This is a genomic window from Achromobacter sp. LC458, assembly GCF_001005835.2.
GTDB classification, from domain to species: Bacteria; Pseudomonadota; Gammaproteobacteria; order Burkholderiales; family Burkholderiaceae_B; genus Achromobacter; species Achromobacter spanius_B.
This window is the reverse complement of sequence record NZ_LBHW02000033.1, coordinates 1-56,827: the sequence shown is the minus strand read 5'-3', so window position 1 is coordinate 56,827 and position 56,827 is coordinate 1. Positions and strand designations below refer to the sequence as shown.

The following is a 56,827-nucleotide window of genomic DNA, read 5'->3' as shown; positions in this document are numbered from 1 at the left end:
CCAACACCCATCGCCACGTGTACAGCGTGCTGGATCACGAGCTGATCTGGAACCAGTCCATGCCGGCCACGCTGCCGGCCGAAGCCGACATCCCTATCGCCTGGTACGGCAAGTCCAACACCGGCATGCTCAAGCACGTGTATCGCCGCGGCCTGGCCGAGCGCTACGGCAAGCGGATGCAATGCATCGCCGGCGTGCACTACAACTTCTCGCTGTCCGAAGATTTGTGGTCCGTGCTGGACACGCAAGCCGGTTCCGCGCAAGACCGCCGTTCGCGCGGCTATATCGGGCTGATCCGAAACTTCACGCGCTATTCCTGGCTGCTGATGTACCTGTTTGGCGCGGCGCCCGCGCTGTCCAGCGACTTCCTGAATGGCCCTGACCACCCGCTGGAACGCCTGGGCGACCACACGCTGTACCTGCCCTACGCCACCAGCCTGCGCATGAGCGACCTGGGCTATCAGAACAAGGCGCAGTCGCAGCTCAAGCTTTGCTACAACGACCTGGATACCTTCCTGGGCCGGCTGTACGACGCCGTGACGCAAACGTGGCCCGACTACGAGAAGATCGGCACGCATCGCAATGGCGAATGGATCCAGCTGAACACCAACGTGCTTCAGATCGAAAACGAGTACTACTCCAGCATCCGCCCCAAGCGTGCCACCGGCCGCTGCGAACGCCCCATCACCGCCCTGGCGGAACGCGGCGTGCAATACGTGGAAGTGCGCTGCCTGGATATCGACCCCGAATCGCCCGTGGGCATCGACGCCGACACCAGCCGCTTTGTCGACGCGTTCCTGCTGTTTTGCACGGCATCGGACAGCCCGTTCTTCCCCGCCAACGGCTACTGTCAGCGCAGCGCCGACAACTTTTCCACCGTCGTCAAAGAAGGCCGCAAGCCGGGCCTGATGCTGGACCGCGAAGGCAAGCCGGTAGCGCTGAAAGAATGGGGCCACGAATTGCTGGACCAGATCGCGCCGTACGCCGCGCTGTTTGATTCGGCCCTGGGCGGCACTGCCTACGCCGATGCGCTGACCGCGCAGCGCGTCAAGCTGGACCAGCCCGAGGCCACGCCGTCCGCGCGCCTGTTGCAGTCGCTGACGCAAAGCGGCCTGTCGTTTCACGACTACTCGCTGGCGCAAAGCCGCAAGCATGCGGACACGCTGCGCGCACAAGCCCTGCCGTCGGATCTGGCGGCGGCCTATCAACAGGCAGCAACGCAGTCCACCGAAGAGCAGCAGCGCATCGAGCAGTCGGACACGGTGGACTTCGCGACCTACGTGGCGCGCTACCACGAGGCCCTGAAGGCCCCGCGTAAATAAGGCGTATCGTTAGGGTTTGCGTACGCGGCGCCTGCCTGACGGGCAAGCGCCGCGCTTCGGTCAGTCTCACTCTGGAGGTTTTTCAATGCGCCGCACCGCAACATTCCTGATGGCCCTGGCAGCCAGCGTGGGCATCGCCCATGCCGCGCCGCCGCCCATGCAGACCGTGGATTCGGTGGACCTGAAACGCTATGTCGGCATGTGGTACGAAATCGCCAATTTCCCCATGTTCTTCCAGCGCAATTGCGTCGGCGATACCACCGCCGAATACACCGCGCACCCCGACGGCACCATCGGCGTGAACAATCGCTGCCGCACCAAGGACGGCGATATCGACTCCGCATCCGGCACCGCCACCGTCGTGGAAGGCAGCAACAACGCCAAGCTTGAAGTCACCTTCTTCAAGCCGTTCAAGGGCGATTACTGGGTGATCGGCCTGGACCCGGAATACCGCTGGTCCGTGGTGGGTACGCCCGACCGCAAGTACCTGTGGATTCTGTCGCGCTCGCCGCAATTGCCCAAGGAAGAGTTGGACAAGGCGCTGGCTGCCGCGAAGGCGCAGGGCTACGAGCTGGACGAACTGCGGTACACCCCGCAGAAATAAGCGGAACGCCGGCTAGCGCCGGCTCCCGCCAAGAGTCGCCCTACTTGGCGCGGCTCGGCGATCAGCCCGCGTAGTCGCGGGCCAGACGCACCACCGTCACGCCGGGCTTCAGCTGGCGCAGCGACGGCATGATCAACGTGCAGTTGTCATAGGGCGTCACGATCGGCTGGCCATCCGCCCACCCGATCACCGAGCCGGCTTGCGCCAGCGTTTCCAGACCGGTCCAGGGTTGCGCAAACGTCACGTCCATCGACGGCGCCACCACGGCGTCCGTCACTTCCAGCACGCGTTGGGTATCGGGATCGGGCAACAGCCAGCCGGCCGGCACATCGGCCGCGTCCACCACGCCGGATTCCGCCAACATGCGAGCCACCATGTCGCGCGCAACATCGCGCGAGGCCAGCTCGCCATGGAAACCGCATTCGATCAGCAAGGCACACGCGTCGTCGCGCGCGGCATCGCCGAACTGCGCAAAGTCGCGCATGCGCACACCGTCTTTGTGGCCGGCGTCCACGATCACATGCTGCGGCGCCTTCAGGCGGCGCGCCAGTGCGATGTTGCGCGGCAAGACGCCCGTCAACAACAAGGGCGCGCCCGGCTCGTGCATGGAATGCAGGTCCAGCAGCCAGTCCGCGCGCTGCACCCAGGGGCGCAACGCCGCGCCGCGTTGGCGGTCGGCGGTGGTGGGGTTGTCCAGGCGCTCGGCGCTCCAGACGCGGTTCATGTCTTCGGTAACGAAGCGCGAGGCATCGTGCTTGGCCAGATCGAAGCGGTCAAACGCGTCCAGGTTGCAGAAGGCCAGCGTCAGGCTGCCCCGGCGCGGCTTCACGCCGGCCGCCAGCAGGTCTTTCAGCGCCCACGCGCCGCACAGTTCGTTGCCGTGCACCAGCGCGCTTACCATCAGCGCCCGCCCCGGCACGTCGGAATCAAAATGCCAGACGCCCGGCGTATCGGTATTGCCCGCGCGTTCGGCGGCGAGGTCGGGAACGGGAAGCTGAAATTGCATGGTGAGATCCGCTTTCTGACGTAGGTGCTGGGGGCCGATTACTGGGGGGCGATCACTGCGCTTCGATCTTGGCGGCCTTGACCAGCGCGCCGTACTTCTTGGTTTCTTCGGCTTGGTAGGCCACCAGGTCGACGCCCGGCTGGGCCACTTCGCCGCCCGCCTCTTGCATCTTCTTGCGGAACGATTCGGACTTCAGCGTTTCGTCCAGCACGGTGCGCAGCTTTGCCACAACCGGCTCGGGCAAGCCGGCGGGGCCGTACAGCGCAAACCACAGGTTGATGTCGACGGATTCAAAGCCGGGCGTGGCGGCCAGCGGCGCGATTTCCGGCGCGGCCGGCGAACGCTTGTTCTCGGTCAGGCCCAGCGCCACGATGTTGCCGCTGCGCACCTGCGGCAGGCCCGAGGACAGCACCAGCATGCCGTAGTCCAGCTGGCCGCTCATCAGGTCCGTCACCAGCGGCGACACGCCGCGATACGGCACGTGTTCGGCGCGCGTGCCAGTGGCCTGGTTGATCATTTCGCCGGCCAGATGCAGCGTGGTGCCCACGCCGGACGAGCCGTAGTTGAACGTGCCCGGCTCCGCGCCGCGCAGCTTTTGCAGGTAGTCAGCGGCCGTCTTGACGCCGGAATTCTTGCTGGCCGCCAGCAGCATGGGCTGCGAGGCCACCAGCCCCAGGGCCGTGAAGTCCTTGGCGCTGTCGTACTTGACCGCCGTGTTGATCATGCGGGCAATCACCATTTCGTTGGTGGAGCCCAGGAAAATCGTGTAGCCGTCCGGCGCGGCGCGTGCCACGCGCTGGGCGCCGATGGTGCCGCCTGCGCCGCCCACGTTTTCAACCACGACGGTCTGGCCCAGGCGCTTGCCCAGCTCTTCGCCCAACAGGCGCGCCGTCAGGTCCAGGCTGCCGCCGGCGGGATAGCCCACCACCAGCGACACGCTGCGGGCCGGGTAATCGGCGGCGAAGGCGGCCGGGGCGGTTGCCACGGCCGAGGCGGCACAAAACGCAACAAGCGCTGCGCGCAGCGGGTGCAGTACGGACTTCATGTTTTCTTCCTTGGGGTGCTGAGGGGTGGACGGCGTGGCCGTCTCGTTGGAGGTATAGGCTGGTATTTTCGCGGCGGCAGTGTGAGACCGTCGTGCCGAAACGGCACATGCCCGTGCTTATCCTGCCCAGCCTGCAAGCTTGCCTGGCACGATGCCGGCCTCAGGCCTTGCGGTTCGCCGTGGCCTCCCAGGCCGCCTCCGCCAGATCCGTCAGGCGCGCGCGCGGCCGATACAGCCGCACCTCGAACGCGATCTCTTCGCTGCGCCCACCCAGGGCCACCAAGGCGCCGCGACGGCAATCGGCCGCCACCATCGACCATGGCAGCCACGCCACGCCCAGGCCCTTGGCCACCGCGCCATGCGCCGCGTCCAGCGAATCGCTGCGCACGAACGGCGTCAACGCGTACGGCGTGGTTTCCAGGCGGTCGCCCACGATGCGTTCCATTGCCAGCCCGCCCGTGTAGGTGATCAGCGGCACGGCAGGGCCGCCGTCTTTCAGCGCGTAGCGAGCGCGGCCGCGCGCGTCCGCCTGGCTGACGGGCACCAGCTTGTCGGTGGCCAGCGTCATGTAGCGATAACGCGCCGGGCTCAGCGGCACCGACAGCGCCGGGTGTTCGTAGCAGCACAGCAAGTCCACCTTGCCCTGCTCCAGGCGCACCACCAGGTCTTTTGCCTGGCCCGTGGACAACTCAACCTGCGTGCCTTCGGTCAGCACCTTGGGCGCGCGGTGACGCAGCCGGGCGATCCAATCGGCCACCAGCGTACGCGCCAGGCTGCGGCCGGTTGCGATGCGCAGCACCGCCTCGCCGCCCGCGCCCGAACTGCGGATGCGATGGCGCACCAAACCCATCTGTTCGACCACCTGCGTGGCCGTCTTGAGCAGCGCCTCGCCTTGCGCGGTCAGCGTCACGGGCAGGTGCTGGCGTTCGACCAGCGGCGCGCCCGCCCAGGCTTCCAGCGCGCGGATGCGCCGGCCGAACGCGGGGTGCGTCACATGGCGCAGCTCGGCCGCGCGCACGAAACTGCCCGTGCGCGCCAGCGCGATCAAGTCTTCAAGAAGTTTCAGGTCCGCCATCTGCAACGCCGTCAGCGATCGGCCAGCCCCATCATCGCCAAGGTGGCGCGGGTGAGCGGGCTGTCCGCGTCTTCCAGTTCATTGACCAGGTCGAAGTGGTTGCAGTGCGGCGTGGCAATGCGCGTGGACGCAAGGCCCGCCGCATTCCAGGCGGCTTCAAATGCCGCCGTCTGGTTCTTGAAGCCCTGCGTCTCCAGCCCGCCGACCGCCAGCAGCATGGGGCCGGCCTGCTCGGGCAGGTTGAAGATGGGGCTTTGATGCGCGGCCTGCTCGGGCGTCAATCGCAGCCAGGTATTGGGCAGGATGTCGCACAGCGGGCGCAAGTCGAACAGGCCGGACAAGGCCAGCGTGCCCTTGATGATGTCGTCCGGCACGCCATAACGCGCGGGCCAGCCGGGCGCGACCAGCATGCCGGCCAGATGCCCGCCGGCCGAGCTGCCGCCCACGTAGATGCGTTCCGGGTCCACGCCATAGGCCGCCGCGTTCTGGTACAGCCACGCCACCGCGCTGCGCACTTCGCGCACCACTTCGCCCAGGGTGGCTTCGGGCACCAAGGTGTATTCCAGCGTGGCCACGGCTGCGCCCGCCGCGTTGAAGGCCTCGGCCATGACCGGCGCGTCTTCCTTGCGCTGCGCGCGCCAGTAGCCGCCGTGAATGAAGACGAATACCGGCGCCGGGGCGCGCGACGCGGCAGGCAGGAACAGGTCCAGACGTTCGTCCTGGCCCATGCCGTAGCGCAGGTCCAGCACGGCGGGGCGGCGCGAGCGCACGCGCGTGGACGACTCCGCGTAGCGGCGCACGCAGGCATCAAAGTCCGCCACCGATTCACGCGCGTTGTATTGCACCTCGCGTTCGGCGATGGTGGGAAAGAAAAGGTCGATGTCGGGCTTATGCATGTCGTGCCTGGGGGTCGGGCTGTGAAATGATCCGTTCGATGAATTGCGCGGTCTTGCGGTAGTGCGCGGCCAGCATGGCCACCGAGCGCTCGGCGTCGCGGGATATCGCGGCGTCCAGCAGCTGGCGATGCTCGTCGTCAACGTTGCGCTCGGGCCCGTAGGCGGTGGCGCCCGCACGCGCCGGGCGCCGGTAGCGTTCGGTTTGCGCATACAGCTGGGTGGACAGGTCCAGCAGCCAGTGCGAGCGGCAGGCGCCGATCAAGGCGTGATGGAAATCCAGGTGGCGGGCTTCCAGCAGTTCTTCCAATTCGTCGGACGGCGCGGGGGCCTGGCCCGCGCGCTGGGCCGCCAACGTCAGCGCGTGATACGCGCCCACCAGCCGCGTTTCCCAGGCGTCGTCCGCGTTGGCCAGCGACCGCCGCAGCGCGTCGCAGTCGATCAGGATTCGGGTTTCACAGGCGTCCCACATTTCGTCGACCGACAAGGGCGCGATGCTGAACCCGCGCGACGTGGTGTTCACGACCATGCGTTCGCTGCGCAAGCGGTTCAGCGCTTCGCGGATCGGCGAAAAGCTGCTGCCGTAGCGCTGCCGCAGCAATTCCAGCCGCAGCGACTGGCCGGGCGCGAAGGCGCCGCTCATGATGTCGCGTCGAAGCAGGCGGTAGACCTGCTCGGACAGCGTGATGTCTTCAACGTCGGCGTTCCCGCCCGATCCGGGATCGTCCTGGCGGGAAGCTTTGATTCTTGGCTTCAACATGCTCTCCAGATGTCAGCGGCGCGTCCGCCGATCCGCGCACAGGCGGCTCATTCTACTCGCGCGCGGCGGCCTCATATTCCCAGATAACGCTGCGCCAGCTCGGGCTGCGCCGACAGCTCGGCCGGCTTGCCCGACCAGGCCACGCGGCCCTTGTCGACGATGTAATGGCGGTCGACCAGCGTTGCCATTTCGGGCAGGTTCTTGTCGATGACCAGAATGGTCTGGCCTTCGGACTTCAATGCCCGCAGGCACCGCCAGATTTCCTGGCGGATCAGCGGCGCCAGCCCTTCGGTGGCTTCGTCCAGGATCAGCAGCTTGGGGTTGGTCATCAGCGCGCGGCCCACCACCAGCATCTGCTGTTCGCCGCCCGACAGCGTGCGCGAGGACTGCGCGCGCCGCTCTTTCAAGCGCGGAAACAGCGTGAACACGCGGTCCAGGTCCCAGCCGCCCGGCGCGGCGCGCGCGGTGGCCACCAGGTTTTCCTGCACCGTCAGCGACCCGAACACCCGCCGCCCTTCCGGCACCAGCCCCACCCCCAGGCGCGCGACCGTGCTGGGCGCGGACCGCCCCAGCGTCTGCCCCCGGAACTGCACCGCGCCGCCGGTAGCCGGCAGCATGCCCATCACGGTCTTGACCGTGGTGGTCTTGCCCATGCCGTTGCGCCCGATCAGCGAAATGACTTCGCCCTCGCTGGCTTCGAACGACATGCCGAACAGCACCTTGCTGGACCCGTAGCCGCCCGTCAGGCCGTCAACCTTCAACATGTTCTTCTCCCAGGTAGGCCGCGCGCACCTCCGGATGGCGGCGCACCTCGTCGGGCGGCCCGCTGAACACCACGCGGCCGTAGACCAGCACGCTGATGCGGTCGGCCAGCGCAAAGACGGCGTCCATATCGTGTTCCACCAGCAAGATGCCGTAGTCGCCCTTCATGCCTTGCAGCAGCCGCGTCATGCGGGCCGATTCCTCGGGGCCCATGCCGGCCATTGGCTCGTCCAGCAGCAACAGCCGTGGCGACCGGGCCAGCGCCACCGCCAATTCCAGCTGGCGCTTTTCACCATGCGCCAAATCGGCGGACCGCACATGGCGGCGCTCGGCCAGGCCCACGTGCGTCAGCCACTGCATGGCTTCGGCTTTCAAACCCGCGTCGCGGCGCGGGTCGGACCACGCGCCGAACGCGCGTCCGCCCTTGAGCATGCGCGACAGGATCACGTTTTCCAGCGCGGTGTATTCGTGGCAAAGCTCGGTGATCTGAAACGACCGCCCCAGCCCCAGTCGCGCGCGTTCAAAGGCACGCAGTCCGGTGACGTCGCGCCCGTCCAGATGAATGGTGCCGGAATCGGGCCGGATTTCGCCGCAGATCTGCGCGATCAGCGTGGACTTGCCCGCGCCGTTGGGGCCGATGATGGCGTGGATCTCGCCGGCCCGCACATCCAGGTCCACCCCATTGGTGGCCACCACCGCGTCAAAGGCCTTGCGCAGTTGAGTCAGCCGCAGCAGGCAGTCTTGCGCGTCAGTCGGCATGGCGCGTCTCCAGCAATTTTCCGAACAACCCCTTCTGGCCCCACAGCACCACCAGCACCAGGATCGGCCCCATGTACAGCAACCAATGTTCGGTCAGCGACGACAGCATCTGTTCCAGGCCCAGGAACACGGCCGCGCCCGCGATCGGCCCCAGCAGCGTGCCTACACCGCCCAGTATCACGATCGCCATCAGTTCGCCGGACTTGGTCCACGCGGCCATGTCGGGCGTAACCAGCCCGGCATAGTTTGCCCACAGCACGCCCGCCAGCCCGGTGCCCACCGCCGACAGCACAAACGCGCTCAGGCGATACGGCGTGGGCGCCACACCCAGGTTCAGGGCGCGCCGTTCGCTTTGGCGCAGCGCCTGCAACACCATGCCGAAACGTGAATTGGTGACGCGAATGCACAGCAGCGTCCACGCCGTCAGCAGCGCCAGGCACACGTAGTAAAAAACCAGCGGGCTTTCCAGGTTGATGCCGGGCAGCACATTGCGCTGCGGAATCATCAGCCCGTCGTCGCCCCCATAGAATTGCAGCGACACCAGGATGAAATACACCATCTGCCCGAATGCCAGCGTAATCATGATGAACTGCACGCCGCGCGTGCGCAGTGCCAGGTAGCCGAACACCCAGCCCGCCAACGCGCACACCGCCAGCGCGATGGGCCACACGACCAGCGCGGCATTGCTGCCGGCCCAGCCGAAGATGGGCCCCGCTTCGGCCGTGTGGAACGCGATGATGCCCACCGCGTACCCGCCCAGGCCGAAGAACATGGCGTGGCCGAAGCTGACCATGGCGCCGTAGCCGATCACCAGGTCGAGGCTGACGGCGGCCAGGCCGTAGATCAGAAACCGCGTCACCACGCCGATCAAGAAGGGCGAGCCCGACGCCAGCGCACCGGCCGGCAGCAGGATCAATACCGTCAGTCCGGCCAGGCCCCAGCGGGCGCGATTGGAAAGTGTCTTTGCCATCATCATCCTCGCGCCGGGAACAAGCCGCCGGGCTTGGCGATCAGCACGATCGCCATCAGCACATAGATACTGGCCGACGCCATGCCGGCGGCCAAGGGGTCCGCCGTGGCGGGCGAGAACATCTTGGACAGCAACTGCGGCAGAAACGCACGCCCCAGGCTGTCAACCATGCCCACCAGCAAGGCACCCGCCAACGCGCCGCGCACCGAGCCGACCCCGCCAATCACGATCACCACGAAAGTGGTGATCAGGATGCGTTCGCCCATGCCGATTTCCACGGCCAGCAGCGGCGCCGCCATCACGCCCGCCAGGCCGCACAGCAACGCGCCCAGGCCGAACACCAGCGTGTACAGCTTGCGAATGTCCACGCCCAGCGCGTCGACCATTTCGCGGTCATCCGCGCCCGCGCGGATCAGCATGCCGATGCGGGTACGGTTGACCAGCCACCACAGCCCCACCGCCACCAGCGCGCCGATGGCGATGAACGACAGGCGGATCACCGGATACTGAAAACCGGGCGCCAGCGTCACCGCGCCTTCCAGGAAAGACGGGATGCCCACCAGCGGCGGACGCCGGCCAAAAATCAGGCTGACGGCCTCGTTCGAAAACAGCAGCAGCCCGAACGTGGCCAGCACCTGGTACAGGTGATCGCGTTTGTACAGCTTGCGGATCACCAGCACCTCGACCGATATGCCGTACAGCCCCGCGCCCAGCAACGCGGCCAGCACGCCCGCCAGAAACGAACCCGTGGTGCCGATGGCGTAGGCCGCGCAGTACGCACCCACCATGTAGAAGGACCCGTGCGTCAGGTTCACCACGCCCATGATCCCGAAGATCAGCGTCAGCCCGGCCGCCAGCATGAAAAGCATGGCGCCGAACTGCAAGCCGTTAAGCAGCTGTTCGAACAGAAGCGTCATGATGGCAACTTGCAAAATTGGGCATAGGCGTCCTTATCGTCGGCCACCAGCTTGCGCACCAGATGCGGCGCCAGCACACCCGCGCTGTCCTTCTCGATGCGCATCAAGTACAGGTCCTGAATCGGATGCTGGTTGGTGTTCATGCTGAACTTGCCGCGCAGCGACGTGAAGTCGGGCTTGCGCAGCGCGGCGCGAAAGGCGTCCGCCTTGGACAAGTCGCCACCGGTGGCTCTCAGGCCCACGCCGATCAGCTGCGCCGTGTCATAGGCCTGCATGGCGTAGTCCGTGGGGACGCGGCCGTAGGCTTCCCTGAAGGCTTTCGCGAAGGCTTGCGATGGCGCGTTGTCAAAGTCTTGCGACCAGATGCCGGTGGTGTACGAGCCCAGCGATGCGTCGCCGGTGGCCTGGATCATGCGCGCGTCCATCGAGAAGCTGGGCATCAGCATCGGGATGCTTTTGTTCAGGCCCGCCGCCGCGTACTGCTTGACGAAGTTGATGCCGGTGCCGCCCGGGTGAAACTGATAGATGGCATCGGGCGACAGCGAGCGCACACGCGCCAGCTCCACCGAAAAATCCGATTGATCCAGCTTGGTGTAGATCTCGGCAACCACTTCGCCCTTGTAGGTGCGCTTGAAGCCTTCGATGGCGTCGCGGCCCGCCTGGTAGTTGGGCGCCAGCAGCACCACGCGCTTGTAGCCCAGTTCATTGGCCGCCACGCCGCCCGCCGTGTGGAAGGCGTCGTTCTGGTAGGACGCCACGAAATAATTCGCGTCGCATTTCTCGCCGGCAAAGTTCGATGGCCCCGGGTTCAGGCTGACGTAGAACCCGCCCGACTTCACCACGCTGGGCACGACGGCGGCCAGCACGTTGGAAAAGTTGACGCCGGTAAAGAGCTTCACGCCCGACTGGATCAAGCGGTCGGCCGCCTGCTTGGCGTTGGCGGGCTTCAGGCCGTCGTCTTCAATCACCAATTGCACCGGCACGCCGCCCAGCTTGCCGCCGCCCTGCTTGATGGCCAGGTTGAAGGCATCGCGCTCGTCCTCGCCGATGTAGCCGGCCGGCGTGGACAAGGTGGCGATGAAGCCGATCTTGACGGGGTCGGCGGCGCGCGCGGCGCTCATCGACAAGGCCGCGCCCAGCGCGACGGACAACGCGGCGGCAATGCCGCCCAGTTTCTGTTTCTTGATCATGTTTTCCCCTTGAAGACTGCGTTGCCCGCGTCGTCGGCCGGGCGTGAGCTAGACCGCCACGACCGGATGGCGCAACGTGCCGATGCCTTCCACGCACGCCACCACCACGTCGCCCGGCCACAGCCATTCCTGCGGCTTGCGGCCCGCGCCCACGCCTTCGGGCGTGCCCGTGGCGATGATGTCGCCCGGCTCCAGCGTGATGCCGGCGCTGATGTCCGCAATCAGGAACGGCACCTTGAACAGCATGTGGCGCGTGTTCGATCCCTGCTTCTTTTCGCCGTTGACTGTCAGCCACAAGTCCAGCACCTGCGGGTCGGGAATTTCGTCGGCGGTAACAATGCACGGCCCGAAGGGCGCGTAGGTGTCCTGGCCTTTGGAATAGATCCATTGCCCGGCGCGGCGGCAATCGCGCGCGCTCATGTCCAGCATGACGCTGTAGCCGAATACGTACGACAGCGCATCGGCCTCGGCCACGCGCGAGGCGCGACGGCCCATGATCACGGCCAGTTCCACTTCCCAGTCCAGCTGCTGCGTGATCTTGGCGTTGTGCTCGATGGCCTCGCCCGGGCCGATGACGGTGGTGGGCGGTTTGGAGAAGATCACCGGCTGCTTGGGCAGGTCGGCCGACGTGTCCAGCGTGCGGCTGGATTCGGCCACGTGTTCCACATAGTTCAAGCCGATGCCGAAGATGTTCTTGCGCGGGCGCGGAATGGGCGCCAGCAGCTTCACGTTTTCCTGCGGCAGCGCCGTGCCAACGGGCCATTCGCCGCGATAGGCATCCATCAGGCGGCTGGCCTGCGACACGGCCACCGGCCCCAGGTCGATAAACGCCAGCATGTCGTCGGGCAGGCCCACCCCGCCCGCCTCGCCCAGCAAGGCCAGGTCAATTACATAGCCGTCGGCCAGCGCGCCAAGCCGGGCGGCGGCAGTGGGATGAGCACGAAAAGTCACCAAGCGCATAGGAACTCCATAGATTCAAGACGTGTTGAGCCAGGCGCGCGGGCCAGGCCCGCGCGGCGGATGAAAATTTGATGTGAAGGTGGCGCGGCGCTAGCTCAGGATTTGATGGCCGTCGTTTTCCTTGACCGCTTCTTCGCGGTACAGCCCCAGCGCGCGCATGACGGGCAGGTCGTTGAAACAGAACAGGCAAGCGTCATCGTTGGAAGACAGGTTGACGTGTTCGTGGATGGCCCAGGACGGTACGCAGAAGATGTCGCGTTCGGTCCAGTCATAGCGCTTGCCGTCGATGAGGCAATAGCCGCTGCCCTTGGCCACTTGGTAGATGAAGCTGCCGGTATGCCGATGCGCTTTGGTGTGTTCGCCCGGCCGCAGCAACTGCATGCTGGCGCCGATGGTCGGCATCACCGGCCCGCCGGTGGCGGGGTTGACGTAGTCAAGCAGGATGCCGTCGAAGGGGCTGCCGGCGGTGGTGCGGGCGTAGCGGCGCAAGGCGTCGTAGGTGGGTTCCCATTCGTACTTGAACAGGGGCGAATAAGGTTTCGTCCAGCCGGATACCTGCGGGCGCAAGGCGGCGTTGCCCCAGGCGGCGCTGGTATCGTCCACGGGATAGGTCACGGTCTGGTTCAGGTCGGGGTGCACGGCGTAGAAGCCGGCTTCCAGCGCGTTGACCAGCGGGATATCCAGGCCGTCCTGCCAGATGCAGGTGGTGCCGTCTTCGGCCACGCCATGTTCGTGCCAGGTGCCGTTGGGCGTCAGCACGAAGTCGTTCGCGCCCAGTGTCATCTTGTGGCCGTCCACGACGGTGTACGCGCCCTGCCCTTCCATGATGAAACGCAGCGCGGAATGGGAATGCTTGTGGGCCGAGGCCAGCTCGCCGGGCTGCATCACTTGCAGACCGGAATACAGCCAGCCCACGGCGGCCGCCACATCGCGTCGGCCGGGGTTGTTCAGGTAGATGACGCGGCGGCCCGCTTCTTCAGGCGACACCAATTCGGCCGACCGCAGTACATGTCCGCGCAAGTCCCGGTAGCGCCACACCACCGGCACCGACGCCGAGCGCGGCGCCCAGGGCTCAATCTTGTTCGCCACGGTCCACAAGGCGCCGGTTTCCAGGCGGGCAAGCTCCTGGTAATAGGCGATGCGTTCGGGCGAATCGGCCACATTGGCGCGGCCCGCGGTGTCTTCTCGATAGGCGTCGTACCGGTTCGCTTCCATCGCTGCCTCTTTTATAAAACCGTGAAGATTTTCGAAAATAATAGAGGTGGCAAGAAATCCGGGCAACGATTGCGCGCTAGGGGTTTTCCCGCCGCGACAGAATTAGTTGGTGTGACGCTGCGAAATACTGTACAAAAACACAGTGCGACGTGATACATTTCGCTCGCCCAAAAAACTGTCGTCCAGGGAGAATCCTGTGTCAGAAGCCGCTCATCTTGTTCAGTACATCGTCGTCCCCTATCGCGCCGCCGCCAACGGCGTGGCGCCTGGGGAAATCCGTCCGGCCAGCAGCGAATTCGGCGCCATCCGAATCGCTAATTCGATGGCGTCCAAATTCGCGGGGGTCGCGGCCTACGAAGTGTGGATCGACAAAGAAACCGGCGATATGGAATCGCCGCGCATCCTGACGCAAATCGGCACGGTGCCGTCGTTGGATGATTAAGGCGGGCCGTATCGCCACGCCCGCCGTGGCAACGTCTGGCCACGAGTCGGCAACGCGTCGATTTCTTTGACGCGTTGCCCGACTCCGGCGTCATGGCGTGCGGCGTCCTTGCCCGGGAAAGCGCTGGGCCAGCGCGCTGGATAAGGCGCGCTGCATAAGGCGTGCGTCATGGGGCGCACGTCATGGGGCGCACGTCTTGGGGCGCACGTCTTGGGGCGAGCAGCCTCCGGTCCGCCCCATGACACGCGCGCGCCCCGCCTCAATACGTGTAGCTGACACCCAGTTGCGCGGTGCGCGGCGCGCCGGGATATACGTAAGTATTGAACGCGCCTTCGTCGTAATTGCGGTTGAACACGTTCGTCACGTCCAGGTTCACCCGCAGGTTCTTGTTGACCTGGTAGAAGCTGTACAGGTCCACCGCCACATAGGCGCCCATGTTGTAGGAAGACGCCACGGTCTGGCCGGCGCGGTCATCCACATAGCGCACGCCCGCGCCCAAGCCCAGGCCACGCGCCGGGCCCTCGTGGAATTCGTACATGTTCAACAGGCTTAGCGTGTTGCGCGGAATGTTGGCCAGGCGCGTGCCACGCGGCAGCGTGTTGTCTTCCGTGACTTTGGCATCCACATACGAATAGCCGCCAATTACCCGCCATTCACGCGTGATATTGCCCGCCACGTTCACATCGATGCCACGGCTGCGCACCTTGCCGGCCGCCACGCGGTAGGTCGGGTCGGTGGGGTCTACCGTCAGTACGTTTTTTTTGTCGATCTGGTAGGCGGCCACGTCGACGCTCAGGCGGCGGTCCAGCAATTCCCATTTAGCGCCTACTTCAAATGACTTGCCCTGTTCGGGATCGAACCCATTGCCTTGCCGGTCGGCGCCCGTGTTCGGCTTGTACGAACGCGCCGTGTTGGCGTAGACGGCCAGCGTGTCGGTCAGGTCGTAGATGACACCCAAGCGCGGCGTGACGGCGGTATCCGTGGTGCGCCAACTGGCGCCTGCGGGCAGGCGGTCGCGGTAGGTGTGCTCAAAGCGTTCAAAGCGCAGCCCGGCCAGCACCTTGAAGCGGTCGGTCAGCGCGACCTGGTCCTGCACGAAGGCGGCCCAGGTCTTGAGATTTTCCTTGTCGTGCGTGGTGATGCGCGTCAACGCGGGGCGTGGCTGGCCCAGCACGGGGTCGTACAGATCGATGGGATAAGCGGCGGCGCCCGCGGCCGAACGCCGGATGATGGACTGGTAATCGTAGTCTTCGACTTCGATGCCGGTCAGCAGCGTGTGGCGCAGGCCGCCCGTATTGAAGTTGCCGGTCAGGTTCAGTTGGACGTCGCGGTCCGTCCAGTCCAGCTTGCGGTAATTGAAGTTGCGGCCCAGCGTGCGGCCGTCGGCCTGCAAGGCGTTCGCTTCCACAGCGTTGCCTTTCAGCGTGCCGTCCAGCCATTGCGCGCCGCCGCCCAGCTTCCAGTTGTCGTTCAGCGCGTGTTCGAAGCGCAACTGCACCACGTTGTTGTCGTTGTGCAGCTTGTTGTCGGTACCTGTCTCCCAGACGTTGGTGTCGCGCGAGGCGCGTTGAGTCTGGTTGGGATAACGCGTCAGGCCACGGTCCAGCGGATGGTTGTTGCGCATCACCTCGGCTTCGAGCGTGATGCGGGTGGCGGCGCTGGGTTGCCAGCTGATCACGGGCGCAATGCCATAGCGTTCGGTGCTGACGTCATCACGAAAACTGTCGCCGCCTTCGGCCAGCGCATTGACGCGATAGGTCAAACTGCCGTCTTCATTCAGCGCGCCGGTGGTGTCGATAGTGGCGCGGCGCATACCGTGCGTGTCGACTTGCGTGCCCACCGTTACGCGCGATTCCGCCTCGGGCTGCTTGGTGACCACGTTGAAGGTACCGCCGGGGTCGCCCCGGCCGTACAGGCTGGTGTTAGGCCCCCGGATGACTTCCAGCCGTTCAAGCGTGTAGGAGTCAGGCGCGTTGGGATAGCCGCGATTGATGGGAAAGCCGTTGCGATAGTACTCACCGGTGGTGAATCCGCGCACGGTGACGGTGGTCAGCCCCTGCCCGCCGAAGTTGTTGGCGCGGCCGACACCGCCGGCGTAATCCAGCACTTGTTCCAGGCGCGTTGCATTGGTGTCTTCGACGACGTCGCGGGGCACCACGGTGATCGATTGCGGCACGTCGTGCAGCGCGGTGTCGGTACGCGTCGCGCTGAGCGAACGCGTGGCCCGATAGCCGATCACCGGGCCGTCGGCACGCTCGGCATCGCCGTAGACACTGACCGCCTCAAGCTGAACGGGTGGTGTTGTGCCGGCTTCGTTGGCCACCGCCAGCGGAACCGCCGTGTTCAAAAGACATGCTGAAAAGATGACGCGCCGCATTCCAAGATCCGAGAATTTTTAAGTGGCGCGATCTTACTATCGATGAAATCGATTCGCATTCTCAGAAATGTAATGGGGCGTGATGTCCACTTTTCACAACATGGCAACGGGCCGGATGCGTGGCATGTGCGGCATTGCGGCAGCGGCAGGCAGGATGCAAGCGTACGAAAGCCGGGATGGAAAATTGCGAGGGGGGTAAAGCGGCGGGAAAGGCGGAGGGGGGTACTGCGGAAGTACACAAGCACTGTGCACTTTGATGGTGCGCCCGACAGGAATCGAACCTGTATCAAGAGCTTCGGAAACTCTCATTCTATCCATTGAACTACGGGCGCAGCGCAAGGAGGCGACATTGTACCTAGTTTTCGATAGGCTGCATGAAGTGGGTCAAATCTTCCGCCAATCTCATCGAAAACCCGGTCAGATGCATTGGACGCTCGTCCCTGACACCGTTATATAATCCAGCGTTTGCTTGCAGGCGGATGCCCGACTTGTCCGCCGATTTGTGCAGTTACTGATTTTCTGTTGCCGCCGCCAGGCGCCCCACCCGTTAGCAGGATTTGGTCATGAGCAACGAGCAGGAACACATAGAAGAGCACTCCTCCCCCATCAAGACCCCCAAGCAACTGGTCGTCACGATCGTCCTGTCTTTCGTGATCCCCATCGCCATCATCATTCTGCTGGTGAACATGGTGGTCTCCGGTACCAAGACCGGAGCCGGCTCGGATTCCCTGTCCCCTGAAGCGGTCACCAAGCGCATCGCCCCGGTTGCGGGGTTCGAGCTTGTGGACGCCAACGCGCCCAAGGTGTTCAAGACGGGCGAGCAGGTCTTTGCGGCGGTCTGTACGGCCTGTCACACCGCCGGCGTGGCCGGTGCACCGAAGGTGGGCGACAACGCCGCCTGGGCGCCGTTCATCAAGTCGGGCTACGACACCATGTTGAACGTGGCCTTGCACGGCAAGGGCGGCATGCCGGCCAAGGGTGGCAACCCGACGCTGTCCGACTACGAAGTGGCGCGCGCGGTGGTCTATATGGCCAACAAGTCGGGCGCCTCGCTGCCTGAACCCGCCGCTCCGGCGGAAGAAGGCGCCAAGAAGGAAGCGGACGCCGCCCCGGCGACGGGCACAGCCTCGGCTGCCACAGCGCCGGCAGCCGGTGCTGCGGCTGCCGCAGCCCCCGCAGCTGCGGCCCCCGCCGCCGCTCCTGCCCCGACCGCAGCGGCGCCGGCTCCTGCCGCTGCCCCGCAACAGGCCGCCGCCGTTAACCCGGCTGGCGAAAAGCTCTACAAGAGCGTCTGCTTCGCCTGTCACGCCACCGGCGTGGCCAACGCGCCCAAGTTCGGCGACAAGGCTGCCTGGGACCCCTACATCAAGACCGGCATGGACGCCATGGTGAAGGTCGCCATGCAAGGCAAGCCGCCGATGCCGCCCAAGGGCGGCGCCGCCAATGCCTCGGAAGAAGACATCCGCGCCGCCGTCCAGTACATGGTGGATCACGCCAAGTAATCCCGGCGTATGTCGCCGGAGCCGCGATGCGGATGACCCGGACAGTAAAAAGCCCCTTGACAATCAAGGGGCTTTTTTATGGCTGCGCTACGGGTAAGGGCGACGCCAGACCGCCGGGACGCCGGAACGCCGGACCGCCGGACCGCCGGACCGCCGGAACGCCGGCCGTCGCCGCGGCTTATTCCGCCGACGATTTCAACAGCGACATGCCCAGTTGCACCCGGCGTTGCAGCCACAGGCTGGGACGATAGCGCGGATCGCCCGTCACGCGCTGCATGCTCTTCAGGATTTCCAGAATGCGGTCCGCGCCCAGCTTGTCGCCCAGCGCCAGCGGGCCCACGGGGTAGCCCAAGCCCAGCGTCACGGCCTTGTCGATGTCTTCCGGCGTGGCGATCTGCTGCTGCGCGATATCGCTGGCGATGTTGACGATCATCGCCACGATGCGCTGGGCGATGAAGCCCGGCGAGTCCTCGATTACCGTGACCGGCACGCCATCGGCGGCCAGCAGGGCATGCGCCGCGTCGCGCCACTTGGCTTCGGTGGCGGGCGACACCATGAGGGTGCGGCGCTTGGCGCCATCGAAAGCGTAAAGCGCGTCCAGGCCGACCGTACGGCCGGCGTTCAGGCCTTGTGCCGACACCGTCGTCGACACGTCATCGCCAAACGGCGTGACGATGATCAACGCGTCCGCATCGGGCGATGCGCCCGTCACCAACGTGGCGCCCAGCTTTTCAACCAGCGCCGATGCACGTGCGTAGCCTTCCGCGTGCTTGGGGCTGACCCACACCTTCAGGCCGTCGGGCAGCGCCGGCACCGGCGGTTCAGCGGGCACTTGCTTTTGGCCATCGGCATACACATAGAAGCCTTCGCCGGCCTTGCGCCCGATCAGCCCACCGGCCAAACGCACCGTGGTGATGGGCGACGGACGAAAGCGCGCTTCGTCGAAGAACTGGCGGTAGATGGATTCCATCACCGGGTGCGACACATCCAGCGCGGTCAGGTCCAGCAGTTCGAACGGGCCCATGCGAAAGCCGGCCTGCTCGCGCATCACGGCGTCAACCTGGGCAAACGTGGCTACAGCCTCTTGGGCCACGCGCAGCCCTTCGGTGTTCATGCCACGGCCCGCGTGGTTGACGATGAAACCCGGCATGTCCTTGGCGCGCACGGGCGTATGGCCCATGCGGCGGGCCAAGTCGGCCAGCGCGTCGCCCACTTCGGGCGCGCTGCGCAGGCCGTCGATGACTTCCACCACCTTCATCAACGCCACCGGGTTGAAGAAGTGATAGCCGGCCACGCGGCGCGGGTGCTTGCAGGCGGCCGCGATGGCGGTAATGGACAGCGACGACGTGTTCGACGCCAGGATGCAGTCTTCCGAGACCACGCCTTCCAGGGCGGCGAACAGGTCGCGCTTGACGTCCAGGCGTTCAACGATGGCTTCCACCACCAACTGGCAGGCCGACATATCGGTCAGCGCGGTGGCGGCTTCCACGCGTTCCAGCGCGGCTTGTGCGTCGGCGGCGGTCAGCTTGCCCTTTTGAGCCAGCTTGTCCCACGTCTGGCGCAACGATTCGCGCGCGGCCGTCACGGCGTCGGCGCTGGTGTCGTACAGGCGCACACGCAGCCCGGCTTGCGCCGCGATCTGCGCGATGCCGCGCCCCATGGCCCCGGCGCCCACGACGCCGATGGTTTGAATCTCCGTCATCAACTCTCTCCTGCCTGTATTGGGTATTGGAATGGTGGTGCGCGCCGCGGCATGGCGCACGGCAAGCGGGCGGCGCCTGGCCGCCCGCCGCGATCAGGGCTGGCTTTGAGCCAGCGCCTGGATTTCTTCAGCCGACAACCCCAGCTTCTCCGCCAGCACCTGCGCGGTGTGCTCGCCCAGCATGGGCGGCGGACGGCGGTATTGAACCGGGCTGTCGGAGAACTTCAGGGGGCTGGACGCCATCGGCACCTTGCCGGCAGCCGGATGCGGAAGTTCGCGCTTCATTTCGCGCGCCAGCACGTGCGGGTCTTCGTAGACCTGGTCCAGCGTATTGATGGGGCCGGCCGGCACGCCCACGCCTTCCAGCGCGGCCAGCCAGTGGTCGCGCGCACCGGTGGCCATGCGCTCGGCCAGCAGCGGCACCAGTTCGGCGCGGTTCTTCACGCGCTGCGGGTTGGTGGAAAAACGCGGGTCCGCGGACAGTTCGGGCAGGCCAATGGCGCCGCAGTAGTTGCGGAACTGGCTGTCGTTGCCCACCGCCACGATCAAGTGGCCGTCGGATGCCGCGAACACCTGGTAAGGCACCAGATTCTGGTGCGCGTTGCCCGCGCGCTGGGGCGCCACGCCAGAGGTCATGAAGTTCAGGTTTTGATTGGCCATCATGCTGACCTGGCAATCCAGCAGCGCCATGTCGATGTGCTGGCCCAGCCCGCTATTGGCGCGCTCCAGCAGCGCGGCCAGGATGCCCACGGTGGAATACATGCCGGTCATGAGGTCGGCCACGGCCACGCCGGCCTTTTGCGGGCCGCCGCCGGGCAGGTCGTCGCGTTCGCCCGTGATGCTCATCAGACCGCCCATGCCCTGGATCATGAAGTCATAGCCGGGGCGGCTGGCGTACGGGCCGGTCTGGCCAAAGCCGGTGATCGAGCAATAGATCAACCGCGGGTTGATGGCCTTCAGGCTTTCGTAGTCCAGACCGTATTTCTTCAGGCCGCCTACTTTGAAGTTTTCCACCAGGATGTCGCTTTGCAGGGCGAGTTCCCGAACCAGCTCGGCGCCGCGCGGCGAGGCAATGTCCAGCGCCACCGACATCTTGTTGCGGTTGGCGGACAGGTAGTAGGCGGCTTCCGTGGTGTCGTTGCCCGCTTCGTCCTTCAGATACGGAGGCCCCCACGCGCGCGTGTCGTCGCCCGAGCCGGGCCGTTCGATCTTGATGACCTCGGCGCCCAGGTCGGCCAGGTTCTGGGTGCACCAGGGGCCCGCCAGCACGCGGGTCAGATCCAGCACGCGTATGCCGGTAAGGGGAGCGGGACGTTGCGACATCTGTAGTCTTTTCGCTAGATGAGAAATGAAAACGTCCGGCTTGCGGCCACGCGCGAAGCCAGACTGGAATTCCGTCATGCCGGCGGATCAGGCCGCCGGCGCGTCATACCCGGACGCGGACCGTTAGGGTCGCGCCCGCGGCACCATTCGTCAATCCGGATATTAGCTGTTTGGACACTATGACCGGATTTCCAAGCGGAAAACGCTTAGGAATGCGCCTTGATCGTTTCGCGGGCGATCACCAGCTGCTGGATCTGCGAGGTGCCTTCAAAGATGCGGAACAGGCGCACGTCGCGGTAGAAGCGTTCAACGGCGTATTCCGACATGTAGCCCGCGCCGCCATGGATCTGCACGGCGCGGTCCGCCACGCGGCCCACCATCTCGGTCGAGAACAGCTTGCAGCAGGCGGCCTGCATGGTCGTGTTCTCGCCACGATCGCGCATGCGGGCCGCGTCCAGCACCATGCAGCGGGCGGCGTAAAGCTCGGCCTGGCTGTCGGCAATCATGGCCTGGATCAGCTGGAATTCCGCGATGGGCTGGCCGAACTGCTTGCGCTCCATGGCGTACTTGACCGCGTCGGCCAGCAAGCGGTCGGCAATGCCCACGCACAGCGCCGAAATATGCAGCCGGCCCTTGTCCAGCACGCGCATCGACGTGCGAAAACCGTTGCCCTCTTCGCCGCCCAGCAAGGCGCTGGCGGGGACGCGGCAGTTGTCGAACACGACATCGCTGGTCAAGGCGCCCGCCTGGCCCATCTTCTTGTCGGGCTTGCCGATGATGAGGCCGGGCGTGCCGGCTTCGACCAAAAAGCACGAAATGGAATTGGCGCGGCGTTCGGGCGCGGTGCGCGCCATGACCGAGAACAGGCCGGCGATGGGCGCGTTGGTGATGTAGCGCTTGGTGCCGTTGAGCACATAGCTGTCGCCGTCGCGCTCGGCCGACAGGCGCAGCGCCATCGCGTCGGAACCGGCGTCCGGCTCAGTCAACGCGAACGATCCGATCAATTCACCGCTGGCCAGCTTGGGCAGGTAGCGCGCGCGCTGTTCGTCCGTGCCCGCCAACACGATGGCTTGCGAGCCGATGCCGATGTTGGTGCCCGCCAGCGAACGGAAGGCGGGCGAGGTCTGGCCCAGCTCGAACACCACGCGCACTTCTTCTTCCATCGTCAGGCCCAGGCCGCCGAAGTCGGGCGAAATGGACAGACCGAACAGGCCCAGTTCACGCATTTCGTTGACGATGTCCGGCGGCACCTGGCCGCTGGTGGCCAGTTCGTCTTCGGCGGGAATCAGGCGTTCGTGCACGAAGCGGTGCACGGCGTCCAGCAACAGGTTCAGGGTTTCAGTGTCGAGGGCCATGGTGCAAGTCTCAGAAGATGGATAAGCAGGCAGAGGGTCGGTGGCCGTGCGTCAGGCGCGCATGCCGCCCACCAGTAAATCGAAATAACCGTCGGCGATGGTCTCGGCGCTGTCGCCCTGGCCGGGCTTGTACCAGCGCACCATCCAATTCAGCATGGACAGCACGGCGCGGCCGGTCGCGGCCACATCCAGTGGGCGGAACACGCCCTGCTCCACGCCTTGCGCGATGACTTCGCGCAGTCGCTTTTCGTAGCCATCGCGCAGGCGCGCGGCGTCTTCGCGTTCGGGCAGCGCCATGCCGGAATAGCCGATCAGCATCGTGACGAATTCGGCGTGGTGCTGTTCGAAGTAGCGGGCGTGACCCACCATGAAGGCGCGCAGCCGGGCAGCGGCGCCCTGCGCGGCGGCCACATCCTGGCCGACGCTTTGAGTCAGGCCATTCAACACGCCCAGGATGATGGCGTCGTAAATGTCCTGCTTGGTGGTGTAGTAGTGATAGATGGCGGCCTTGGACACGCCGATGGCGGCGGCCAGGTCCGACACCGAACTGCCGTCGTAGCCGCTTTGGGCGAAGAGCTTGGCGGCTTCTTCCAGGATGCGTTCGCGGGGCGCCACCAGCGTGGGCGGACGGCCGGCGCGGGCGCGTTTCTGAACAGGAGGGGCGGAGGTCGCCATGACAGCCTTTGGAGACTTGCGCCGAGAACCGCGCGCGGGTCGGATGACCCTGCATTGACAGCGGTTCGGCGCATGCCGTTAAATAAAGATTAATTAATTACCGGACGGTCGGTAGGTAATTATAGGCACATCCGCCTTTTGGGCTCAAGATGGTTTTTTTGGTGCCCGAGTGCTTGCGGGCAAGCCCTTTCTGGACTGACCTGGACACAACGCGACGACGCTATGCCCCACTCTCTCGTGACAGATTTGTATGGCCAGATGTCCCTGCCGGTCATCAGCGCCCCCATGTTCATCGTCTCAAACCCGCAACTGGTGATCGCGCAGTGCACGAGCGGCATCGTGGGTTCGTTCCCCGCGCTGAACGCGCGTCCGCAAAGCCTGTTGACCGATTGGCTGGATGAGGTCCAGGCCGGCTTGGCCTCGCACCGGGAAGCCAACCCCGGCGCCGTCGTGGCGCCGTATGCGGTCAACCAGATCATTCACCAGTCCAACGACCGCCTGGAGCAGGATCTGGCCGTTTGCGCCAGCCACCGCGTGCCGCTCATCATCACCAGCCTGCGCGCGCCCGGCGACCTGGTCAAAGGCGTGCACGACTGGGGCGGCAAGGTTTTTCACGACGTCACCACGCTGCGCCATGCCGAAAAGGCGCTGGAAGCGGGCGTCGATGGGCTGATCCTGGTGTGCACGGGCGCGGGCGGCCACGCCGGCACGCTCAGCCCCTTTGCGCTGCTGTCCGAAGTCCGCCGCTTCTATGACGGCCCGCTGATCCTGTCCGGCGCCATCACGTCCGGCGCGCACGTGCTGGCGGCGCTGGCCATGGGCGCCGACTTTGCCTATATGGGTACGCGCTTTATCGCCAGCCAGGAAGCCAACGCCAGCGAAGGCTACAAATCCGCCATCGTCGAAGCCAGCGCGTCCGACATTCTGTACACGCCATTCTTCACCGGCATCCCGGGCAATTACCTGAAGGCCAGCATCACCGCCTCGGGCCTGGACCCCGCCAACCTGCCGCAGCCGGACAGCGGCGCCTCCAACTTTGGATCGTCGCGGGTCAAGCCGTGGAAAGACATCTGGGGCGCGGGCCAGGGCGTGGGCGGCATCGCCAGCGTGTTGCCCACGCGCGAAATCGTCGCCACGCTGCGCCGCGAATATGCCCAGGCCAAGGCGCAGTTGGAAGGCAGGTCGTTCGCATGAGCGCGGGGCTGAAAGTCGCCCGCGACGGCGCGGTACTGACGCTGACCATCGACCGCCAGGACCGCCGCAACGCGCTGGACACGGCCACCTACGCCGCGCTGACCGAGCAGCTGTCGCTGGCCAGCGCCGATCAGGCCGTGTCAGCGGTGATACTGACGGGCGCGGGCCAGCATTTCACGGCGGGCAATGACCTGCGAGACTTCCAGGCGGAACGCGGCGCGGGCGATAGCGCGGGGCTGACGTTCTTGCGGGCGCTGTCCACGGCCGAGGTACCGGTGATCGCGGCGGTCGAGGGCTATGCGATCGGCATTGGCGTGACCCTGTTGCAGCATTGCGACTTTGTCCATATTGGCCAGGGCGCCACGCTGCGCATGCCGTTCGTGGCGCTGGGCCTGTGCCCCGAAGGGGCGTCCAGCCTGCTGATGCCGCGCCTGGCGGGCCGGCGCGCCGCCGAATGGCTATTGCAAGGCAAGGCGTTTTCGGCTGAGGACGCGCGCGACGCGGGTCTGGCCACCAGCGTCACACCGGCAGGCGCGGCGCTGGTCGCCGCACAGGCCACGGCCGCCGACCTGGCCCGCCAACCGCCGGCTGCCTTGCGTCTGACCAAGGCCATGATGAAACGCGCGGATCGGCTGGCCATCCAGGAAACGCTGGACTACGAAGCCCAGCAATTCCGCGCCCGCCTGCAAACCGAAGAGGCGCAGGCGGCATTTGCGAAGTTCTTCAAGAAATAGCGGGCCAGGCGGGGGATTGCGGGCCGATTGAGGTCGCGATCTTCCCGCGCCGCATCAAAACGGCGAATCAGGCCGGAAATTGGGTGCCCGGCGTTCGCGCAGCGACTGGATGCCTTCCTTCACGTCCGGCCCGCCAAACCCCATGAACTCCAGCGCCAGCGACGTATCGAAGCTGGGGCCGGCCATGCGCAGCCAATTGTTCAGCGAATATTTGGTCCAGCGGATGGCAGTCTGCGATCCGGCGGCCAGTTTGTTGGCGACCTCGAAGGCGCGGGGTATCAAATCGGCTTCATCGACGCACAGCGACACCAGGCCGATGCGCTCGGCTTCTTCGCCCGTCACGGTTTCGCACAGCATCAGGTAGTACTTGGCCTTGGCCATGCCGCACAGCAGCGGCCAGACGATGGCGGCATGGTCGCCCGCCGTCACGCCCAGGCGGGTGTGGCCATCGATGATGCGGGCGTCGCGCGCCGCAATCGAGATGTCGGCCAGCAGGCCGGCCACCAGCCCCGCCCCCACCGCCGCGCCGTGCATGGCGGACACGATGGGCTTGTTGCAGTTGATGATGTTGTAGACCAGGTCGCGCGCTTCACGCCAGACGCGGGTGCGCACGTCGAAGTCGTCGGCCATCTGCTGCACCAGCTCCAGGTCGCCGCCCCCGGAAAAGCCTTTGCCCTCGCCACGGATCACCACGACACGGGTGTCGGGGTCGGTGTCGATGTCGCGCCAGATGTCCGCCAGTTCGCGGTGCATGCGGTCATCCGCCGTGGACAGCTTGCCGGGCTGCCCGCCCTTGGCGCCCATGATCAGCTCCAGCACGCCGCCGGGGTGCCGGCGCAGCTTCAGGGATTCATAGGCTGAATAGTGTTGCAGCGTGATATCGGTCATTGTCTACTCCGGGGTTGTCGGGGGCTGCCGGGCGTACAGGCCGGCATGTTTTTGCGCACTATAGTGGATTCACGAACGCCGCCCCGCCGCTTGTCCACAGGAGCCTCAGCCAATGAACACCCCCGCCCCGACCGGCGCCCCCATCGACCGCGCCAGCCTGCCCGCCCTGTTCGCCCCCCGCGAAGCCGACACGCACAAGGGCAGCTTCGGCACGGTCGGCGTGGTGGGCGGCGGCCACGGCATGACAGGCGCTGCGCTGCTTGCCGCCCGCGCTGCCTTGTTGACCGGCGCCGGCAAGGTGCTGGTGGGCTTTGCACAGGAAACGTCGCCGATGGCCTGCGACCCGCACCAGCCGGAACTGATGCTGCGCGACGCCCGTTCGCTGCTGGACACCGACTGGGGCGTGACCGCCTGGGTGGCGGGCTGCGGGATCGGCACGGACGCGTTGGCGGCCAACGCCCTGTCGGAACTGTTCGTGCTGCGGCATCAAACCCCGCTGGTGCTGGACGCCGACGGGCTTAACCTCCTGGCCTGCGGCGGCATCCAGCCCAATTGGGGCGCCGGTCCGGTTGTGCTGACGCCGCATCCTGCCGAAGCCGGCCGCCTGCTGGGCATCCCCGCGGCCCAGGTTCAGGCCGACCGCCCCGGCGCCGCCTGGAAATTGGCGCAGCGCTATCAATGCTGGGTGGTGCTGAAAGGCGCGGGCACGGTGGTCTGCCACCCGGCTCACGGCATCCGGGTCAATACCAGCGGCAATCCCGGTTTGGCCACGGCCGGCACCGGCGACGTTCTGGCGGGAATGCTGGGATCTTTATTGGCGCAGAAGCTGCCCGAAGACCAAGCCGTGCGCGGCGCCGTCTGGCTGCATGGCGCGGCCGCGGATGCGCTGGTGGCAGCGGGTGTTGGCCCGATCGGCCTGACCGCCTCAGAGCTGCCAAACGCGGCTCGCGCCTTGCGCAATGGGCGCTAAGTCCTCGTCAAATAAACATTTTTACAACATACTAGGGTTTTCCCTAAAACAATCATTGCGCCACCCCTAGGGTTATCCCTATAATGGTTTTCACCAAGACGAAACGGACTGGAGAAAGACCATGACTGAACTGACCCTGAATAGCACTGCCCGCCTGACCGACGCGCTGGAGCGCGACCTGCTGCGCGGCGCCCTGGAAAACCAACCCAATTCCCACCCGCTGACCAGCCTGAAGAAGGCCGGCCAAGCCGTGATCGCCGCTGTCGCTGGCGTGTTCGCCTTCATCGACGAAGTCAACGAATCGATGAATCAGGCCCGCGCCGCCAGCTCGCGCTTCTCCGGCTCGCAGTGGTAAAAACAGCCGCGCTGGGCTGAAATCGCGACGATCTCCCGCGATTTCGCCCGGCGCGCTGTCGTTGCACGGCCCGCTTGCCAGCCAAGCGCCCCGGCAACGAGTATCTGGCGCCGTCCCTCACAGGCGCCTTCGCGCCGCGCCGGTTCCCGTGATCTGCAACGAGGACCCCCGCGGCGCCCTCTTTGGCCCAGCGCCACCCCCCCTCTTCTCGGCGTTTTCCCTAGCGCCTTGTTCGCCGTTCTTCATTGACAGCGCGCGAAGCCCCTACCGATAATCGGCCCCTTGCCGTCGTGCCTGGCGCCTTCCCCCTCCCAAGCTTCTCTTGCGGTCGACACGCTGTGTCCACCCTGGCCTTGGTGGTTTTCGCGCAGGCACGATCCGGTTCGTTATTCCTCCGGAGTTGTCACCATGAAGTTGCGCACCACCCTGGCCCTTGTGGCCGCCGCCATTCCCTTGGCAGCCGCCCAAGCCCAGACGCTGAAGATCGGCCTGTCGGCCGAACCCACTTCGGCGGACCCCCACTATCACAAGATGACGCAGAACGACGCGTTCTCCGCGCACGTCTACAGTTCGCTGGTGGGTCGCAGCGCCGACATGAAGTTGACGCCTCAATTGGCCAAGTCCTGGAAGAACCTGGACGATCTGACCTGGGAATTCAAGCTGCGCGACGACGTCAAGTTCTCGAACGGCAAGCCGTTCACGTCCGAAGACGTGCTGTTCACCATCTGCCGCACGCTGAACAACGAAACCAACGTGTCGCAGTCCTACATGGACATGACCAAGCGCATCACGGACGTGCAAACGCCCGACGCGCACACCGTCATCATCAAGACCGGCGAGCCCTTCCCCCTGATGCCCGCCGAGCTGGCCCGCTCGCTGCCCATCGTGTGGAACGGCATTGTCGAGCACGGCAAGCTGACATTCGACCCCAAGAAGGGTTGCGGCGTGACGGGCCCGTGGCCCACGGTTGCCGACTTCAACAACGGCAAGGATTCCATCGGCACCGGCCCCTACACCCTGAAGTCCTACGTGAAGGGCACCGGCATCGAGCTGGTCCGCAACGAGAACTACTGGGGCGAGAAGCCGTACTGGAAGGAAGTGAAGTTCGTGCCGGTGCCGTCCGCCGGCCCGCGCCTGACCGGCCTGCTGTCGGGTGACTTCGACATGATCGAAAACCCGGCCGCCCGTGACCTGCCGCGCCTGAAGGACAACCCGAAGTTCGGCTTTGTGGCCACGCCGTCCACCCGCCTGGTGTTCTTCCAGCCGGACGTGGCCCGCAACCCGAGCCCGTTCGTCAAGAGCGCCGACGGCAAGAACCCGCTGCAAGACCTGCGCGTGCGCAAGGCGATTTCGATGGCCATCGACCGCAAGACCATCACCGCCCGCATCATGGACGGCATGGCCACCCCGGCCTACCAGTTCATGCCCGACGGCATGTTCGGCGCGTTGCCCAAGGCCCCGGAAATCAAGTACGACCCCGAAGGCGCCAAGAAGCTGCTGGCCGAAGCCGGCTACCCGAACGGCTTTGAATTGACGCTGTCGTCCACCAACGACCGCTACGTCAACGACGGCCAGGTCGCACAGGCCGTGGCGCAATACCTGGCCCGCGTCGGCATCAAGACCCACGTGGACGCCATGACGGCATCCATCTATTTCCCCAAGCGCGCCAAGCGCGAGTTCAGCTTCTCGATGGGCGGCTGGCCGGCGGAAACGGGTGAAGCCTCGGCGCTGTTCCAGCTGTGGGTTGCGTCCCTGGATTCGCCCAACAGCCTGGGCACCAGCAACTACGGCGGCTTTTCCAATGCCGATTTCGACAAGGTCTACAAGCAGGCCATCGTGACGGTGGACGCGCCCAAGCGCGAAAAGCTGTTGCAGGAATCCACCCAGATCGCCCTGGACAACGTGCCGCTGATCCCGCTGCACTTCGAAAGCAGCATCTGGGCCTTCCGCAAGGGCATCACCTACGAAGGCCGCCGCGACCAGTACACCCTGGCCACGTCCGTCACGCCCGACAAGAAGTGATCCACCGCGTCTGAACCAGAAAACGGCTGCCCTGTGCAGCCGTTTTTTTTGGTCGGATACCCTATACAATTCCCCCGCTTCATCGGAGTTGCCATGCCCACGCCTACCCCCGCGGCCCGTCCGCGCCCTTTTCTTTTAGCCTGTCCGGATTTGTCGGCCGAACGCTTGGGCAATACGGATACGCCCGGCGTCTGGCATTTCGATTCCGGCGTACCCGGCAAGCGTGTCATGTTGAGCGCACTGATCCACGGCAACGAGCTGTGCGGCGCCTGGGCCCTGAAAGAAGCGTTGACGGCCGGGCTGCGGCCTCGCCGGGGTTCGCTGACGCTGGCCTTCTGTAACCTGGCCGCGTTCGACCGCTTCGATTCCGCCAATTACGCCCCCGCCCGTTTTGTCGACGAAGACATGAACCGCGTCTGGAGCGACGACAAGCTGACCGTGCCGATCAGCCAGGAACGCCGCCGCGCCGCGCAGATCCGTCCATGGGTCGAACAGTCCGACTGGTTGCTGGACTTTCATTCCATGAGCAATTCCGACGTGCCGCTGCAACTGACCGGCATGCAGCAGCGCAATATCGACCTGGCCCTGGCGCTGGGCAACCCGGCCACCATCATTGCCGACGCGGGCCATGCGGCCGGCGTGCGCATGCGCGACTATGGCCGCTTTGGCGAAGCCGGCGACAACGGCACGCGGTCCTTGCTGATTGAATGCGGCTTCCATGGCGCACCCGAAGCGCGCGGCGTGGCGGTGGACCAGATGGCCCGCTTCCTGCTCGAAGCCGGCACACTGGACCGCGACGACATGCCCGCCGGCTGGATCGAACCCGCCGCCGCCACCCAGCGCGCACTGCGTGTTACCCACGCCGTTGCGGCCAAGAGCGCCGACTTCCGTTTTGCCGAGCCCTGGAAGGGGCTGGAAACGCTGGCCACCGCCGGCACCGTCATCGGCTGGTCCGAAGGCGAACCCATCGTCACCCCGTATGACAACTGCGTGCTGATCATGCCGTCCACCGCCAACCTGCGGCCCGGCGTGACTGTCGTGCGGCTGGCGCAGCCTATCGGCTGATCGACACCCGCCGGCACCACCGAGCGGCGCCCATCCACGAGGCGCCGCCGACCATTCAAAACAACAAGGGAAAGCATGTCCATCCAGGTATCCACCCGCAGCGCATTACTGGCCTTGGCCTGTACGTTGGCCGGCGCCCCCGCCGCCATGGCCCAGACGACGCCCACCACGTTGAAGATCGGCCTGTCGTCCGAGCCCACGTCGATGGACCCGCACTATCACCAGGCCACGCCCAACGACGCGATGACCTCGCACATGTTCGAGACGCTGGTGGGGCAGGACGCCAAGATGGACTTGATTCCGCGTCTGGCCACAGGCTGGAAGGCGCTGGACGACACCACCTGGGAATTCACGCTGCGCGAGAACGCCCGGTTTTCCAACGGCCAGCCTTTCACCGCGCAGGACGTCATCTTCACGTTTTGCCGCGTGATGAACAACGAACAAGCGATCGGCGGTTCATACCCGGCGATCGTGCAGAAGTTTGCCGACGTCCAGGCGCAAGGCAGCAACAAGCTGGTCATCAAGACGCACAAGCCCTATCCGCTGCTGCCCAACGACCTGACCCGCACGGCCATGCTCTGGAGCGGCATCGTCGAGCACGGCCCCATCACCTTCGACTTGAAAAACAAGTGCGGCGTGACCGGCCCCTGGCCCACCGTGGCCGACTTCAATGGCGGCCGCGACGTGATCGGCACCGGCCCGTACACGCTGAAGTCCTACGTGAAGGGCACGGCCATCGAGCTGACGCGCAACGACAGCTATTGGGGCGAGAAGCCCGCCTGGCAACAGGTCAAGCTGATCCCCGTGCCCGCCGCCGGCCCGCGCCTGACCGGCCTGTTGGCCGGCGACTTCGACCTGATCGAAAACCCCGCCGCGCGCGATGTGAAGCGCATTTCGGAAACGCCGGGCTTCGGCCATGTGATCACGCCGTCGGTGCGCGTGGTGTATTTCCAGTTTGATGTGGGCCGCAGCCCCAGCCCCACCGTCAAGGCCGCCGACGGCAAGAACCCCTTGCAGGACGTGCGCGTGCGCCGCGCCATTTCCATGGCCATCGACCGCAAGACCATCGCCGCGCGCATCATGGATGGCGCCGCCACGCCCGCCAACCAGTTCCTGCCCGACGGCATGTTCGGCACACTGCGCCATCCGCCCGAACTGAAGTACGACCCCGAAGGCGCCAAGAAGCTGCTGGCCGAAGCCGGTTACCCCAACGGCTTCGAGCTGACCATTTCATCCACCAACGACCGCTACATCAACGACGCCCAGATCTCGCAAGCCGTGGCGCAGTACCTGTCGCGCGTGGGCATCAAGACGACGGTCGACGCGATGACGCGCTCGGTGTATTTCCCCAAGCGGGCCAAGCGCGAATTCAGCTTTGCCATGGGCGGCTGGTCGTCTGAAACCGGCGAGGCGTCGTCTTTCCTACAATACTGGGTCAGCCGGTTCGACAAAGAGCACGGCCTGGGCACCAGCAACTATGGGGGTTACGACAACCCCGAGTTCGACGGCGTATTCAAGCGCGCCCTGGTGACCGTGGACCCGGCCGAGCGGGAAAAGCTGCTGCGACAGTCCCTGGCGATTGCGCTGGCCGACCTGCCCAGCATTCCCCTGCACTTTGAAAGCAGCATCTGGGCGTTCAAGAAGGGGCTGGTCTACGAGGGCCGTGCGGATCAGTACACGCTGGCCATGTCGGCCCGACCGGCCAAGTCGTCGCCCAAGTAATTGTCCAGGTAATCGCCCAAGCAAGCAGCCAGATAACCCCACCCACTCAACACGCCAAGCCAACACGCGGCGCGCCAAGAAACCCTGAGCCCACCAAGGAAATCATCACGTGGCCTTGTTCATCCTGCGCAGACTGATCCAGAGTCTGTTCGTACTGCTGGCCGTATCGGTCGTGGTCTTTTTCGCGGTGTATGCCGTGGGCGACCCGATCGAACTGCTGGTCAGCCCCGAAGCCAGCCAGGCCGCCCGCGAGGCGATGATCGCCCGCCTGGGCCTGGACCTGCCCGTGTGGCAGCAATACACCGGGTTCCTGTGGCGCGCGCTGCATGGCGACCTGGGCACGTCGTTCGTGCACGGCATCCCCGCCATCGAGCTGATCGTGCAGCGCATTCCCGCCACGTTCGAACTCGTTATCGTGGCCATCATGCTGACCTGTGTGATCGGGATTCCGCTGGGGCTGGTCGCCGGCCTGTACCGCGACGACTACCTCGGCCGCGGCATCATGGCGTCGTCGGTGCTGGGCTTTTCGCTGCCGAACTTCTGGCAGGGCATGATGCTGATCCTGCTGTTCGCCGTGTGGCTGGGCTGGCTGCCGGCCACGGGGCGCGGCGACACCGTGACCGTGCTGGGCGTGCGCCTGTCCATCCTGACGGCTGATGGCTGGTCGCACCTGATCATGCCGGCCATCAACCTGGCGCTGGCCAATATCGCGCTGGTGCTGCGCCTGACGGCCTCGGGCGTGGTCGAAGCGCGCAGCCAGGACTACGTGAAATTCGCGCGCGCCAAGGGCGTCAAGCCCGGCCGCATCGTGCGCCGCCACATCCTGCGCAACATCCTGATCCCGGTCGTGACCGTGATCGGCATGGAATTCGGCAGCCTGATCGCGTATTCCACCATCACCGAAACCGTCTTCGCGTGGCCCGGCATGGGCAAGCTGCTGATCGACAGCGTCTACCAGCTGGACCGCCCGGTGGTGGTTGCCTACGTGATGCTGGTCACCCTGATCTTCGTGGTCATCAACCTGGTTGTGGACATCCTGTACGCCGCGCTCGACCCGCGCGTGCAGCTGGTGGCCCCCGCTCAATAATCCGCCATGGCTAACTCTCCCAATCCCGGCCGCACCCGCACCGTCCAGCCTCTGGCCGAGACCCCGCAGCGCGCCTCCATCCTGAAAAAACTGCATGCGCGCCCCACCGTGCGCGGCTCGGTCATCGCGCTGGCCATCCTGATCATCCTGGTGGTGTTCGCGCCTTACTTCGCGCCGCAAAACCCCTATGACCTGGCCAACCTGTCGCTGATGGACGGCCGCCTGGCGCCGCGCCAGGCGCTGATGGACGGCAGCATCGCGTGGCTGGGCACCGACGACCAGGGCCGCGACATGCTCAGCGCCATCCTGTATGGCCTGCGCATCAGCCTGATGGTGGGCTTGTCGGCCGTGGTGCTGGCCACCGCCATCGGCGGGGCCATCGGCCTGATCGCCGCCTACGTCGGCGGCCTGGTCGACACCATCCTGATGCGCATCGTCGACTTCATCCTGGGCTTTCCCACCATCCTCGTGGCGCTGGTGCTGCTGGTGGTGCTGGGGCGCGGGGTGGACAAGGTGATCCTGGCGCTGGTGCTGGTGCAGTGGGGGCACTACGCCCGCATCATGCGCAGCCGCGCGCTGCAAGAGCGCCGCAAGGAATACGTCGAAGCCGCCGCCAACCTGGGCTTTCCCGCGTGGCGCATCATGGTCTTCCACCTGCTGCCCAACTGCCTGGGCCCGGTCATGGTGTTCGCCACCATCCAGATCGCCACCGCGATCGCGCTGGAAGCCACGCTGTCCTTCCTGGGCGTCGGCGTGCCGATCACCGAGCCGTCGCTGGGCCTGCTGATTTCCAACGGCTTCCAATACCTGCTGTCGGGCGATTACTGGATCAGCCTGTTCCCCGGCATTGCGCTGCTGGTGCTGATTCTTTCCATCAACATCGTGGGCGACCGCCTGCGCGAAAGCCTGGACCCCCGACGAGCATGAGCGACATTCTTCTTGATGTGCGCGGGCTGCGCACCGCATTCCATACCGAGGCCGGCGCGTACCTGGCCGTCGACGGCGTCGACCTTACCGTGCGCCGCGGCGAAATCGTGGGCCTGGTCGGTGAATCGGGCTCGGGCAAATCCGTGACCGGTTTCTCACTGCTGGGCCTGATCGACCCGCCCGGGGAAGTGGTGGACGGCGAAGTGAAGTTCAAGGGCACCGACCTGCGCAAGCTCACGGAAGAGCAGATGCGCCAGTTGCGCGGCAACCGCATCGCCATGATCTTCCAGGACCCCTTGATGACGCTGAACCCGGTGCTGCGCATCGGCGAGCAGATGATGGAAGCCATCCTCACGCACGAAAACGTGTCGCACGCGCAAGCCGAGGAACGCTGCCGCGAGGCGCTTGAGATGGTGGGCATTCCGTCGCCGGAATCGCGCTTGAAGAGCTATCCGCACGAATTCTCCGGCGGTATGCGCCAGCGCGTGGCCATTGCCATCGCCATGCTGAACAAGCCTGACCTCATCATCTGCGACGAGCCCACGACCGCGCTGGACGTCACGATCCAGGGCCAGATTCTTTACCGCATGCAAGAGATCTGCCGCGAGCACAACACCGCGCTTATCTGGATCACGCACGATCTGGGCGTGGTGGCCGAGCTGGCCGATCGCGTCGCCGTCATGTATGCGGGCCGCATCGTGGAAAGCGGCCCGGTTGAACAGGTGCTGGAATCACCGCGCCACCCCTACACCCGGGGCCTGTTGGATTCGATGCCCGGCGCCACGCAACCCGGCGCGCGCCTGCACCAGATCAACGGCATGGCGCCCAGCCTGGCGGGCCGCCCCTCGGGCTGTGCGTTCCGGCCGCGTTGCCCCAAGGCGGTCACGCGCTGCACCGAACAAGCCCCCTCCGTTACCACCGAAGGTCCGCGCAGCTACCGCTGTTACGTGCCGATAGCCCGCGAGGCACAGCAAGCATGAGCCAAGCCGATACTCCCGTCATCGAGCTCAAGAACGTCCACAAGCGATTCGAACAGCGCCCCGATCTGGCCCAGCGCATCCTGGCCCTTGCCGGCCGCCCGCTGGACCGCCGCACGGTGTATGCCGTGAACGGCGTGGACCTGTCCATCAAGCGCGGCGAAGTCGTCGGGCTGGTGGGCGAATCAGGTTGCGGCAAGTCCACGCTGGGACGCGTCGTGGCCGGCCTGCACCGCCAGACCGAAGGCGAACTGCTGTATCAGGGCCGCGATGCCGTGCGCCTGCGTGGCGCCGACAAGCTGGCCTATACGCTGGGCGTGCAGATGATTTTCCAGGACCCGCAAGCATCCTTGAACCCGCGTCAGCGCCTGCGCCAGATCCTGGGCGAATCGCTCAAGGTCCACAAGCTGGCGCCACCGGCCGAGATCCCCGCGCGCATCGACCAGGCCTTGAAGGAAGTGGGCCTGGACGCCGAATACCGCGACCGCTTTCCCCATCAGATTTCCGGTGGCCAGCGCCAGCGTATCGGCATCGCCCGCGCACTGATGGTGGCCCCCAAGTTCCTGGTCTGCGACGAACCCGTGGCCGCGCTGGACGTGTCGATCCAGGCGCAGGTCATCAACCTGTTCATGGACCTGCGCGAGCAGCACGGTTTCACCTACCTGTTCATCAGCCACGACCTGGGCGTGGTCAAGCACATCTCGGACCGTGTCGCGATCATGTACCTGGGCAAGATCGTGGAAATCTCCACGTCGGCCGAGATCTTTGCGCGCGCCAATCATCCCTACACCCAGGCCCTGATGGCCGAAGTTCCGGACGTCGCCCGCCGAGGCCGCAAGTTCACGCCGATCAAGGGCGAAATTCCGTCGCCGCTGAATCCGCCGCCCGGCTGTACCTTCAACCCCCGTTGCCCCCACGCCATGCCGCGCTGCCGCGAGCAGGCGCCGGTCCTGAAAGAAATCTCGGCGGGCCACTGGTCGGCCTGCCACCTGAACGAAGCGAGCGCCTGATGAAACCCTCCGATATGTCCAACGTCGACCGCATCGCCATCGAAATGGGCCATGCGGGCCGCAACACCATCCAGTACATCGACGAAGACCGCAATTCGGATCGTCCGTTCAAGCTGCAAACGTACCGCCCGTACGGCTACACGCCCGACCGCCCGGTCGTCATCGTGCAGCACGGCGTGCTGCGCAATGGCGATGAATACCGCGACTTCTGGGTCGAGGCCGCCGACAAGCACAAGCTGCTGATCGTGGCGTTGACGTTCTCGAACGAAATCTGGCCGGGCGTTGAAAGCTACAACAACGGCCGCGTGTTCTCGGCCGGCGGCAACCCGCGCCACATCGACGGCTGGACGTATGCGCTGGTGGGCAACGTCATCAAGGACATGATTGCCGGTGAAATCACCGACGGCCAGAACGTCTACCTGTTCGGCCATTCGGCCGGCGGCCAATTCGTGCATCGCCTGATGAGCAGCCAGTCGCACGCGCCGTTCAAGGCCGTCGCGGCGGGCAACCCGGGCTGGTACACCTTGCCCACATTCGACTACCCCTTCCCGGAAGGCATGGACGGCGTGGGCCTGACCGAAGACCACCTGGTCAAGCTGCTGGCCTACCCCATGACGATTCTGGCCGGTGACCAGGACATCGCCACCGACGATCCCAACCTGCCCTCCGAGCCCGCCGCCATGCGCCAGGGCCCGCACCGCTTTGCGCGCGCCCAGAACTACTACGACTTCGGCAAACGCGAAGCCGAGCGCCGTGGCGTGCCGTTCGGCTGGACGCTGCAAGTGGTGCCCGGCATCGGCCACGACGGCCGCGCCATGTCGGCCGTGTGCGCCAGCCTGTGGTTCGACGGCAAGATGCCCGATGACGCCGAACTGGCCCGCCTGGCCGGTCAGCAGGTCGCCTGATTCTGATCGCCCTTCCCTTTTTCATTGCTGGAACCCGATACCGCCATGTCCAACACCCAAAGCACTGAACAGATCGTCGCCGGCATCCAGAGCTGGTTGCAATGCGAATCGCCGTCGAACTACCCCGACGGCATCGCCGCCATGGCGCGCATCATCGCCGACTACGCGGCCGCCGCGGGCTTGACGGTGGAACTGTCGTCGCTGGGCCCCACCACGGGCCCGCTGCTGTACGCCACCAACCGCGCCCCCGGCGACACGCGCCCCGGCATCCTGATCCTGGCGCACATGGACACCGTGCATCCGGTGGGCACGCTGCTGGAGAACCCGGTCCGTATCGACGGCGACCGTCTCTACGGCCCCGGCAGCTACGACATGAAGGCGGGCATCTACCTGGCGCTGACGGCGCTGGCCGGCGTGGCGCGCCCCGGCGCGACGCAGCTGCCGGTGGACTTCCTGGTGGTGCCCGACGAAGAAACGGGCAGCCATGCCTCACGCGTGCACATCGAACGCTTTGCCGCCAACGCCAAGTACGCGCTGGTCTGCGAACCGGCCCGCCCGAACGGCGGCAAGTGCGTCACGGCGCGCAAGGGCACGGGCATGTTGAACCTGAACGTGAAGGGCCGCCCGGCGCACGCCGGCATGCAGCATGAAAAAGGCCGCAGCGCGATTCGTGAAATGGCGCATCAGGTGCTGGCGCTGGAGGCCATGACCGACTACGACCGTGGCATCACGGTCAGCGTGGGCACCATCGCCGGCGGCACGGTCACCAACACCGTGCCGGCGCTGTGCCGCTGCGTGGTGGACTTCCGCGTGCCCGACATGGGCGCCGCCGAAGACGTGCTGCGCCGCATGCGCGAGCTGTGCGCGGTGGGGCCTGAAGTTGAACTGGACATCAATGTCGAATTGAACCGCCCGCCCATGGTCAAGACGGAGGCGGCGGCAGCCTTGCTGGCCCTGGTGCAAGGCTACGCGGACCGCGCCGGCTTCCTGCTGGAAGACGCGCCGATGACGGGCGGCGGCAGCGATGCCAACTTCACCTCGGCGATGGGCATCCCCACGCTGGACGGCCTGGGCGCGGACGGCGACGGGGCGCACACCTTGAACGAGTACGTGCTGGTGTCCACGCTGGAACAGCGGTTGAAGTTCTGGGAATTGCTGCTGCGCGAGCTCGCCTGAAAAACGGGGCTATAAAACAGGCTTAGAGAACGGGCCGGCAACTTCCCGATTCACCGGCCCCACTCACGCCCGATCACTCAACCCACGTCAACGCTACGCCCATCCGCCATGTCCGCCACCTTCAACAGCGCCATTGCCTACGGTCTCGCCACGCTGGCGGCCGACGGCACCGTCCTTGACACCTGGTACCCGCGCCCCTCGCTAGCCGATCACACGCCGGCTGGGGGCACGCGCCACCTGACGCCCGAGGAAGCGCGCGCGGCGCTGGGCGAACACGTGCCCACCGCGTTGGTGCGCGACACGCGCCGCAAGGTCGACATCGTGGCGGTGCGCACGGCCATCGCGTCACTGGCCGAGCCGCCCGCCGACGCGCACGACGCCTACCTGCGCCTGCACCTGCTCAGCCACCGCCTGGTCCGCCCGCACGAGGCCAACCTGGATGGCCTGTTCGGCGTGCTGTCCAACGTGGCCTGGACCTCTGCCGGGCCGTGCGCGGTGGATCAGGTCGATGCCCTGCGTTGGCAACTGCGCGCCACCGGGCAGGTGCTGGAAATACGGGGCGTGGACAAGATTCCGCGCATGACCGACTACGTTGTCCCCAACGGCGTGCGCATCGCCGACACGGCGCGCGTGCGGCTGGGTGCGTACCTGTCGCCGGGCACCACCGTGCTGCATGAAGGCTTCTGCAATTTCAACGCCGGCACGCTAGGCGCGTCGATGGTGGAAGGCCGCATCAGCGCGGGCGTCATCGTCGATGACGGCAGCGATATCGGCGGCGGCGCGTCCATCATGGGCACGATGTCGGGTGGCGGCAAGCAGGTGGTGTCCATCGGCAAGCGCTGCCTGCTGGGCGCCAATTCGGGCATCGGCATTTCGCTGGGTGACGATTGCGTGGTGGAAGCCGGCTGCTACATCACGGCGGGCACGCGCGTGTTGACGCCCGAAGGCGCGGTGGTGAAAGCCGCGTCGCTGGCGGGCCAGCACGGCCTGCTGTTCCGCCGCAATTCACAAACCGGTGTGGTGGAAACCTTGGTGCGCACAGCGGCCTGGGGCACCTTGAATCCGGCGCTGCACGCCGGGCATTGATCGCCGTGCAGCATAAAAAAAGGGCCGCTCGTAGCACGATGGCGGCCCTTCTTCATTGCGCATCAAGCGCCCGTTACGTCGCTTGAGGGCAATGCCCTATCAGGCGTATTCCGCCGTCTGGCCCAACTGGTCGTACACCAGGTTCACCAGCAGATCCGAGCTGAGAATACGCGTGGCCACGCACGAAAACACCGTCTTGCCGCTGTCGTCATGCAGCGTGATGGTTTCGGTCCAGTCGTTCAGGTCGATACGCTGCAACGACTCGTAAGGCCAGGTGGCGCCATCGATATGCAGGCCTTCGGCCGACAGGGCCAGTTCCTGCGTTTGAACACCAGGAAAATCACCGGACTTGATATACCGGAACGCAACGCGCTCACCGTTGGCCATCAACGCTTCCAGCACGGGCAGGCGCTGCGCGACATAACGCGAGCGGAAGGCATCCATGAACTGAGCGAAGTTGCTGACGTCGCCGGACACGATGGTCCAGTCTTGCGCCACGCGGGCACGGTAGGCAAATTGGTTGATCGGACCTGCCGTTGCGCCCGCTTCGGCGGGGAACAGGCAAAGATCCAGGACATCCGCGAATGCGGTGTAGCTGCGCGTGTCGCCTTGTTGGCAGACCACGCCTTTGTCATGCAATTCAAAGCGAACCGGGGCGCTCCCCGTGTGCGTAAACACCGCCAATGCGTCTGAGACCTGCGGGGTTTTGCTATCTGTCATGCAACTTCCTTATTGAGTTGGGGTGCTTTCGCGGCCCAGGACGTCGCACCGTCATGCGACACGCATTCTCCCTTATATGAGCGAAGCGTGCTTGATGACCCCTATTTATCGGCCAATTTCGCTGATTTCTGGTGCAATCCGACGGTTTCGCGCATGATCAGCGGCCGCGTCACGGCCCCGGCGCAATCGGCGCAAACGGGTAATGCCGCACGTCGCCGCCCCCGGCGATGATCGCGGTGGCCTCGGGCACCTCTTCCCAGACGCCCGGCATCTCGCTCAAGGGCTCGGACAGCAACAGGAACGCGTTCTCGTCCAGCGCGGCAATCTGCGGGTCTTCCGGATATAGCTCGCGCAAATGGCGCACGCAGGTGTTGTGGAACAGCGTGCGCGATTCCGCCTCGCTGGAATAACGCACCGCAATCAGCCGGTGCCCGTCCAGCGCGCACACCGTCATGTTGATGGGGTGCGTCACGCCGTGGCGGCGGCCCGTCTCTTCCACTGCCCCCACCATGCGGGCCAGCGCGCGGATGGGGTCTTCGTCCAGGCCGAACGTCAGCGCCAGCAGGAACATCACCTCGGAATCGGTGGAGCCTTCCAACGACCCGAAATAAGCGGGCGCGATCATCAGCATCAGGTCGCGGCGCAGCAGGGGATAGTCGCGAATGACCCCGTTATGCACGAACAGCCACTGCCCGTGGCGAAACGGATGGCAGTTGGTTTCCTGTGCGGGCGTGTCGGTGGCGGCGCGGATGTGCGCCACGAACAAAGGCGCGTGGATGGCGCGCGCCGCTTCGCGCAGATTGCGGTCGTTCCAGGCGGGGTGCACGCTGCGGTAACGAAACGGCGGCTCGATGTGGCCATCGTAAGGTCGGCTGTACCAGCCCAGCCCGAAACCGTCGCCGTTGGTCGTGGTGGCGCCCAGCCGCGCATGCAGGCTTTGGTCGATTAGCGAGTGCTTGGCCTTGAACAGCACGCTTTCCATCTGCAAGGGACTACCGGTGTAAGCCAGCCAACGACACATGATGCGCTCCTTCAAGACGGATTTGCCCAGTGTAGGAGCCAGGCGCAATTTTCTACAAGCCTGGCGGCGCGCGCCCCGGCACAGTGACGCTTTTGCAAAATCAGCCGGAAGCCAAACGTGAACACGCCCTCATCCGTCCCCGCCCTGCAAATGGGCTTTTCCAGCGACAACATCGCAGGCGCCAGCCCCGAGGTCATGGACGCACTGCTGCGCGCGAACAGCGGCCAGGCGCCCGCCTACGGCGCCGATGATTGCTCACTGGTGGTGCAGCGCCGCCTTGCCGACATCTTTGAACACGAGGTGGACGTGCTGCTGGTGCCCACGGGCACGGCGGCCAATTCGCTCAGCCTTGCCACGCTGACACCGCCCTGGGGCGCGGTGCTGTGCCATACGCAAAGCCATATCGCCAACGATGAGTGCGGCGCGCCCGAGTTCTACACGAACGGCGCCCGCCTGACCCTGCTGGGCGGCGACGACGCCAAGATCGACCCCGTCCAGCTGGCGGACCACGCGCGCCGCAAGGTAGGCGACGTGCACACCGTCCAGCCGTCCTGCGTCAGCATCACCCAGGCCACGGAGACCGGCAGCGTCTATACCCTGGACGAAATCCAGGCCATCGGCGGCGTCTGCCGCGATGCCGGCTTGCCGCTGCACATGGATGGCGCGCGCTTTGCCAACGCGTTGGTCAGCCTGGGTTGCACGCCGGCGGAAATGACGTGGAAGGCGGGCGTCGAAATTCTGTCGTTCGGCGCCACCAAGAACGGCGTGCTGGGTGCCGAGGCCATCGTGCTGTTCAACCCCGAGCGCGCGCAGGAACTCGCGTTCCGGCGCAAGCGCGGCGGCCATCTGTTTTCAAAGATGCGGCTGCTGTCGGCGCAGATGCAAGCGTATCTGGATGATGATCTGTGGCTACGCAATGCGCGTCAGGCGAACGCCATGGCCGCACGGCTGGCGGCCGGCATGCAGGGCCTGCCCGGCGTAGCGATGCAAGGCGAGGCGGATGCAAACATTCTGTTCTGCCAGCTGCCCAACGCCGCCATCGAAGGCCTCTTGGCCGATGGCTTTCGCTTCTATCACGACCGCTGGGGCCCAGGCGTCGTGCGCCTGGTGACGTCCTTTGCCACCACGGAGCAGGATGTGGATCACTTCCTGTCCGCGCTGCGCGCGCGGGTGCGCTGAAACCAGAAGCGATTACGTCGTCGGCCGGTGTCGTCTTCGCGGCCGCCGTGGTCGTCTTCGCGGCCGGCCTATGCCGTCGGCTGATACGCCGACGGCGGTGCGCCGTAGGCGGCTCGGAACGCGCGATTGAAATGGCTTTGGTCGTAGAAGCCCACGTCGGCGGCCACCTCTGCCACCGACACGCGCGCGCCGGCCAGCGCCGCGCAGGCGCGTTCCAGGCGCAGTCGGATCAACCATGCGTGCGGCGTCAACCCCGTGCTGTGCGTAAAGCGCCGCAGGAATTGGAAGCGGCTCAGCCCGCAAAGCCGGGCCAGGTCATCCAATGAAATCTTGTCGGCAAGATGCGCCACGCAGTAATCGCGCACGGCCCGTTGATGGGCGGCCGACAAGCCGCCCTTGACCACTTGCGGCTTGACGGTGCGCGTGCGCACGAACAGGTCGGCCATCACGGTCAATGACTGCGCTTGGCGTGCAAGCGGTTCGTCCGCCGCGCCGGCCATCCACGCGTTGTGCAAAGCCATGAAGCGCCGCGCAAGGTCCGCGTCTTGCACCAGCGTGCCAAAGAACCGTTCCTGGGCGGCGGCGGCCGAAACGTCTTCAATGCAGGTGCGCATCAGCGCCGCCGAAATACGGAACGTCTTCAACACATAAGCCGCTCCGTGGTCGCCCGCGCCCGAGCCATCATGGATTTCGCCCGGCGGCATCAGCGCAATGCCGCCCGGCCCCAGCAAAATGCTCTGCCCGCGAAAGCGCTGCCGCTGCACGCCCTGCGTCACCAGACCAATGTGATAGTCCTCGTGATAGTGGCGGTCAAACTCAAACTGGCACAGCCGCGCCTGCCCCAACACCAGCCCCGGCGTGCCGCGCACCGGCAGATAGCGGACGTCGTCTTTAAGCGGGGCAGGCATGCGGCTTTCCCCGCTACTTCTTCAGCAGCGCTTTCAACATCGCCATGCGCTCCTTGGGGTTCATCGCGGCGGTGGCTTCGTCTTCCTGCAAGCGCACGTCGCCCAGCCCCATTTCTTCGATGAACCGCGAAGGCTCGCGCACCAGGTCTTCACGCGCGCGGCGGCGGCGCTTGCACCAGCTAAGGTTCAGGCTGCGCTGCGCACGCGTGATGCCCACGTACATCAAGCGCCGCTCTTCCTGGATGCGTGTGGCCAGGTTCTCGGCGGCGCGGGCCGGGTCGCCGACCTCGTCGTCCTTGCCCAGGTGCGGCAGCAGGCCTTCCTCGACGCCGGCCAGATACACGTGCGGATACTCCAGCCCCTTGGACGCGTGCAGGGTCGACATCTTGACCGCGTCGGGCTCGTCTTCTTCGCCGCGTTCCAGCATCGTGACCAGCGCCACGTGCTGCACCAGATCAAAGAGCGACATGTTGTCTTCTTCGGCCTTGCGCTTGAGCCAGCCGGTCAGCTCCAACACGTTCTGCCAGCGCGTTTGCGCGGGGCGTTCTTCGAACAGCTCGAACAGGTGGCGTTCGTACTGGATGGCTTCGACCAGATCATCCAGGATGACACCGGCCGGCTCGGCGGGCGCCGCGTCCTTGCCCGAGGCGGCGCCGCGACCGGCGCGCCATTGCATGCGCCGAATGAACTCGGCAAAGGTGCGCAACGGGTCCAACTGGCGTGGCGCCAACAGGCTTTCCAGCCCGGTCTCCGCCACGGCGGCCAGCAGCGACAGTTCCCGCGTGGCGGCGTACTGGCCCAGCACCTGCAACGTGGCCTGGCCGATGCCGCGCTTGGGCGTGGTGGCCGCGCGGATGAACGCGGGGTCGTCATCGTCATTGGCCAGCAGCCGCAGGTACGCCAACACATCCCGCACTTCGGCCTTGTCGAAAAAGCTCTGCCCGCCCGAGATCGTGTACGGAATCTTCAGGTTGCGCAGCGCCTGCTCCAGGATGCGCGACTGATGGTTGCTGCGATACAGGATGGCGAAATCCTTCCACTGCGCCTGGCGCTCGAAGCGCGAGGCCGACACCTTCATGGCGATGGATTCCGCTTCCTGTTCTTCGCCGTCCATGGCGGACACCAGGATGGGTTCACCCACGCCCAGGTCGGACCACAGCTTCTTTTCGAACAGCTTGGGGTTCTTTTCAATGACCGCGTTGGCCGCGGCCAGAATGCGCTGCACCGAGCGGTAGTTCTGTTCCAGCTTGATGAGCTTGATGTTCGGGTAGTCGGTGGTCAGCTTGGCCAGGTTTTCGATGGTGGCGCCGCGCCAGGCGTAGATGGCCTGATCGTCGTCGCCCACCGCCGTGAACATGGCGCGCGAGCCCGTCAGCAACTGCACCAGGCGATACTGGCACACGTTGGTGTCCTGGTATTCGTCCACCAGCAGGTAACGCACGCGATTCTGCCAACGCGTACGCACCTCTTCGTTGCTGGACAGCAGCAGCGCGGGGATACGGATCAGGTCGTCGAAGTCCACCGCCTGATACGCGGCCAGCGTGGCGGCGTAGCTGCGGTAGATGTTGGCGGCTTCCACGTCGCCCGGCGTGACGGCTTCGCGCGCCGCGTCGTCCGGCTCCAGCAAAGCGTTCTTCCACAGCGAAATGATGCCCTGCACGTGCCGCAGCCGGGCCTTGTCGGTGGTGGCCAGCAGCTCCTGGATGATCGACATGGCGTCGTCGGCGTCCAGGATGGAAAACGTGGGCTTGAGCCCGGCGTTGCGCGCTTCCTCGCGCAGCATCTTCACGCCCAGCGAGTGGAACGTGCTGATGATCAAACCCTTGGAGAGCTTGCGGTCCACCAGCGTCTTGACACGCTCGTCCATTTCGCGCGCCGCCTTGTTGGTGAAGGTCAGCGCCACCACGTTGCGGCCCATGTAGCCGCATTCACGCAGCAGATACGCGATTTTCTGAGTAATCACCCGCGTCTTGCCGCTGCCGGCGCCGGCCAGCACCAGACACGGGCCGTCCAGGTACAGCACCGCCTCGCGTTGAGCGGGGTTCATACCTTGGGCAATGGATTCGCTAGCGGACATGTTGAGCTTTAAAACGGGCGCAGGCGCCAGGCGCCTGCCGCGCCAGCGCGATAGAGGAAGAAGATCATAGAACAATCGCCTGCATGGCGCATCGGTGCCGGCCGCCTTCAGATCTCAAGCGGATCGACTTCCAGCTGCCAGCGCACGCGCGCCTCGTTGGCGATGTACGGCAGGTGGTGCGACCACGACGCCAGGAATGCTTGCAAGGCCGGCCGGCTGCTGCTTTCGACCAGCAACTGCGCGCGTTCGATGTTCGCCACGCGCACCACGCGCAGCGGCACCGGGTCATACAGCATGATGGCGTCCAGGCCGGGGAAGTCGGCCGCCCACTCGCCTTCGGGCAATACGCGGGCGCGCTCCAGAAACGCTTGGGCGACTTTGAGTTCGCGTGCCTCGGCGGTCAGCAGGGCTTGATAGACAAAGGGCGGCAAGCCGGTGCTTTCGCGTTCGTGCAAGGCGTGGCGCGCAAAGCCCGCGTAGTCGTGGCGCAACAGCGCCTGGTACACGGGCTGCTCGGGGTAACCGGTCTGGATCAGCACTTCGCCGTTGCCCTGATGGCGGCCCGCGCGGCCGGCCACCTGCATCAGCTGGGCGAACAGGCGTTCGGGCGCGCGAAAATCGTGCGCGAACAGCATCGAGTCGGAATTAAGCACCCCCACCAGCCCCAGCCGCGCGAAATCGTGGCCCTTGGCCACCATCTGCGTGCCGACCAGAATGTCGACCTCGCCCGCGTGCACGGACGCGAACAAGGCCTCGGCACTGCCCTTCTTGCGCGTGCTGTCGGCGTCGATACGCAGGATGCGCGCCTCGGGAAACAGTTCAGCCAGATGCTCTTCAACGCGCTGGGTACCCCGGCCCATGGGCGCCAGATCCTGGTCGCCGCATTCCGGGCACGCGCGCGGCACCGGAGCCTGGTAGCCGCAATGGTGGCACTGCAAGCGATGGCCGCGTCCGTCCGTGCGATGCAGCACGGTAAACGCGGTGCAGCGCGGGCAATTGCTGACCCACGCGCACGACTGGCAATGCAGCACGGGGGAATAGCCGCGCCGGTTCAGGAAGATCAGCGACTGTTCCTTGCGTTCCAGCCGCTGTCCGATGGCATCGAGCAGTTGCGGCGACATGCCGTGCTTCATTTGCAACCGGCGCGTGTCCACCAACCGCATGGACGGCAGCGTGCTGGAACGCGCGCGCCCGGGCAGCGTCAGGCGCAGGTAGCGGCCGCGCTCGGCGTGCTGCCACGTTTCCAGGGACGGGGTGGCAGAGCCCAGCACCACCGGGATGTCCAGATCGTGCGCGCGCCATACGGCGAGGTCACGCGCCGAATAGCGCAGGCCGTCCTGCTGCTTGTAGGACGCGTCGTGTTCCTCGTCCACCACGATCAGACCAAGCTTGCCAAGCGGCGCGAAGATCGACATGCGCGTGCCAAGCAGCATGCGCGCTTCGCCTCGCTGGGCGCGCGCCCAGGCCTGCAAGCGTTCGCCGTCGGACAGCCCGCTGTGCATCACCGCCAGCCCGTCCGTCCCGACCACCGCTTCCAGCCGCGCACGCAGCGCCCCTTCCAACTGGGGCGTGAGGTTGATTTCGGGCACCATCAGCAGCACCTGGCGGCCCTGGGCCAGCACCTGTTCGGCGGCGCGCAGGTAGACCTCGGTCTTGCCGCTGCCCGTCACGCCATGCAGCAGCACGGGTTTGAAAGACGTCAGTGCGCCGATGGCGTCCACGGCGGCAAGCTGCGCGTCATTCAATTCGGGGGGCTGGTCGGCCTTGGCCGGCGTGCGCACCGGTTTGCGCTTGCGGTTGTCCAGACGGGTCACGGGGCCACCGGCCGAGCGCTTGCCTTGATACGCCGTGGGCTTGCGCAGCGGCGGCGGCAAGGTCGGCAACATGACCTCGCCCAGCGGCCGCTGGTAGTAGTCCGCCGCAAAGCGCGCCAGCCGCAGCCAGTCCTCGTCAAAGGGGGGCAGGTCGTCCAGCACCTGTTCAATCGGGCGGATCTGCTTGGGGTCGTAGGACGGCTCGGCCGGGTTGTCCACCACCACCCCGATCATCTTGCGCCGGCCAAACGGCACGATCACCCGCAAGCCCACAGCGACGGGCGCATCACTGCGGTAGTCGAACGGGCCGGGCAACGGCACATCCAGCGCCACGCGCACCCAGCAAACGGCTTCGGCGGGCGGGCTTGGCAGCAAATCAGACATGGAGGCGGGTGGGCGTCACGGAGAAGGATTAATCCAAAGGGATGAGGGCCAACGGTGGAGGCGGAGTGCGGGCAATGGTGGCCCGGATGCGCCAAGCGACTCCATGGGCGCCTGTGGATAACTTTGGGGAAAAGGCTGGGGCAACATCAACTTTCGGAATAAGCCTGGATTGCCCGGTCGGGAGCAATCCAGTGGAAAACTCGCTTTTTCCTTTTAAAATCAACAATCTATGCAATGTTCCAAGATTGTAAACTAGCTTCTAAAGGGTTTTCCCCAAGCAAATTCCTGCTGTGCACAAGTCCTTGCCGGGGCCCTCGAACTTCGGCCCTTGGGACCGAAGCGTCCACTCACTTACCCGCGCAGCGAGCGGCTATGTTGGTGGACTTCTTCAACCAGTTCGGCTACGGCTTCGGGCGGAGTAAAGCGCGAAATCCCGTGTCCCAGGTTGAACACGTGGCCGCCCTTGCCCACCGGGCCGAAGGCGTCCAGCACCCGGCGCGCTTCAGCGCGAATGGCGGGGCCGCCGCCAAACAGCGCCATCGGGTCCAGGTTGCCCTGGAAGGCCACGGAATCCCCGGTGCGGCGGCGCGCCGCGGCCAGGTCGACGGTCCAGTCCAGCCCCACCGCATCGCAGCCACACGCTGCGATCTGCTCAAGCCATTGGCCACCGCCCTTGGTGAACACGATGACCGGCACGCGCCGACCTTCGTGTTCGCGGGTCAGGCCGTCGACGACGCGCTTGGTATAGGCCAGCGAAAACTGCTGGAACAGGCCGTCCGCCAGCACACCGCCCCAGCTGTCGAACAACATGACGGCTTGCGCGCCCGCGGCGATCTGCGCGTTCAGGTATTGCAGCGTGGCCTCGGCGTTGATCTCCAGGATGCGGTGCAGCAGATCGGGCCGCGAATACAGCATCGTCTTGATCAGGCGGTAGTCGTCGCTGCCCTTGCCCTCGACCATATAACAGGCAATGGTGAACGGGCTGCCCGCAAAGCCGATCAACGGCACCTTGCCGTCCAGCTCGCGGCGGATCACGCTGACCGCGTCAAACACGTAGCGCAGCTTGTCCATGTCGGGCACCGCCAGGCGGGCCACGTCCTGCTCGTCGCGCACCGGGTGCGCAAAGCGCGGGCCTTCGCCTTCCGCGAAATCCAGGCCCAGGCCCATGGCGTGCGGCACGGTCAGGATGTCGGAGAACAGGATGGCCGCGTCCAGGTCAAAGCGCGCAAGCGGCTGTAACGTGACTTCCATGGCGTAGTCCGGGTTCTGAGCCAGGCCCATGAAAGAGCCTGCGCGAGCCCGCGTGGCGCGGTACTCGGGCAGGTAGCGACCCGCCTGGCGCATCAGCCAGATCGGGGTATAGGGCACGGGCTCGCGCAAAAGCGAGCGCAAGAACACATCGTTCTTCAAGCTGGAAGCAGACACGACTATCCTCGTTGATCGGAAGCCGTGATTTTACTTCCCTTGGGCGGCAAGTAGCGGCAAGCCCGCACACGGTGCTTGCCAAGGCGCAAAAGGAGGCATCGGCGCGCCGCTCAGCCACGCAGGCTGCGCAACTGCGCCGCCTGGCGAAACGGGGCGGCGTCGATGCCGTGCTTGCGCATCAGCGCCCAGAAGGCCCGCCGATGCTTGGCGGATGCCCGCGCCGCCTGCGCCACATTACCGCCGTGGCGCGACAGCGCATGGTGGATGTAATCGCGCTCGAACCCGGCCACCACTCGCGACTTCGCCAGGCGAAACGCTTCGTGCGCGGGTAGCCGCCGGGGGTCGCGCAGGTTGGCCAGACCCTGTTCCAGCACGTCGGGCGCCACGCGCGGCCGCGGCGCATGCGGCGGCACGCCCGCGCCGTCACCGCGCGCCTGATAGTAGGCGGCAGGTTCCTGCACCTCGGCCGCGCCTCGCTGCGACCAAGGCGGCGGCCGGCCGGCCACCGGTCGGCGCAGGCGGCCCAGCCGCACCCGCATGCTTTCCAAGCAGGCAGGCTGCGCCATGAAGTCGGTGGCGCCCAGGCCCAGCAAGTCTTCGATGGCGGGCGCCTTCATATCGTCCATCAGCAGCAGCAATGGCGTCGTCAGGTTCGCGCCAGCCATCGACAGCGCCGTGCGCGCCCACGCCACCGACGAGGGGGCCACCGGCAGGACGCAGCTGTCGTAGCGGCGCAAAGACACCGCCATGCGCGCCAGCACCTGGACGTCCGGCGTCCCGTCGCACGGCAGCGCCGTGATGCACCCCGCAGCGGTTTGCGTGGCGTTTGTGCGCGCGGCGGCAGGCGTGGCATCCATCGGCACCAGATGCAGGCGTATGCGGGGCAAGCCGCTTTGATGACGCGCCACCCAGTCCCGCATGGCGGCCTCGTGGCCGGGCGCCAGCAGCACCCCGCAATCCAGCACTTGTCGCACCGCTTTCCCCTTGGCTTGTCAGGCAAAGTTGAAGGCTACTGTTGCGGATGCGGCCCAGCTATTCGTATCGAACGCATTGCGGTCGCCCCGTCGGCGCCATTGCGGCCAGCCGCTGCCAGCCGGTGCCAGCCGCGGCGGGCATGAAAAAAGCGGCCAAGGGCCGCTTTTTTCGATCCGGGCGAACCCGGCGTGTACTGCTTTGCCGCTTAGTGCGAACGACCGCCTTGGCGCAGCTTGCGCGCCGCGATGGCTTGCGCAGCCAGCATGGCGAGTTCAGCTTCGACAACTGCGATGTCAGCCTTGTCCTTGGCGTTCGCCAGGGCCTCTTCGGCCTTCTTGCGAGCTTCCACGGCGCGGGCTTCGTCCAGGTCGGAAGCACGGATAGCGGTGTCGGCCAAAACCGTCACGCTGCCCGGCTGCACTTCCAGAATGCCCCCGGCGACGAAGATGTTTTCCTCGCCTTGGTCGGCACGAACGATCTTGACCGTACCGGGGCGTATGCGCGAAATCAGCGGGGTGTGGCCGGGCAAGATGCCCAGTTCACCCGCCTCGCCAGGCAGCACCACGAACTTCGCCTCACCGGAGAAGATCGCTTCCTCTGCGCTGACGACATCCACATGCAGGGTAGCCATATCGGTTCCTTATTGCAGTTTCTTGGCCTTCTCGAAGGCCTCGTCGATCGAACCGACCATGTAGAAGGCCTGTTCCGGCAGGGCATCGCACTCGCCGTTCACGATCATCTTGAAACCACGGATGGTTTCGGCCAGCGGGACGTACTTGCCGGGCGAGCCGGTAAACACTTCAGCCACGTGGAACGGCTGCGACAGGAAGCGCTGGATCTTACGCGCGCGGGCCACGGCCTGCTTGTCTTCCGGCGACAGTTCGTCCATGCCCAGAATCGCGATGATGTCGCGCAGTTCCTTGTAGCGTTGCAGCGTTTGCTGCACGCCACGCGCAACGGCGTAGTGCTCTTCGCCGACGACTTGCGGGTCGAGCTGGCGGCTGGACGAATCCAGCGGGTCCACGGCCGGGTAGATACCCAGCGAAGCGATGTCACGCGACAGCACGACGGTGGAGTCCAAATGCTGGAAGGTCGTGGCAGGCGACGGATCGGTCAAGTCATCCGCAGGGACGTACACGGCCTGGATGGACGTGATCGAGCCCGTCTTGGTCGACGTGATGCGCTCTTGCAGCTTGCCCATTTCTTCAGCCAGCGTGGGCTGGTAGCCCACGGCCGACGGCATACGGCCCAGCAGTGCGGACACTTCGGTACCGGCCAACGTGTAGCGGTAGATGTTGTCCACGAAGAACAGGATGTCGCGGCCTTCGTCACGGAACTTCTCGGCCATCGTCAGGCCGGTCAGCGCCACGCGCAGACGGTTGCCCGGGGGTTCGTTCATCTGACCGAACACCATGGCGACCTTGTCCAGAACGTTCGACTCTTCCATTTCGTGGTAGAAGTCGTTGCCTTCGCGGGTACGCTCACCCACGCCGGCAAACACCGACAAACCGCTGTGCTGCTTGGCGATGTTGTTGATGAGTTCCATCATGTTCACGGTCTTGCCCACGCCGGCGCCGCCGAACAGGCCGACCTTGCCGCCCTTTGCGAACGGGCAGACCAAGTCAATAACCTTGATGCCGGTTTCCAGCAGTTCCACCGACGGCGACAGTTCGTCGAAACGGGGAGCCGCTTGGTGAATGCCACGCTTTTCTTCGTGCTGGATCGGGCCGGCTTCGTCGATGGGACGACCCAGCACGTCCATGATGCGGCCCAGCGTGCCGGTGCCGACCGGCACCGAGATCGGAGCGCCCGTGCCCGTGACCTTCATGCCGCGACGCAGACCGTCGCTGGAGCCCAGCGCAATGGTACGCACCACGCCGTCGCCCAGCTGTTGCTGCACTTCCAGCGTCAGGCCCTTTTCAGCGAACGACGAAGACTCGTCGTCAGCCAGGGTAAGCGCTTCATAGATCTTGGGCATGTGATCGCGGGGGAACTGAATATCCACCACGGCGCCGATGCACTGAACGATGGTTCCGTTGCTCATGTCGATTCCTTGCTTGATAGCTTTAGACGGGAGCTGCCTGCCTTAAACGGCGGCAGCGCCCCCTACGATTTCCGAAATTTCTTTGGTGATCGCGGCCTGGCGGGTCTTGTTGTAGACCAGTTGCAGCTCTCCGATGACCTTCTTGGCGTTGTCCGACGCCGCCTTCATGGCGACCATCCGGGCCGACTGCTCCGAAGCCATGTTCTCGGCCACGGCTTGATACAGCAGGCCTTCAACGTAACGCTGCAGCAGGTCGTCGATCACGCTACGGGCGTCGGGTTCGTAGATGTAATCCCAGCTGTAGTCCGACTTCACTTCCGACGTCTTGGCCAGGCTTTCGGCACCCGATTGGTACGGATCATCCAAACCACTGGCCAACGGCAGCAGGCGCAGGAACAGGGGCTCCTGCTTCATCGTGTTGACGAAGCGGGTCGAAGCCACGTACAGCGCGTCGATGCGGCCGTCCAGGTAGGCGTCCAGCTGCACCTTGATCGCGCCCAGCAGGCGGTCCAGTTGCGGCTTGTCGCCCAGTTGCACTTCCTGGGAAACCAGTTTGGCGCCGATACGGGTCAGCACACCCACGCCCTTGTTGCCGAAAGCGGTCGCTTGCACGGCGATGCCGTTTTTCTCGAACTCTTTCAGCTTGCCCAACGTCACGCGAGTGATGTTGGTGTTCAAGCCGCCGCACAAACCCTTGTCAGTCGTCACCATGACCACGCCGACCGCTTTGATTTCGCGTTCGACCAGGTACGGGTGGCTGTACTCAGGGTTGGCTTGCATCAGGTGCGCAGCAATCTCGCGCACCTTGGTGGCGTACGGACGACCAGCACGCATCCGTTCCTGCGCCTTGCGCATTTTGGATGCGGCGACCATTTCCATCGCCTTGGTGATCTTGCGCGTGTTTTGCACGCTCTTGATCTTGGTTCGGATTTCCTTAATTCCGGGCATTGCGCTTTCCTGTGAAGACTGGCCGATGGGTTCCGCTCACGCCTCAACCATCCGGTAAGGACGGGTGAGGCGTTGCAGACGCCTAACCCATCACTTTCTTAAAAAGCACCGTGCTTCTTGAATTCCTGAACGGCGGTGGCCAGTTCGGCCTCGTCGTCCTTGGACAGTTCCTTGGTGTCTTCGATGCGCTGGATCATGGCCGCATGCTTGGCCTTCAACTGATCCTTCAGCGACTTCTCGAACGACAGCACTTGGGCCACGTCCACGTCATCCAGGTAGCCGTTGTTGACCGCGTACAGCGTGACGGCCAGTTCCCACACTTGCAGCGGCTGGTATTGCGGCTGCTTGAGCAGTTCGACCACGCGCTTGCCGCGTTCCAGCTGGCGACGGGTGGCGTCGTCCAGGTCGGAGGCGAATTGCGCGAAGGCGGCCAGTTCACGGTACTGCGCCAAGTCGGTACGGATACCGCCGGACAGCTTCTTGACGACCTTGGTCTGAGCAGCGCCACCCACACGCGACACCGAGATACCGGCGTTGATAGCGGGGCGGACACCGGCGTTGAACAGGTCGGTTTCCAGGAAGATCTGGCCGTCGGTGATCGAGATCACGTTGGTCGGAACGAAGGCGGACACGTCACCCGCTTGCGTTTCGATGATCGGCAGTGCGGTCAGCGAACCGGTCTTGCCCTTGACGGCGCCGTTGGTGAACTTTTCGACGTAGTCTTCGTTCACGCGGGCAGCACGTTCCAGCAGACGCGAGTGCAGGTAGAACACGTCGCCCGGGTAAGCTTCGCGGCCCGGCGGACGGCGCAGCAGCAGCGACACCTGGCGGTAGGCCCAGGCTTGCTTGGTCAGATCGTCATAAACGATCAGGGCGTCTTCGCCACGATCGCGGAAGTATTCGCCCATGGTGCAACCGGCGTAGGCGGCCAGGTATTGCATGGCGGCCGAGTCCGAAGCCGAAGCGGCCACGACGATGGTGTATTCCATCGCGCCGTGCTCTTCCAGCTTGCGCACCACGTTGTTGATCGTGGAAGCCTTCTGGCCGATAGCGACGTACACGCAGGTGACGCCCTTGCCCTTCTGGCTGATGATCGTGTCGACGGCGACAGCGGTCTTGCCGGTTTGGCGGTCGCCAATGATCAGCTCGCGCTGGCCACGGCCGATCGGCACCATCGAGTCGATAGCCTTGACGCCGGTTTGCAGCGGCTGCGACACCGAGCGGCGGGCGATAACGCCAGGCGCCACTTTTTCAATGATGTCGGTTTCTTTGGCGTTGACCGGGCCCTTGCCGTCGATCGGCTCGCCCAGCGTGTTGACCACGCGGCCTTTCAGTTCCGGACCGACCGGGACTTCCAGAATGCGGCCGGTCGTCTTGACCTGGTCGCCTTCGGAGATGCCGGTGTAGTCGCCCAGAATAACGGCGCCGACGGAATCGCGCTCGAGGTTGAGCGCCAGACCGAAAACATTGTTGGGAAATTCGAGCATTTCGCCCTGCATCACGTCGGACAAGCCGTGGATGCGGGTAATACCGTCGGTCACGGACACGACGGTGCCCTGAGTACGGACATCAGCCGAAGCGCCCAGGCCCTCGATGCGGCTCTTGAGCAGTTCGCTGATCTCGGAGGGATTGAGTTGCATATTGACTCCTGGAATCCTGTTAGTTGCCTTAAGCGGCGAGCTGATCGCGCATGCGGACCAATTGAGCTTGTACGGAAGTATCGAGCACTTGGTCGCCGACAGCCACGCGCACGCCGCCGATCAACGACTGGTCGACGGTGACGTTGGGCTTGAGCTTGAGGCCGAATTTTTGTTCAAGGGCGGCAACCAGGTCTTTGACCTGGGCGTCGCTCAGCTCGAACGCGCTGGTGATTTCCGCCTGCGCCGTGCCCTCGTGACGATTGCGCAGCACCACGAATTGCGAGGCGATGTCGGGCAGCAGCAGCAGCCGGTCGTTTTCAACCAGCAACTCGATGAAATTACGGGCGGCCTGCGGCAATTCGGCCTTGATCAGGCCGGAGAACAGCTCGACGCGCTGCTTATCGCCCAGACGCGGGTCGGCCATGGCCTCGCGCACGTCGGGGTTGGAGGCGACCTGCGACATTTCGCTGACCAGGTCGGCCCAAGCCGGCAAGCCGGCCTTGTCGTCGCGCGCTGCGCTGAAGAGCGCTTCAGCGTAGGGCCGGGCAACAGTGGAAAGTTCAGCCATGACGGTCCCGGATTAAAGCTGCGCGCGAAGCTGGTTGAGCAGCTCGGCGTGGGCGCGGGCGTCAACCTCGCGCTTGAGGATCTGTTCAGCACCCTTGACAGCCAACGCGGCAACATCGTCGCGCAGCGAGTCACGAGCGCGCTGGACTTCCTGCGCGGCATCCTGAGCAGCCTGAGCCACGATACGGGCGCGTTCAGCTTCCGCTTCACGGCGGGCTTGCTCGATCAGGGAGGCGGCTTGCTTCTCGGCCTCGATGATGCGGGCGTGGTTTTCGGACTTGGCAGAAGCCTCGATCAGACTGACGCGCGCCTGGGCTTGAGCCAAGTCGGCTTTGCCCTTCTCGGCGGCGGCAAGGCCGTCGGCGATTTTTTGGCGGCGCTCGTCCATCGCCTTCGTCAGAGGAGGCCACACGAATTTCATCGTGAACCAGCCCAGAACGAAGAACACGAGCATCTGGAAAATGATCGTCGCGTTCAGATTCACGGTCGTTCCTTTAACACCTTGCGGCTCCGACCGCACCCGGAAAGGGGCGTCACGGAGCACTCGATACTTTGCTGGCCGGCGACGGGGCTGTTGCCCACATCGCCGCCAACGTCATGACCCGCCTATTCGCCGGCGGGCGCTGCCTTAACCGACGAACGGGTTGGCGAAGGCGAACAGCATGGCAATACCCACGCCGATCAGGAATGCCGCGTCGATCAGGCCGGCCAGCAGAAACATCTTCGTTTGCAGAGCGTTCATCAGCTCAGGCTGACGAGCCGAAGCTTCCAGATACTTGCCGCCCATCAATGCGATGCCGATGCAAGCGCCGATAGCACCCAAACCGATGATGAGACCGCAAGCGAGGGCAACGAAAGCGACGTTGGTCATGACAACTCCTTGGTTAGAAATCTGAAGTCAAAAATTGAAAAATAAGGGGTACAGCTCAATGCAAGATAATCTTGCTATCCCACGCTGGCCGGGTGGCCAGCGCAGGAAATTCGGGGGATCAGTGGCCTTCGTGTGCCTGGCCGAGATACACCAGCGTCAGCATCATGAAGATGAAGGCCTGCAGAAGAACGATCAGGATGTGGAAGATCGCCCAGATGGAGCCGGCCAGGATGTGGCCGATTCCCAAGCCGATGCTGGCGCCGTTAAAGCCGGTCCAGGCGCCGCCCAGCAGGGCGATCAGCATGAAAATCAGTTCGCCGGCGAACATGTTGCCGAACAACCGCATGCCCAGCGACACGGACTTGGCGGCGTATTCGATCAGGTTCAGCAGCAGGTTGAACGGGGCCAGCACAACGGCGCCCAGGCCATGCGCATGGAACGGCGCGGTGAACAGTTCTTTGACGAAGCCGCCCGGGTGCTTGATCTTGATGCCGTAATAGAACATCAGCAGCAGCACGCCCAGCGACATGCCCATCGGCACGTTCAAGTCGGCCGTCGGCAGAATGCGGTGGTAGTAGAGGGGGTCGCCGTGATGCGCACCCAGGCCGGTCAGGCGCCAGATGGAGGGCAACAGATCAACCGGCAGCAAGTCCAGCGCGTTCATCAGGATGATCCAGAGGAACACGGTGAGCGCCAGCGGGGCGATGAAAAGACGGCTTTTGGCGTTGTGGACGATGCCCTTGGCCTGGTCGTCGACCATGTCGACGATCATTTCCACGAAAGCCTGGAAGCGGGTCGGCACGCCACTGGTGGCGCGGCGAGCAGCGCGCCACAGAAAGAAAATGACGATCAGACCCATCAGGCCGGACCAGAACAACGAGTCGTAATTGATGACGTCGAACTGAGCAATTGCGCTCTGTTTTTCACCGGTATTGTTCAGATGCACCAGGTGATGCTGAATATACGCGGACTGAGGCGACACGTCGCTGGCAGCAGCCATTTGAATCCTACCCTATTTGCTGTATGCCCGAACCCTTGCGAGCCGGACGATTCCACGATCACGTTTGCCGCTACTTACTGCTCGGCGCTAAGACAACTTGCGGAACATCAAGAGCAGGAGGTAGCCCTTCAATGTGAGTATCAAACCCAGCAATGCGGCAGGCCAAACCAGACTGTCCTGTGCCACACGCGAAAGCATCCACAACAACAATGCCGTTGCGAATAACTTGATCAACTCACCAGAGAGAAAGGTAAAAGGGTTGGCGCGACCAGCCCGAACGCT

General features: G+C 65.1%; 52 protein-coding genes, 1 tRNA gene and 1 pseudogene (1 of these 54 cut by a window edge). 19 read left to right on the top strand and 35 right to left on the bottom strand.

Going from position 1 to position 56,827, the window contains the following annotated elements; translation table 11 throughout:
- Together gshA and YH64_RS22755 are read left to right on the top strand one after the other, a co-directional pair.
- A protein-coding gene (gene gshA / locus YH64_RS22760) for a glutamate--cysteine ligase (protein WP_046806588.1) crosses the window boundary here: on the top strand, positions 1-1,322 show its 3' portion. The gene continues 250 nt to the left of window position 1, outside the view; 1,322 of the gene's 1,572 nt are visible here — the last part of the coding sequence; its start codon lies beyond the left edge, outside the window; its stop codon occupies positions 1,320-1,322.
- An 85-nt stretch (positions 1,323-1,407) separates the two neighbouring features.
- Positions 1,408-1,926: a lipocalin family protein gene (locus YH64_RS22755; RefSeq protein WP_046806589.1), complete on the top strand. Its 519-nt coding sequence runs from the start codon at positions 1,408-1,410 to the stop codon at positions 1,924-1,926.
- 61 nt (positions 1,927-1,987) lie between these two features.
- On the opposite strand, the gene YH64_RS22750 is transcribed toward YH64_RS22755, so the two are convergent.
- From YH64_RS22750 to YH64_RS22695, 12 genes are all read right to left on the bottom strand, one after another.
- Complete coding sequence (locus tag YH64_RS22750) at positions 1,988-2,932, bottom strand: succinylglutamate desuccinylase/aspartoacylase family protein (RefSeq protein ID WP_046806590.1); 945 nt, start codon at positions 2,930-2,932, stop codon at positions 1,988-1,990.
- A gap of 52 nt (positions 2,933-2,984) precedes the next feature.
- The gene (locus tag YH64_RS22745) at positions 2,985-3,977 is read right to left on the bottom strand and encodes a tripartite tricarboxylate transporter substrate binding protein (protein ID WP_120153628.1); all 993 of its coding nucleotides are present in this window, start codon (positions 3,975-3,977) and stop codon (positions 2,985-2,987) included.
- Between the two features lie 160 nt (positions 3,978-4,137).
- Positions 4,138-5,052: a LysR family transcriptional regulator gene (locus tag YH64_RS22740; RefSeq protein ID WP_046806592.1), complete on the bottom strand. Its 915-nt coding sequence runs from the start codon at positions 5,050-5,052 to the stop codon at positions 4,138-4,140.
- Positions 5,053-5,063: 11 nt separating this feature from the next.
- Positions 5,064-5,948 (bottom strand): alpha/beta hydrolase, encoded by an 885-nt coding sequence (locus YH64_RS22735; protein WP_046806593.1) that lies wholly within the window; start codon positions 5,946-5,948, stop codon positions 5,064-5,066.
- Complete coding sequence (locus tag YH64_RS22730) at positions 5,941-6,702, bottom strand: GntR family transcriptional regulator (RefSeq protein WP_046806639.1); 762 nt, start codon at positions 6,700-6,702, stop codon at positions 5,941-5,943. The genes YH64_RS22735 and YH64_RS22730 overlap by 8 nt, the downstream gene beginning before the upstream one ends.
- Positions 6,703-6,776: 74 nt before the next feature.
- Positions 6,777-7,469, bottom strand: a complete 693-nt coding sequence (locus YH64_RS22725; RefSeq protein ID WP_046806594.1) for an ABC transporter ATP-binding protein — start codon at positions 7,467-7,469, stop codon at positions 6,777-6,779.
- Complete coding sequence (locus YH64_RS22720) at positions 7,456-8,226, bottom strand: ABC transporter ATP-binding protein (RefSeq protein ID WP_046806595.1); 771 nt, start codon at positions 8,224-8,226, stop codon at positions 7,456-7,458. The genes YH64_RS22725 and YH64_RS22720 overlap by 14 nt, the downstream gene beginning before the upstream one ends.
- On the bottom strand, positions 8,216-9,202 hold the full coding sequence (locus YH64_RS22715; RefSeq protein ID WP_046806596.1) for a branched-chain amino acid ABC transporter permease: 987 nt from the start codon (positions 9,200-9,202) through the stop codon (positions 8,216-8,218). Before YH64_RS22715 ends, YH64_RS22720 begins: the two co-directional genes overlap by 11 nt.
- Entirely contained in the window at positions 9,199-10,113 is a 915-nt protein-coding gene (locus YH64_RS22710) for a branched-chain amino acid ABC transporter permease (RefSeq protein ID WP_046806597.1), read from the bottom strand. The genes YH64_RS22715 and YH64_RS22710 overlap by 4 nt, the downstream gene beginning before the upstream one ends.
- Positions 10,110-11,303 carry an ABC transporter substrate-binding protein gene (locus tag YH64_RS22705; RefSeq protein ID WP_046806598.1) on the bottom strand — a complete coding sequence of 398 codons (1,194 nt, stop codon included), beginning with the start codon at positions 11,301-11,303 and terminating at the stop codon, positions 10,110-10,112. Before YH64_RS22705 ends, YH64_RS22710 begins: the two co-directional genes overlap by 4 nt.
- A gap of 48 nt (positions 11,304-11,351) precedes the next feature.
- Positions 11,352-12,263, bottom strand: a complete 912-nt coding sequence (locus YH64_RS22700) for a fumarylacetoacetate hydrolase family protein (RefSeq protein WP_046806599.1) — start codon at positions 12,261-12,263, stop codon at positions 11,352-11,354.
- A gap of 90 nt (positions 12,264-12,353) precedes the next feature.
- Positions 12,354-13,478: a cupin domain-containing protein gene (locus YH64_RS22695; RefSeq protein WP_046806600.1), complete on the bottom strand. Its 1,125-nt coding sequence runs from the start codon at positions 13,476-13,478 to the stop codon at positions 12,354-12,356.
- A gap of 196 nt (positions 13,479-13,674) precedes the next feature.
- On the opposite strand from YH64_RS22695, the gene YH64_RS22690 reads away from it, so the two are divergent.
- Positions 13,675-13,920 carry a hypothetical protein gene (locus YH64_RS22690; protein WP_006217094.1) on the top strand — a complete coding sequence of 82 codons (246 nt, stop codon included), beginning with the start codon at positions 13,675-13,677 and terminating at the stop codon, positions 13,918-13,920.
- 259 nt (positions 13,921-14,179) lie between these two features.
- On the opposite strand, the gene YH64_RS22685 is transcribed toward YH64_RS22690, so the two are convergent.
- Together YH64_RS22685 and YH64_RS22680 are read right to left on the bottom strand one after the other, a co-directional pair.
- Positions 14,180-16,267, bottom strand: coding sequence for a TonB-dependent siderophore receptor (locus YH64_RS22685; protein ID WP_221935917.1), 2,088 nt, complete (start codon positions 16,265-16,267; stop codon positions 14,180-14,182).
- A 287-nt stretch (positions 16,268-16,554) separates the two neighbouring features.
- Positions 16,555-16,629 (bottom strand) — tRNA-Arg (locus YH64_RS22680).
- Between the two features lie 231 nt (positions 16,630-16,860).
- Here YH64_RS22680 and YH64_RS22675 point away from each other — a divergent pair.
- Positions 16,861-17,799, top strand: a complete 939-nt coding sequence (locus tag YH64_RS22675) for a cytochrome c5 family protein (protein WP_046806602.1) — start codon at positions 16,861-16,863, stop codon at positions 17,797-17,799.
- Positions 17,800-17,977: 178 nt separating this feature from the next.
- Here the strand turns inward: YH64_RS22675 and YH64_RS22670 are convergent, their stop codons facing one another.
- The 4 genes from YH64_RS22670 to YH64_RS22655 form a co-directional block, all read right to left on the bottom strand.
- Positions 17,978-19,501 (bottom strand): 3-hydroxyacyl-CoA dehydrogenase, encoded by a 1,524-nt coding sequence (locus YH64_RS22670; RefSeq protein WP_046806603.1) that lies wholly within the window; start codon positions 19,499-19,501, stop codon positions 17,978-17,980.
- A gap of 93 nt (positions 19,502-19,594) precedes the next feature.
- A complete protein-coding gene (locus YH64_RS22665; protein ID WP_046806604.1) occupies positions 19,595-20,824 on the bottom strand; it encodes a CaiB/BaiF CoA-transferase family protein in 1,230 nt (409 codons plus the stop codon).
- A 206-nt stretch (positions 20,825-21,030) separates the two neighbouring features.
- Positions 21,031-22,179: an acyl-CoA dehydrogenase family protein gene (locus tag YH64_RS22660; RefSeq protein WP_046806605.1), complete on the bottom strand. Its 1,149-nt coding sequence runs from the start codon at positions 22,177-22,179 to the stop codon at positions 21,031-21,033.
- A gap of 51 nt (positions 22,180-22,230) precedes the next feature.
- Positions 22,231-22,854, bottom strand: coding sequence for a TetR/AcrR family transcriptional regulator (locus tag YH64_RS22655; protein ID WP_046806606.1), 624 nt, complete (start codon positions 22,852-22,854; stop codon positions 22,231-22,233).
- A gap of 222 nt (positions 22,855-23,076) precedes the next feature.
- Here YH64_RS22655 and YH64_RS22650 point away from each other — a divergent pair, with 222 nt between their 5' ends.
- Positions 23,077-24,048 carry a nitronate monooxygenase family protein gene (locus YH64_RS22650; protein ID WP_046806607.1) on the top strand — a complete coding sequence of 324 codons (972 nt, stop codon included), beginning with the start codon at positions 23,077-23,079 and terminating at the stop codon, positions 24,046-24,048.
- Entirely contained in the window at positions 24,045-24,782 is a 738-nt protein-coding gene (locus YH64_RS22645; protein WP_046806608.1) for an enoyl-CoA hydratase-related protein, read from the top strand. The genes YH64_RS22650 and YH64_RS22645 overlap by 4 nt, the downstream gene beginning before the upstream one ends.
- Positions 24,783-24,836: 54 nt before the next feature.
- On the opposite strand, the gene YH64_RS22640 is transcribed toward YH64_RS22645, so the two are convergent.
- A complete protein-coding gene (locus YH64_RS22640; RefSeq protein ID WP_046806609.1) occupies positions 24,837-25,670 on the bottom strand; it encodes an enoyl-CoA hydratase/isomerase family protein in 834 nt (277 codons plus the stop codon).
- A 112-nt stretch (positions 25,671-25,782) separates the two neighbouring features.
- Here YH64_RS22640 and YH64_RS22635 point away from each other — a divergent pair, with 112 nt between their 5' ends.
- The 12 genes from YH64_RS22635 to dapD all read left to right on the top strand — a co-directional run bounded on the left by YH64_RS22635 (position 25,783) and on the right by dapD (position 38,972).
- Complete coding sequence (locus tag YH64_RS22635) at positions 25,783-26,640, top strand: NAD(P)H-hydrate dehydratase (RefSeq protein WP_046806610.1); 858 nt, start codon at positions 25,783-25,785, stop codon at positions 26,638-26,640.
- Positions 26,641-26,761: 121 nt separating this feature from the next.
- Entirely contained in the window at positions 26,762-26,995 is a 234-nt protein-coding gene (locus tag YH64_RS22630) for a hypothetical protein (protein WP_046806611.1), read from the top strand.
- Between the two features lie 408 nt (positions 26,996-27,403).
- Positions 27,404-29,017, top strand: a complete 1,614-nt coding sequence (locus YH64_RS22625; protein ID WP_046806612.1) for an ABC transporter substrate-binding protein — start codon at positions 27,404-27,406, stop codon at positions 29,015-29,017.
- Between the two features lie 93 nt (positions 29,018-29,110).
- Positions 29,111-30,082 carry a succinylglutamate desuccinylase/aspartoacylase family protein gene (locus YH64_RS22620; RefSeq protein ID WP_046806613.1) on the top strand — a complete coding sequence of 324 codons (972 nt, stop codon included), beginning with the start codon at positions 29,111-29,113 and terminating at the stop codon, positions 30,080-30,082.
- Between the two features lie 75 nt (positions 30,083-30,157).
- On the top strand, positions 30,158-31,804 hold the full coding sequence (locus YH64_RS22615) for an ABC transporter substrate-binding protein (RefSeq protein WP_082134596.1): 1,647 nt from the start codon (positions 30,158-30,160) through the stop codon (positions 31,802-31,804).
- 109 nt (positions 31,805-31,913) lie between these two features.
- A complete protein-coding gene (locus tag YH64_RS22610; protein ID WP_046806614.1) occupies positions 31,914-32,891 on the top strand; it encodes an ABC transporter permease in 978 nt (325 codons plus the stop codon).
- A 6-nt stretch (positions 32,892-32,897) separates the two neighbouring features.
- Positions 32,898-33,818, top strand: a complete 921-nt coding sequence (locus YH64_RS22605) for an ABC transporter permease (RefSeq protein WP_046806615.1) — start codon at positions 32,898-32,900, stop codon at positions 33,816-33,818.
- Positions 33,815-34,798 carry an ABC transporter ATP-binding protein gene (locus tag YH64_RS22600; RefSeq protein ID WP_046806616.1) on the top strand — a complete coding sequence of 328 codons (984 nt, stop codon included), beginning with the start codon at positions 33,815-33,817 and terminating at the stop codon, positions 34,796-34,798. The genes YH64_RS22605 and YH64_RS22600 overlap by 4 nt, the downstream gene beginning before the upstream one ends.
- Entirely contained in the window at positions 34,795-35,805 is a 1,011-nt protein-coding gene (locus YH64_RS22595; RefSeq protein ID WP_046806617.1) for an ABC transporter ATP-binding protein, read from the top strand. The genes YH64_RS22600 and YH64_RS22595 overlap by 4 nt, the downstream gene beginning before the upstream one ends.
- Positions 35,805-36,710, top strand: a complete 906-nt coding sequence (locus YH64_RS22590) for a hydrolase (protein WP_046806618.1) — start codon at positions 35,805-35,807, stop codon at positions 36,708-36,710. Before YH64_RS22595 ends, YH64_RS22590 begins: the two co-directional genes overlap by 1 nt.
- A 45-nt stretch (positions 36,711-36,755) precedes the next feature.
- Complete coding sequence (locus YH64_RS22585) at positions 36,756-37,886, top strand: M20 family metallopeptidase (protein ID WP_046806619.1); 1,131 nt, start codon at positions 36,756-36,758, stop codon at positions 37,884-37,886.
- 108 nt (positions 37,887-37,994) lie between these two features.
- Complete coding sequence (gene dapD / locus YH64_RS22580; protein WP_046806620.1) at positions 37,995-38,972, top strand: 2,3,4,5-tetrahydropyridine-2,6-dicarboxylate N-succinyltransferase; 978 nt, start codon at positions 37,995-37,997, stop codon at positions 38,970-38,972.
- A gap of 99 nt (positions 38,973-39,071) precedes the next feature.
- On the opposite strand, the gene YH64_RS22575 is transcribed toward dapD, so the two are convergent.
- The gene (locus tag YH64_RS22575; protein ID WP_046806621.1) at positions 39,072-39,692 is read right to left on the bottom strand and encodes a hypothetical protein; all 621 of its coding nucleotides are present in this window, start codon (positions 39,690-39,692) and stop codon (positions 39,072-39,074) included.
- 169 nt (positions 39,693-39,861) lie between these two features.
- Entirely contained in the window at positions 39,862-40,713 is an 852-nt protein-coding gene (locus tag YH64_RS22570; protein ID WP_046806622.1) for a class II glutamine amidotransferase, read from the bottom strand.
- A gap of 117 nt (positions 40,714-40,830) precedes the next feature.
- Between YH64_RS22570 and YH64_RS22565 the strand changes: the two genes are divergently transcribed.
- The gene (locus YH64_RS22565) at positions 40,831-41,892 is read left to right on the top strand and encodes a low specificity L-threonine aldolase (protein WP_185975415.1); all 1,062 of its coding nucleotides are present in this window, start codon (positions 40,831-40,833) and stop codon (positions 41,890-41,892) included.
- Between the two features lie 68 nt (positions 41,893-41,960).
- Here YH64_RS22565 and YH64_RS22560 read toward each other — a convergent pair whose 3' ends face one another.
- The 14 genes and pseudogenes from YH64_RS22560 to YH64_RS30410 all read right to left on the bottom strand — a co-directional run.
- Positions 41,961-42,800 carry an AraC family transcriptional regulator gene (locus YH64_RS22560; RefSeq protein WP_046806624.1) on the bottom strand — a complete coding sequence of 280 codons (840 nt, stop codon included), beginning with the start codon at positions 42,798-42,800 and terminating at the stop codon, positions 41,961-41,963.
- A gap of 13 nt (positions 42,801-42,813) precedes the next feature.
- Positions 42,814-44,877, bottom strand: coding sequence for a UvrD-helicase domain-containing protein (locus YH64_RS22555; protein ID WP_046806625.1), 2,064 nt, complete (start codon positions 44,875-44,877; stop codon positions 42,814-42,816).
- A 107-nt stretch (positions 44,878-44,984) separates the two neighbouring features.
- Positions 44,985-47,075, bottom strand: a complete 2,091-nt coding sequence (locus tag YH64_RS22550; protein ID WP_046806626.1) for a primosomal protein N' — start codon at positions 47,073-47,075, stop codon at positions 44,985-44,987.
- A 351-nt stretch (positions 47,076-47,426) separates the two neighbouring features.
- Complete coding sequence (hemE, locus tag YH64_RS22545; protein WP_046806627.1) at positions 47,427-48,500, bottom strand: uroporphyrinogen decarboxylase; 1,074 nt, start codon at positions 48,498-48,500, stop codon at positions 47,427-47,429.
- A gap of 110 nt (positions 48,501-48,610) precedes the next feature.
- Complete coding sequence (locus YH64_RS22540) at positions 48,611-49,474, bottom strand: helix-turn-helix domain-containing protein (RefSeq protein ID WP_046806628.1); 864 nt, start codon at positions 49,472-49,474, stop codon at positions 48,611-48,613.
- 206 nt (positions 49,475-49,680) lie between these two features.
- Positions 49,681-50,106: a F0F1 ATP synthase subunit epsilon gene (locus tag YH64_RS22535; protein WP_006217064.1), complete on the bottom strand. Its 426-nt coding sequence runs from the start codon at positions 50,104-50,106 to the stop codon at positions 49,681-49,683.
- Positions 50,107-50,115: 9 nt separating this feature from the next.
- Entirely contained in the window at positions 50,116-51,519 is a 1,404-nt protein-coding gene (gene atpD, locus YH64_RS22530) for a F0F1 ATP synthase subunit beta (protein WP_046806629.1), read from the bottom strand.
- 42 nt (positions 51,520-51,561) lie between these two features.
- Positions 51,562-52,467 (bottom strand): F0F1 ATP synthase subunit gamma, encoded by a 906-nt coding sequence (atpG, locus tag YH64_RS22525; protein ID WP_046806630.1) that lies wholly within the window; start codon positions 52,465-52,467, stop codon positions 51,562-51,564.
- A gap of 98 nt (positions 52,468-52,565) precedes the next feature.
- Positions 52,566-54,107 (bottom strand): F0F1 ATP synthase subunit alpha, encoded by a 1,542-nt coding sequence (gene atpA / locus YH64_RS22520; RefSeq protein WP_046806631.1) that lies wholly within the window; start codon positions 54,105-54,107, stop codon positions 52,566-52,568.
- Between the two features lie 28 nt (positions 54,108-54,135).
- Positions 54,136-54,675, bottom strand: a complete 540-nt coding sequence (locus YH64_RS22515; protein ID WP_046806632.1) for a F0F1 ATP synthase subunit delta — start codon at positions 54,673-54,675, stop codon at positions 54,136-54,138.
- A gap of 12 nt (positions 54,676-54,687) precedes the next feature.
- Positions 54,688-55,158, bottom strand: a complete 471-nt coding sequence (locus YH64_RS22510) for a F0F1 ATP synthase subunit B (protein ID WP_006227275.1) — start codon at positions 55,156-55,158, stop codon at positions 54,688-54,690.
- Between the two features lie 144 nt (positions 55,159-55,302).
- Positions 55,303-55,545: a F0F1 ATP synthase subunit C gene (gene atpE / locus YH64_RS22505; RefSeq protein WP_003815363.1), complete on the bottom strand. Its 243-nt coding sequence runs from the start codon at positions 55,543-55,545 to the stop codon at positions 55,303-55,305.
- Positions 55,546-55,663: 118 nt separating this feature from the next.
- Entirely contained in the window at positions 55,664-56,545 is an 882-nt protein-coding gene (gene atpB, locus YH64_RS22500) for a F0F1 ATP synthase subunit A (RefSeq protein WP_046806633.1), read from the bottom strand.
- Positions 56,546-56,632: 87 nt separating this feature from the next.
- A pseudogene (locus tag YH64_RS30410) lies at positions 56,633-56,827 on the bottom strand (ATP synthase subunit I); the annotation flags it as partial.

What these genes read in the sequence shown, in the direction of transcription:
- YH64_RS22755 (WP_046806589.1), top strand. Translation starts at nt 1,408, where the DNA reads ATGCGCCGCACCGCAACATTCCTGATGGCCCTGGCAGCCAGCGTGGGC.
- YH64_RS22655 (WP_046806606.1), bottom strand. Translation starts at nt 22,854, where the DNA reads ATGGCGACCTCCGCCCCTCCTGTTCAGAAACGCGCCCGCGCCGGCCGT.
- YH64_RS22635 (WP_046806610.1), top strand. Translation starts at nt 25,783, where the DNA reads ATGAACACCCCCGCCCCGACCGGCGCCCCCATCGACCGCGCCAGCCTG.
- YH64_RS22750 (WP_046806590.1), bottom strand. Translation starts at nt 2,932, where the DNA reads ATGCAATTTCAGCTTCCCGTTCCCGACCTCGCCGCCGAACGCGCGGGC.
- YH64_RS22645 (WP_046806608.1), top strand. Translation starts at nt 24,045, where the DNA reads ATGAGCGCGGGGCTGAAAGTCGCCCGCGACGGCGCGGTACTGACGCTG.
- atpD (WP_046806629.1), bottom strand. Translation starts at nt 51,519, where the DNA reads ATGAGCAACGGAACCATCGTTCAGTGCATCGGCGCCGTGGTGGATATT.
- YH64_RS22570 (WP_046806622.1), bottom strand. Translation starts at nt 40,713, where the DNA reads ATGTGTCGTTGGCTGGCTTACACCGGTAGTCCCTTGCAGATGGAAAGC.
- YH64_RS22725 (WP_046806594.1), bottom strand. Translation starts at nt 7,469, where the DNA reads ATGTTGAAGGTTGACGGCCTGACGGGCGGCTACGGGTCCAGCAAGGTG.
- atpB (WP_046806633.1), bottom strand. Translation starts at nt 56,545, where the DNA reads ATGGCTGCTGCCAGCGACGTGTCGCCTCAGTCCGCGTATATTCAGCAT.
- YH64_RS22630 (WP_046806611.1), top strand. Translation starts at nt 26,762, where the DNA reads ATGACTGAACTGACCCTGAATAGCACTGCCCGCCTGACCGACGCGCTG.
- YH64_RS22670 (WP_046806603.1), bottom strand. Translation starts at nt 19,501, where the DNA reads ATGACGGAGATTCAAACCATCGGCGTCGTGGGCGCCGGGGCCATGGGG.
- atpA (WP_046806631.1), bottom strand. Translation starts at nt 54,107, where the DNA reads ATGCAACTCAATCCCTCCGAGATCAGCGAACTGCTCAAGAGCCGCATC.
- dapD (WP_046806620.1), top strand. Translation starts at nt 37,995, where the DNA reads ATGTCCGCCACCTTCAACAGCGCCATTGCCTACGGTCTCGCCACGCTG.
- YH64_RS22675 (WP_046806602.1), top strand. Translation starts at nt 16,861, where the DNA reads ATGAGCAACGAGCAGGAACACATAGAAGAGCACTCCTCCCCCATCAAG.
- YH64_RS22600 (WP_046806616.1), top strand. Translation starts at nt 33,815, where the DNA reads ATGAGCGACATTCTTCTTGATGTGCGCGGGCTGCGCACCGCATTCCAT.
- YH64_RS22710 (WP_046806597.1), bottom strand. Translation starts at nt 10,113, where the DNA reads ATGACGCTTCTGTTCGAACAGCTGCTTAACGGCTTGCAGTTCGGCGCC.
- YH64_RS22595 (WP_046806617.1), top strand. Translation starts at nt 34,795, where the DNA reads ATGAGCCAAGCCGATACTCCCGTCATCGAGCTCAAGAACGTCCACAAG.
- YH64_RS22695 (WP_046806600.1), bottom strand. Translation starts at nt 13,478, where the DNA reads ATGGAAGCGAACCGGTACGACGCCTATCGAGAAGACACCGCGGGCCGC.
- YH64_RS22740 (WP_046806592.1), bottom strand. Translation starts at nt 5,052, where the DNA reads ATGGCGGACCTGAAACTTCTTGAAGACTTGATCGCGCTGGCGCGCACG.
- YH64_RS22720 (WP_046806595.1), bottom strand. Translation starts at nt 8,226, where the DNA reads ATGCCGACTGACGCGCAAGACTGCCTGCTGCGGCTGACTCAACTGCGC.
- atpG (WP_046806630.1), bottom strand. Translation starts at nt 52,467, where the DNA reads ATGCCCGGAATTAAGGAAATCCGAACCAAGATCAAGAGCGTGCAAAAC.
- YH64_RS22715 (WP_046806596.1), bottom strand. Translation starts at nt 9,202, where the DNA reads ATGATGATGGCAAAGACACTTTCCAATCGCGCCCGCTGGGGCCTGGCC.
- YH64_RS22515 (WP_046806632.1), bottom strand. Translation starts at nt 54,675, where the DNA reads ATGGCTGAACTTTCCACTGTTGCCCGGCCCTACGCTGAAGCGCTCTTC.
- YH64_RS22650 (WP_046806607.1), top strand. Translation starts at nt 23,077, where the DNA reads ATGCCCCACTCTCTCGTGACAGATTTGTATGGCCAGATGTCCCTGCCG.
- YH64_RS22700 (WP_046806599.1), bottom strand. Translation starts at nt 12,263, where the DNA reads ATGCGCTTGGTGACTTTTCGTGCTCATCCCACTGCCGCCGCCCGGCTT.
- YH64_RS22550 (WP_046806626.1), bottom strand. Translation starts at nt 47,075, where the DNA reads ATGTCTGATTTGCTGCCAAGCCCGCCCGCCGAAGCCGTTTGCTGGGTG.
- YH64_RS22555 (WP_046806625.1), bottom strand. Translation starts at nt 44,877, where the DNA reads ATGTCCGCTAGCGAATCCATTGCCCAAGGTATGAACCCCGCTCAACGC.
- YH64_RS22705 (WP_046806598.1), bottom strand. Translation starts at nt 11,303, where the DNA reads ATGATCAAGAAACAGAAACTGGGCGGCATTGCCGCCGCGTTGTCCGTC.
- YH64_RS22735 (WP_046806593.1), bottom strand. Translation starts at nt 5,948, where the DNA reads ATGCATAAGCCCGACATCGACCTTTTCTTTCCCACCATCGCCGAACGC.
- YH64_RS22590 (WP_046806618.1), top strand. Translation starts at nt 35,805, where the DNA reads ATGAAACCCTCCGATATGTCCAACGTCGACCGCATCGCCATCGAAATG.
- YH64_RS22535 (WP_006217064.1), bottom strand. Translation starts at nt 50,106, where the DNA reads ATGGCTACCCTGCATGTGGATGTCGTCAGCGCAGAGGAAGCGATCTTC.
- YH64_RS22560 (WP_046806624.1), bottom strand. Translation starts at nt 42,800, where the DNA reads ATGCCTGCCCCGCTTAAAGACGACGTCCGCTATCTGCCGGTGCGCGGC.
- YH64_RS22660 (WP_046806605.1), bottom strand. Translation starts at nt 22,179, where the DNA reads ATGGCCCTCGACACTGAAACCCTGAACCTGTTGCTGGACGCCGTGCAC.
- YH64_RS22575 (WP_046806621.1), bottom strand. Translation starts at nt 39,692, where the DNA reads ATGACAGATAGCAAAACCCCGCAGGTCTCAGACGCATTGGCGGTGTTT.
- YH64_RS22585 (WP_046806619.1), top strand. Translation starts at nt 36,756, where the DNA reads ATGTCCAACACCCAAAGCACTGAACAGATCGTCGCCGGCATCCAGAGC.
- YH64_RS22640 (WP_046806609.1), bottom strand. Translation starts at nt 25,670, where the DNA reads ATGACCGATATCACGCTGCAACACTATTCAGCCTATGAATCCCTGAAG.
- atpE (WP_003815363.1), bottom strand. Translation starts at nt 55,545, where the DNA reads ATGACCAACGTCGCTTTCGTTGCCCTCGCTTGCGGTCTCATCATCGGT.
- YH64_RS22615 (WP_082134596.1), top strand. Translation starts at nt 30,158, where the DNA reads ATGTCCATCCAGGTATCCACCCGCAGCGCATTACTGGCCTTGGCCTGT.
- YH64_RS22625 (WP_046806612.1), top strand. Translation starts at nt 27,404, where the DNA reads ATGAAGTTGCGCACCACCCTGGCCCTTGTGGCCGCCGCCATTCCCTTG.
- YH64_RS22665 (WP_046806604.1), bottom strand. Translation starts at nt 20,824, where the DNA reads ATGTCGCAACGTCCCGCTCCCCTTACCGGCATACGCGTGCTGGATCTG.
- YH64_RS22745 (WP_120153628.1), bottom strand. Translation starts at nt 3,977, where the DNA reads ATGAAGTCCGTACTGCACCCGCTGCGCGCAGCGCTTGTTGCGTTTTGT.
- YH64_RS22605 (WP_046806615.1), top strand. Translation starts at nt 32,898, where the DNA reads ATGGCTAACTCTCCCAATCCCGGCCGCACCCGCACCGTCCAGCCTCTG.
- YH64_RS22620 (WP_046806613.1), top strand. Translation starts at nt 29,111, where the DNA reads ATGCCCACGCCTACCCCCGCGGCCCGTCCGCGCCCTTTTCTTTTAGCC.